The sequence below is a fragment of the Streptomyces sp. NPDC002853 genome (assembly GCF_053591915.1).
Genome location: NZ_JBSFUS010000011.1, coordinates 111,720 through 167,413, shown reverse-complemented (window position 1 = coordinate 167,413; position 55,694 = coordinate 111,720). Strand labels below are relative to the sequence as shown.

General features: G+C 70.1%; 57 protein-coding genes (2 of these 57 cut by a window edge). 34 read left to right on the top strand and 23 right to left on the bottom strand.

Translation table 11 applies throughout. The features are described from left to right. From gap to pgi, 6 genes are all read left to right on the top strand, one after another. On the top strand, window positions 1-381 hold the end of the coding sequence (gap, locus tag ACWD02_RS29655) for a type I glyceraldehyde-3-phosphate dehydrogenase (protein WP_365827291.1). It extends 630 nt beyond the left edge of the window; only the last 381 of its 1,011 coding nucleotides appear in the window; its start codon lies off the left edge, out of view; the stop codon is at window positions 379-381. A gap of 107 nt (window positions 382-488) precedes the next feature. Continuing rightward, window positions 489-1,700: a phosphoglycerate kinase gene (locus tag ACWD02_RS29650; RefSeq protein ID WP_451215640.1), complete on the top strand. Its 1,212-nt coding sequence runs from the start codon at window positions 489-491 to the stop codon at window positions 1,698-1,700. A 6-nt stretch (window positions 1,701-1,706) separates the two neighbouring features. Then, complete coding sequence (tpiA, locus tag ACWD02_RS29645) at window positions 1,707-2,483, top strand: triose-phosphate isomerase (RefSeq protein WP_451215638.1); 777 nt, start codon at window positions 1,707-1,709, stop codon at window positions 2,481-2,483. A 125-nt stretch (window positions 2,484-2,608) separates the two neighbouring features. Then, a complete protein-coding gene (gene secG, locus ACWD02_RS29640; protein ID WP_135329442.1) occupies window positions 2,609-2,839 on the top strand; it encodes a preprotein translocase subunit SecG in 231 nt (76 codons plus the stop codon). 192 nt (window positions 2,840-3,031) lie between these two features. Next, window positions 3,032-3,367 carry an RNA polymerase-binding protein RbpA gene (locus tag ACWD02_RS29635; RefSeq protein ID WP_363208051.1) on the top strand — a complete coding sequence of 112 codons (336 nt, stop codon included), beginning with the start codon at window positions 3,032-3,034 and terminating at the stop codon, window positions 3,365-3,367. 179 nt (window positions 3,368-3,546) lie between these two features. After that, a complete protein-coding gene (pgi, locus tag ACWD02_RS29630) occupies window positions 3,547-5,199 on the top strand; it encodes a glucose-6-phosphate isomerase (RefSeq protein ID WP_451215635.1) in 1,653 nt (550 codons plus the stop codon). 65 nt (window positions 5,200-5,264) lie between these two features. Here the strand turns inward: pgi and pgl are convergent, their stop codons facing one another. The 5 genes from pgl to tkt are packed head-to-tail and all read right to left on the bottom strand — an operon-like array spanning window position 5,265 to window position 11,872. Continuing rightward, window positions 5,265-6,068, bottom strand: a complete 804-nt coding sequence (gene pgl / locus ACWD02_RS29625; RefSeq protein ID WP_451215633.1) for a 6-phosphogluconolactonase — start codon at window positions 6,066-6,068, stop codon at window positions 5,265-5,267. After that, the gene (gene opcA, locus ACWD02_RS29620; protein WP_451215631.1) at window positions 6,065-7,099 is read right to left on the bottom strand and encodes a glucose-6-phosphate dehydrogenase assembly protein OpcA; all 1,035 of its coding nucleotides are present in this window, start codon (window positions 7,097-7,099) and stop codon (window positions 6,065-6,067) included. The genes pgl and opcA overlap by 4 nt, the downstream gene beginning before the upstream one ends. Beyond that, window positions 7,096-8,619, bottom strand: coding sequence for a glucose-6-phosphate dehydrogenase (gene zwf / locus ACWD02_RS29615; RefSeq protein WP_451215629.1), 1,524 nt, complete (start codon window positions 8,617-8,619; stop codon window positions 7,096-7,098). Before zwf ends, opcA begins: the two co-directional genes overlap by 4 nt. Before the next feature lie 5 nt (window positions 8,620-8,624). Then, window positions 8,625-9,743 (bottom strand): transaldolase, encoded by a 1,119-nt coding sequence (gene tal / locus ACWD02_RS29610; RefSeq protein WP_451215627.1) that lies wholly within the window; start codon window positions 9,741-9,743, stop codon window positions 8,625-8,627. Window positions 9,744-9,778: 35 nt separating this feature from the next. Continuing rightward, entirely contained in the window at window positions 9,779-11,872 is a 2,094-nt protein-coding gene (gene tkt, locus ACWD02_RS29605; protein WP_451215626.1) for a transketolase, read from the bottom strand. 387 nt (window positions 11,873-12,259) lie between these two features. On the opposite strand from tkt, the gene ACWD02_RS29600 reads away from it, so the two are divergent. The 3 genes from ACWD02_RS29600 (at window position 12,260) to ACWD02_RS29590 (ending at window position 14,844) form a co-directional block, all read left to right on the top strand. Beyond that, complete coding sequence (locus tag ACWD02_RS29600) at window positions 12,260-13,213, top strand: heme o synthase (RefSeq protein ID WP_451215624.1); 954 nt, start codon at window positions 12,260-12,262, stop codon at window positions 13,211-13,213. 94 nt (window positions 13,214-13,307) lie between these two features. After that, window positions 13,308-13,655: a hypothetical protein gene (locus ACWD02_RS29595; protein ID WP_363208045.1), complete on the top strand. Its 348-nt coding sequence runs from the start codon at window positions 13,308-13,310 to the stop codon at window positions 13,653-13,655. Between the two features lie 100 nt (window positions 13,656-13,755). Then, complete coding sequence (locus tag ACWD02_RS29590) at window positions 13,756-14,844, top strand: amidohydrolase (RefSeq protein WP_451215623.1); 1,089 nt, start codon at window positions 13,756-13,758, stop codon at window positions 14,842-14,844. Window positions 14,845-14,846: 2 nt separating this feature from the next. On the opposite strand, the gene ACWD02_RS29585 is transcribed toward ACWD02_RS29590, so the two are convergent. From ACWD02_RS29585 to ACWD02_RS29570, 4 genes are all read right to left on the bottom strand, one after another. Next, window positions 14,847-15,854 (bottom strand): COX15/CtaA family protein, encoded by a 1,008-nt coding sequence (locus ACWD02_RS29585; protein WP_451215621.1) that lies wholly within the window; start codon window positions 15,852-15,854, stop codon window positions 14,847-14,849. Window positions 15,855-15,941: 87 nt separating this feature from the next. Further along, complete coding sequence (locus tag ACWD02_RS29580) at window positions 15,942-16,730, bottom strand: ABC transporter permease (protein ID WP_451215619.1); 789 nt, start codon at window positions 16,728-16,730, stop codon at window positions 15,942-15,944. Then, complete coding sequence (locus ACWD02_RS29575; protein WP_451215617.1) at window positions 16,727-17,653, bottom strand: ABC transporter ATP-binding protein; 927 nt, start codon at window positions 17,651-17,653, stop codon at window positions 16,727-16,729. Before ACWD02_RS29575 ends, ACWD02_RS29580 begins: the two co-directional genes overlap by 4 nt. Before the next feature lie 46 nt (window positions 17,654-17,699). Continuing rightward, complete coding sequence (locus ACWD02_RS29570; RefSeq protein ID WP_451215615.1) at window positions 17,700-18,512, bottom strand: aminoglycoside N(3)-acetyltransferase; 813 nt, start codon at window positions 18,510-18,512, stop codon at window positions 17,700-17,702. A gap of 161 nt (window positions 18,513-18,673) precedes the next feature. On the opposite strand from ACWD02_RS29570, the gene ACWD02_RS29565 reads away from it, so the two are divergent. The 8 genes from ACWD02_RS29565 to ACWD02_RS29530 all read left to right on the top strand — a co-directional run bounded on the left by ACWD02_RS29565 (window position 18,674) and on the right by ACWD02_RS29530 (window position 25,235). Then, window positions 18,674-19,405, top strand: coding sequence for a helix-turn-helix transcriptional regulator (locus tag ACWD02_RS29565; RefSeq protein WP_451215613.1), 732 nt, complete (start codon window positions 18,674-18,676; stop codon window positions 19,403-19,405). Next, window positions 19,402-20,823, top strand: coding sequence for a Fe-S cluster assembly protein SufB (gene sufB, locus ACWD02_RS29560; RefSeq protein WP_399385939.1), 1,422 nt, complete (start codon window positions 19,402-19,404; stop codon window positions 20,821-20,823). Before ACWD02_RS29565 ends, sufB begins: the two co-directional genes overlap by 4 nt. Before the next feature lie 62 nt (window positions 20,824-20,885). Beyond that, window positions 20,886-22,067: a Fe-S cluster assembly protein SufD gene (gene sufD, locus ACWD02_RS29555; protein ID WP_451215610.1), complete on the top strand. Its 1,182-nt coding sequence runs from the start codon at window positions 20,886-20,888 to the stop codon at window positions 22,065-22,067. Beyond that, on the top strand, window positions 22,064-22,381 hold the full coding sequence (locus ACWD02_RS29550) for a bifunctional 3-phenylpropionate/cinnamic acid dioxygenase ferredoxin subunit (RefSeq protein ID WP_190083272.1): 318 nt from the start codon (window positions 22,064-22,066) through the stop codon (window positions 22,379-22,381). Before sufD ends, ACWD02_RS29550 begins: the two co-directional genes overlap by 4 nt. Before the next feature lie 5 nt (window positions 22,382-22,386). Next, entirely contained in the window at window positions 22,387-23,151 is a 765-nt protein-coding gene (gene sufC, locus ACWD02_RS29545) for a Fe-S cluster assembly ATPase SufC (protein ID WP_365827241.1), read from the top strand. After that, window positions 23,148-24,416 carry a cysteine desulfurase gene (locus ACWD02_RS29540; RefSeq protein ID WP_451215608.1) on the top strand — a complete coding sequence of 423 codons (1,269 nt, stop codon included), beginning with the start codon at window positions 23,148-23,150 and terminating at the stop codon, window positions 24,414-24,416. Before sufC ends, ACWD02_RS29540 begins: the two co-directional genes overlap by 4 nt. Window positions 24,417-24,432: 16 nt before the next feature. Continuing rightward, window positions 24,433-24,903, top strand: a complete 471-nt coding sequence (gene sufU, locus ACWD02_RS29535) for a Fe-S cluster assembly sulfur transfer protein SufU (protein ID WP_451215606.1) — start codon at window positions 24,433-24,435, stop codon at window positions 24,901-24,903. Beyond that, window positions 24,900-25,235 carry a metal-sulfur cluster assembly factor gene (locus ACWD02_RS29530; RefSeq protein WP_160504340.1) on the top strand — a complete coding sequence of 112 codons (336 nt, stop codon included), beginning with the start codon at window positions 24,900-24,902 and terminating at the stop codon, window positions 25,233-25,235. Before sufU ends, ACWD02_RS29530 begins: the two co-directional genes overlap by 4 nt. Window positions 25,236-25,326: 91 nt before the next feature. Here ACWD02_RS29530 and ACWD02_RS29525 read toward each other — a convergent pair whose 3' ends face one another. Then, the gene (locus ACWD02_RS29525; protein WP_451215604.1) at window positions 25,327-26,463 is read right to left on the bottom strand and encodes a DUF7847 domain-containing protein; all 1,137 of its coding nucleotides are present in this window, start codon (window positions 26,461-26,463) and stop codon (window positions 25,327-25,329) included. 122 nt (window positions 26,464-26,585) lie between these two features. On the opposite strand from ACWD02_RS29525, the gene ACWD02_RS29520 reads away from it, so the two are divergent. The 4 genes from ACWD02_RS29520 to ACWD02_RS29505 all read left to right on the top strand — a co-directional run bounded on the left by ACWD02_RS29520 (window position 26,586) and on the right by ACWD02_RS29505 (window position 29,390). Continuing rightward, a complete protein-coding gene (locus ACWD02_RS29520) occupies window positions 26,586-26,906 on the top strand; it encodes a DMT family transporter (RefSeq protein WP_365827236.1) in 321 nt (106 codons plus the stop codon). After that, on the top strand, window positions 26,906-27,451 hold the full coding sequence (locus ACWD02_RS29515) for a TetR/AcrR family transcriptional regulator (protein ID WP_451215602.1): 546 nt from the start codon (window positions 26,906-26,908) through the stop codon (window positions 27,449-27,451). The genes ACWD02_RS29520 and ACWD02_RS29515 overlap by 1 nt, the downstream gene beginning before the upstream one ends. 235 nt (window positions 27,452-27,686) lie before the next feature. Then, entirely contained in the window at window positions 27,687-28,676 is a 990-nt protein-coding gene (gene dapD / locus ACWD02_RS29510) for a 2,3,4,5-tetrahydropyridine-2,6-dicarboxylate N-succinyltransferase (RefSeq protein ID WP_451215600.1), read from the top strand. A 105-nt stretch (window positions 28,677-28,781) separates the two neighbouring features. Beyond that, a complete protein-coding gene (locus ACWD02_RS29505; protein ID WP_451215599.1) occupies window positions 28,782-29,390 on the top strand; it encodes a hypothetical protein in 609 nt (202 codons plus the stop codon). A gap of 16 nt (window positions 29,391-29,406) precedes the next feature. On the opposite strand, the gene dapA is transcribed toward ACWD02_RS29505, so the two are convergent. Continuing rightward, a complete protein-coding gene (gene dapA, locus ACWD02_RS29500; RefSeq protein ID WP_451215597.1) occupies window positions 29,407-30,300 on the bottom strand; it encodes a 4-hydroxy-tetrahydrodipicolinate synthase in 894 nt (297 codons plus the stop codon). A gap of 207 nt (window positions 30,301-30,507) precedes the next feature. Here dapA and ACWD02_RS29495 point away from each other — a divergent pair, with 207 nt between their 5' ends. From ACWD02_RS29495 to ACWD02_RS29470, 6 genes are all read left to right on the top strand, one after another. Next, window positions 30,508-30,660, top strand: a complete 153-nt coding sequence (locus ACWD02_RS29495) for a hypothetical protein (protein WP_451215595.1) — start codon at window positions 30,508-30,510, stop codon at window positions 30,658-30,660. Beyond that, window positions 30,657-31,325, top strand: a complete 669-nt coding sequence (locus tag ACWD02_RS29490) for a hypothetical protein (RefSeq protein ID WP_451215593.1) — start codon at window positions 30,657-30,659, stop codon at window positions 31,323-31,325. The genes ACWD02_RS29495 and ACWD02_RS29490 overlap by 4 nt, the downstream gene beginning before the upstream one ends. 89 nt (window positions 31,326-31,414) lie before the next feature. Further along, a complete protein-coding gene (locus ACWD02_RS29485; RefSeq protein ID WP_451215591.1) occupies window positions 31,415-32,182 on the top strand; it encodes an SDR family NAD(P)-dependent oxidoreductase in 768 nt (255 codons plus the stop codon). Window positions 32,183-32,236: 54 nt separating this feature from the next. Continuing rightward, window positions 32,237-33,028 (top strand): SGNH/GDSL hydrolase family protein, encoded by a 792-nt coding sequence (locus ACWD02_RS29480; RefSeq protein ID WP_451215589.1) that lies wholly within the window; start codon window positions 32,237-32,239, stop codon window positions 33,026-33,028. Window positions 33,029-33,104: 76 nt separating this feature from the next. After that, window positions 33,105-33,665, top strand: coding sequence for an antibiotic biosynthesis monooxygenase (locus tag ACWD02_RS29475; RefSeq protein ID WP_451215587.1), 561 nt, complete (start codon window positions 33,105-33,107; stop codon window positions 33,663-33,665). A gap of 156 nt (window positions 33,666-33,821) precedes the next feature. Further along, on the top strand, window positions 33,822-34,562 hold the full coding sequence (locus tag ACWD02_RS29470) for an SRPBCC family protein (protein WP_451215585.1): 741 nt from the start codon (window positions 33,822-33,824) through the stop codon (window positions 34,560-34,562). Window positions 34,563-34,569: 7 nt separating this feature from the next. Here the strand turns inward: ACWD02_RS29470 and ACWD02_RS29465 are convergent, their stop codons facing one another. Further along, on the bottom strand, window positions 34,570-36,435 hold the full coding sequence (locus ACWD02_RS29465; protein WP_451215583.1) for an endonuclease/exonuclease/phosphatase family protein: 1,866 nt from the start codon (window positions 36,433-36,435) through the stop codon (window positions 34,570-34,572). A 277-nt stretch (window positions 36,436-36,712) separates the two neighbouring features. Here ACWD02_RS29465 and ACWD02_RS29460 point away from each other — a divergent pair, with 277 nt between their 5' ends. Next, entirely contained in the window at window positions 36,713-38,173 is a 1,461-nt protein-coding gene (locus ACWD02_RS29460; protein ID WP_451215581.1) for a hypothetical protein, read from the top strand. Between the two features lie 82 nt (window positions 38,174-38,255). On the opposite strand, the gene ACWD02_RS29455 is transcribed toward ACWD02_RS29460, so the two are convergent. The 4 genes from ACWD02_RS29455 to ACWD02_RS29440 form a co-directional block, all read right to left on the bottom strand. Then, window positions 38,256-38,702 carry a hypothetical protein gene (locus ACWD02_RS29455; RefSeq protein WP_451215579.1) on the bottom strand — a complete coding sequence of 149 codons (447 nt, stop codon included), beginning with the start codon at window positions 38,700-38,702 and terminating at the stop codon, window positions 38,256-38,258. Window positions 38,703-38,730: 28 nt separating this feature from the next. After that, window positions 38,731-39,885 (bottom strand): hypothetical protein, encoded by a 1,155-nt coding sequence (locus tag ACWD02_RS29450; protein WP_451215577.1) that lies wholly within the window; start codon window positions 39,883-39,885, stop codon window positions 38,731-38,733. A 64-nt stretch (window positions 39,886-39,949) separates the two neighbouring features. Then, on the bottom strand, window positions 39,950-40,177 hold the full coding sequence (locus ACWD02_RS29445) for a hypothetical protein (protein WP_451215575.1): 228 nt from the start codon (window positions 40,175-40,177) through the stop codon (window positions 39,950-39,952). 168 nt (window positions 40,178-40,345) lie between these two features. Beyond that, a complete protein-coding gene (locus ACWD02_RS29440) occupies window positions 40,346-41,113 on the bottom strand; it encodes an SDR family NAD(P)-dependent oxidoreductase (RefSeq protein WP_451215574.1) in 768 nt (255 codons plus the stop codon). 103 nt (window positions 41,114-41,216) lie between these two features. Here ACWD02_RS29440 and ACWD02_RS29435 point away from each other — a divergent pair, with 103 nt between their 5' ends. The 4 genes from ACWD02_RS29435 (at window position 41,217) to ACWD02_RS29420 (ending at window position 46,099) form a co-directional block, all read left to right on the top strand. Further along, window positions 41,217-42,656, top strand: a complete 1,440-nt coding sequence (locus ACWD02_RS29435) for an alkaline phosphatase PhoX (protein ID WP_451215572.1) — start codon at window positions 41,217-41,219, stop codon at window positions 42,654-42,656. Window positions 42,657-42,909: 253 nt separating this feature from the next. Next, entirely contained in the window at window positions 42,910-44,520 is a 1,611-nt protein-coding gene (locus tag ACWD02_RS29430; protein ID WP_451215570.1) for a TROVE domain-containing protein, read from the top strand. Between the two features lie 120 nt (window positions 44,521-44,640). Next, window positions 44,641-45,663, top strand: coding sequence for a 1-aminocyclopropane-1-carboxylate deaminase (locus ACWD02_RS29425; protein ID WP_451215568.1), 1,023 nt, complete (start codon window positions 44,641-44,643; stop codon window positions 45,661-45,663). Window positions 45,664-45,871: 208 nt separating this feature from the next. Next, window positions 45,872-46,099, top strand: coding sequence for a CarD family transcriptional regulator (locus tag ACWD02_RS29420; protein ID WP_135329399.1), 228 nt, complete (start codon window positions 45,872-45,874; stop codon window positions 46,097-46,099). Between the two features lie 143 nt (window positions 46,100-46,242). Here the strand turns inward: ACWD02_RS29420 and ACWD02_RS29415 are convergent, their stop codons facing one another. From ACWD02_RS29415 to ACWD02_RS29385, 7 genes are all read right to left on the bottom strand, one after another. Then, window positions 46,243-47,469, bottom strand: a complete 1,227-nt coding sequence (locus tag ACWD02_RS29415; protein WP_451216001.1) for a TerD family protein — start codon at window positions 47,467-47,469, stop codon at window positions 46,243-46,245. Window positions 47,470-47,554: 85 nt separating this feature from the next. Continuing rightward, on the bottom strand, window positions 47,555-48,544 hold the full coding sequence (locus tag ACWD02_RS29410) for a zinc-dependent alcohol dehydrogenase family protein (protein WP_451215566.1): 990 nt from the start codon (window positions 48,542-48,544) through the stop codon (window positions 47,555-47,557). After that, window positions 48,541-49,410 carry a carbohydrate ABC transporter permease gene (locus ACWD02_RS29405; protein WP_451215564.1) on the bottom strand — a complete coding sequence of 290 codons (870 nt, stop codon included), beginning with the start codon at window positions 49,408-49,410 and terminating at the stop codon, window positions 48,541-48,543. The genes ACWD02_RS29410 and ACWD02_RS29405 overlap by 4 nt, the downstream gene beginning before the upstream one ends. Next, window positions 49,407-50,363, bottom strand: coding sequence for a carbohydrate ABC transporter permease (locus ACWD02_RS29400; RefSeq protein WP_451215562.1), 957 nt, complete (start codon window positions 50,361-50,363; stop codon window positions 49,407-49,409). The genes ACWD02_RS29405 and ACWD02_RS29400 overlap by 4 nt, the downstream gene beginning before the upstream one ends. Beyond that, entirely contained in the window at window positions 50,360-51,724 is a 1,365-nt protein-coding gene (locus tag ACWD02_RS29395) for an ABC transporter substrate-binding protein (protein WP_451215560.1), read from the bottom strand. The genes ACWD02_RS29400 and ACWD02_RS29395 overlap by 4 nt, the downstream gene beginning before the upstream one ends. Before the next feature lie 129 nt (window positions 51,725-51,853). Continuing rightward, a complete protein-coding gene (locus ACWD02_RS29390) occupies window positions 51,854-52,624 on the bottom strand; it encodes a DeoR/GlpR family DNA-binding transcription regulator (protein ID WP_451215558.1) in 771 nt (256 codons plus the stop codon). Window positions 52,625-52,934: 310 nt separating this feature from the next. Further along, window positions 52,935-53,744, bottom strand: a complete 810-nt coding sequence (locus ACWD02_RS29385) for an NAD-dependent epimerase/dehydratase family protein (RefSeq protein WP_451215556.1) — start codon at window positions 53,742-53,744, stop codon at window positions 52,935-52,937. Between the two features lie 250 nt (window positions 53,745-53,994). On the opposite strand from ACWD02_RS29385, the gene ACWD02_RS29380 reads away from it, so the two are divergent. Both ACWD02_RS29380 and ACWD02_RS29375 read left to right on the top strand, forming a co-directional pair. Beyond that, on the top strand, window positions 53,995-54,948 hold the full coding sequence (locus ACWD02_RS29380) for a 5-dehydro-4-deoxyglucarate dehydratase (protein WP_451215554.1): 954 nt from the start codon (window positions 53,995-53,997) through the stop codon (window positions 54,946-54,948). Next, window positions 54,945-55,694 carry the 5' portion of a hypothetical protein gene (locus ACWD02_RS29375; protein WP_451215552.1) on the top strand. Its footprint extends 417 nt past the window's final position, so the window shows 750 of its 1,167 coding nt (coding positions 1-750); the start codon lies at window positions 54,945-54,947; its stop codon lies off the right edge, out of view. Before ACWD02_RS29380 ends, ACWD02_RS29375 begins: the two co-directional genes overlap by 4 nt.

The window sequence follows — 55,694 nt, the reverse complement described above, 5'->3', positions numbered from 1 at the left end:
ACCGGTGCCGCCAAGGCCACCGCTCTGGTCCTTCCGCAGCTCAAGGGCAAGCTCGACGGCATCGCGATGCGCGTCCCGGTCCCGACCGGCTCCGCCACCGACCTCGTCGTGGACCTGCAGCGCGAGGTCACCAAGGACGAGGTCAACGCCGCGTTCAAGAAGGCCGCCGACGACGGCGACCTCAAGGGCATCCTCTTCTACACCGAGGACCCGATCGTGTCGTCCGACATCGTCAGCGACCCGGCCTCCTGCACCTTCGACTCCTCCCTGACCATGGTCCAGGAGGGCAAGACGGTGAAAATCCTCGGCTGGTACGACAACGAGTGGGGCTACTCCAACCGCCTCGTCGACCTCACGGTCTTCGTCGGCGGTCAGCTCTGATCAGCAGAGCAGACACCTCGATGTGAACACAGGGTCCGGGCCGCGCAATACTGCGTGGTCCGGGCCTTGTTGCACGTCAGCCCTCTAAAGGAGTCCTGAGTCCAGCCATGAAGACGATCGACGAACTTCTCGCCGAAGGGGTCGAAGGCAAGCGGGTCTTCGTCCGCGCCGACCTCAATGTGCCGCTCGCCGACGGCACCATCACCGACGACGGCCGCATCCGCGCCGTCCTGCCGACCGTCACCAAGCTCGCCGAGGCGGGCGCCAAGGTGATCGTCGCCTCGCACCTCGGCCGCCCCAAGGGCGCCCCGGACCCGGTGTTCTCGCTGCTTCCCGCCGCCGAGCGGCTCGGTGAACTCCTCGGCAAGCCCGTCGCGTTCGCCCAGGACACCGTCGGCCCCGCCGCGCACGACGCGGTCGACGGTCTCGAGCCCGGCCAGGTCGCCGTCATCGAGAACCTCCGCTTCAACGCGGGCGAGACGTCCAAGGACGACACCGAGCGCGGCGAGTTCGCCGACAAGCTCGCGGCCCTCGCGGATGTCTACGTGGGCGACGGTTTCGGCGCCGTGCACCGCAAGCACGCCTCCGTGTTCGACCTCCCGGCGCGCCTGCCGCACTACGCAGGATTCCTCATCGCCACCGAGGTCGGCGTCCTGAAGAAGCTCACCGAGGACGTGCAGCGCCCGTACGTCGTCGCGCTCGGCGGCGCCAAGGTCTCCGACAAGCTGGCCGTCATCGACCAGCTGCTCGGCAAGGCCGACCGTCTGCTCATCGGCGGCGGCATGGCGTACACCTTCCTCAAGGCCCAGGGCCACGAGGTCGGCATCTCCCTCCTGCAGGAGGACCAGGTCCCGACCGTCAAGGAGTACATCAAGCGTGCGCAGGAGAGCGGCGTCGAGCTGGTCCTCCCCGTCGACGTGCTGGTCTCCACCGAGTTCCCGGACCTGAAGACCAAGGCCCCGGCCAACCCCACCACGGTCGCCGCGGACGCCATCCCGGCCGACCAGGAGGGTCTCGACATCGGTCCCGAGACCCGTAAGCTCTACGCCTCGAAGCTCGCCGACGCGGCCACCGTCTTCTGGAACGGTCCGATGGGCGTCTTCGAGCACCCCGACTACGCCGAGGGCACCAAGGCGGTCGCCCAGGCGCTCCTCGACTCCCCGGCCTTCACGGTCGTCGGCGGCGGCGACTCCGCCGCGGCCGTCCGCACGCTGGGCTTCGACGAGAACGCATTCGGCCACATTTCCACCGGCGGCGGCGCCTCCCTCGAATACCTCGAGGGCAAGACGCTCCCCGGCCTCGCCGCACTGGAGAACTGACACCTGATGACTACGCGTACCCCGCTGATGGCGGGCAACTGGAAGATGAACCTCAACCACCTCGAGGCCATCGCCCACGTCCAGAAGCTCGCCTTCGCCCTGGCCGACAAGGACTACGAGGCCGTCGAGGTCGCCGTCCTGCCCCCCTTCACCGACCTGCGTTCGGTGCAGACCCTGGTCGACGGCGACAAGCTCAAGATCAAGTACGGCGCCCAGGACATCTCGGCGCACGACACCGGTGCCTACACCGGCGAGATCTCGGGCCCGATGCTCTCCAAGCTGAAGTGCACGTTCGTGGCCGTGGGCCACTCCGAGCGCCGTCAGTACCACGACGAGACCGACGAGATCTGCAACGCGAAGGTGAAGGCCGCCTACAAGCACGGCCTGACCCCGATCCTCTGCATCGGCGAGGGCCTCGACATCCGTGAGGCCGGCCAGCAGATCGAGTACACCCTTGCGCAGCTCGACGGCGGTCTGAAGGACCTCCCGGCCGAGCAGGCCGAGTCCATCGTCATCGCGTACGAGCCGGTGTGGGCCATCGGCACCGGCAAGGTCGCGACCCCCGAGGACGCCCAGGAGGTGTGCGGCGCGATCCGCGGCCGCCTCGCCGAGCTGTACTCGCAGGAGCTCGCCGACAAGGTCCGCATCCAGTACGGCGGCTCCGTGAAGTCCGGCAACGTCGCCGCGATCATGGCGCAGCCCGACGTCGACGGCGCCCTGGTGGGCGGCGCGGCGCTCGACTCGGAGGAGTTCGTCAAGATCGTCCGGTTCCGCGACCAGTGAGTATGCGGTAGCGCCGATACGTCGTACCCTTGCGGGGGCCGGGCGGCTTCGCTGAGCGAGGCATCCGGCCCCCGTCGTCGATACAGAGTCGATTCAGATCCGAGGAAGTTGGTCCAGCCGTGGTTATGGGGTTCTCGATCGCCCTGATCGTCTTCAGCCTGCTGATGATGCTCCTTGTCCTGATGCACAAGGGCAAGGGCGGCGGTCTTTCCGACATGTTCGGTGGCGGCATGCAGTCCTCCGTCGGCGGCTCGTCGGTCGCCGAGCGCAACCTCGACCGCATCACTGTCGTGGTCGGTCTTCTCTGGTTCGCGTGCATTGTCGTGCTCGGCCTGTTGATGAAGGTGAACAACTGACCGCGAAAGCGGCTTGATTGCCACCTTGCGAAAGCTTCGCTTAAAGCCCCATGTACGGTGCGCGCCGCACGGCGCGGATTATCATGGGGCTTGCGTCTCTGGGCGGGGTGTAACTCCAAACACTGGACGCGCGTTGGGCCTTACGTAGACTGAGGCGCCCGCAGCAGCACCATCACGCAGGGAGTTACGACCGTGGCAAGTGGCAACGCGATCCGAGGAAGTCGGGTCGGGGCGGGGCCGATGGGCGAGGCCGAGCGCGGTGAGTCCGCGCCGCGACTGCGCATCTCCTTCTGGTGCTCCAACGGACACGAGACGGTGCCCAGCTTCGCCAGCGACGCGCAGGTCCCCGATACCTGGGACTGCCCCCGCTGCGGCTTCCCGGCAGGTCAGGACCGGGACAACCCACCGGATCCGCCTCGTACGGAGCCGTACAAAACGCACCTGGCGTACGTACGCGAGCGGCGCACCGACGCGGACGGCGAGGCGATCCTCGCGGAGGCGCTGGCGAAACTGCGGGGCGAGATCTAGAGCGTGAGAAGGGCCGGACATCGGTGGATGTCCGGCCGCTGTGTTTTTCATGTGGCGTTTACTGGCACGTGTGCGGACAGACAGCTTCAGAGATCTCATATCGGGCCCTGATCAATTAGGTTGGAACGTGCAGCGGGGCAAGGTACGTACACAGGTACGAGAGAAGGCTGAAGTCCGAGATGAACGCAGAAAGCCGCGCCAGGCTCAACCAGACGCCCGAATGGGCGGCGATCGGCAAGCACCGGGAGCAGCTGGGGGAGGTGCAGCTGCGTGATCTTTTCGCCAAGGACCCGGCGCGCGGCACGCAGTACACGCTCCAGGTCGGCGACCTGCACGTCGACTACTCCAAGCACCTCGTCACGGACGAGACGCTGACGCTCCTGCGCGAGCTCGCCGCGACCACCGACGTCTTCGGCCTGCGGGACGCCATGTTCCGCGGCGAGAAGATCAACACCACCGAGGACCGCGCCGTCCTGCACACGGCGCTGCGCGCCCCGCGGGACGCGGTGATCGAGGTCGACGGCGAGAACGTGGTGCCGGCCGTGCACGCCGTGCTCGACAAGATGAGCGCCTTCGCGGACAAGGTCCGCTCCGGCGAGTGGACCGGGCACACCGGCAAGCGCATCAAGAACATCGTGAACGTCGGCATCGGCGGCTCGGACCTCGGCCCCGCCATGGCGTACGAGGCGCTGCGCTCGTTCACCGACCGCGACCTCACCGTGCGCTTCGTGTCGAACGTCGACGGTGCCGACCTGCACGAGGCCGTGCGGGACCTGGACCCGGCCGAGACGCTGTTCATCATCGCCTCGAAGACGTTCACCACGATCGAGACGATCACGAACGCGACCTCCGCGCGTGACTGGCTCCTGACCGGCCTGCGCGCCGACCAGAGCGCCGTCGCCAAGCACTTCGTGGCCCTGTCGACGAACGCCGAGAAGGTCTCCGACTTCGGCATCGACACGGCCAACATGTTCGAGTTCTGGGACTGGGTCGGCGGGCGCTACTCGTTCGACTCGGCGATCGGTCTCTCGCTGATGCTCGCGATCGGACCCGACGGCTTCCGTGAGATGCTCGGCGGCTTCCACCTCGTCGACGAGCACTTCCGCAACGAGCCCGCCGAGTCGAACGTGCCGCTGCTTCTCGGCCTGTTGGGCATCTGGTACGGCAACTTCCACGACGCCCAGTCGCACGCGGTCCTGCCGTACTCGCACTACCTCTCCAAGTTCACCGCCTACCTCCAGCAGCTGGACATGGAGTCCAACGGCAAGTCGGTGGGCCGTGACGGAGAGCCGGTCGACTGGCAGACGGGGCCGGTCGTCTGGGGCACCCCGGGCACCAACGGCCAGCACGCGTACTACCAACTCATCCACCAGGGCACGAAGTTGATCCCGGCGGACTTCATCGGCTTCGCCGAGCCGGTCGCCGATCTGCTGCCGGGGCTTGTCGCCCAGCACGACCTCCTGATGGCCAACTTCTTCGCGCAGACGCAGGCGTTGGCCTTCGGCAAGACGCCCGACGAGGTGCGGGCCGAGGGTGTGCCGGAGGAGCTCGTCCCGCACAAGACGTTCAAGGGCAACCACCCGACGACGACGATCCTCGCCAAGGAGCTGACACCGTCGGTTCTCGGTCAACTCATCGCGCTCTACGAACACAAGGTGTTCGTGCAGGGCGCCGTGTGGAACATCGACTCCTTCGACCAGTGGGGCGTCGAGCTCGGCAAGGTCCTCGCCAAGCGCATCGAGCCCGCCCTGACGGAAGGCGCCGACGTGGCGGACCTCGACGGGTCGACCACGGCGCTGGTCGAGAAGTACCGGACGCTGCGCGGGCGTTGAGCCGCTGAAACGCGAAGGCCCGGCCCGCCGAGAGGCGGTCCGGGCCTTCGCGCCGTGCGAAACGCTCAGGGCGAAGCCGGCGGATACAGGTCGCGCGGCAACTGCGAGGCCGCCGCCCTGTCCAGCAGCCACAGCGTCCGCGACCTGCCGTACGCGCCCGCGGCGGGCGCCTGTACCTCACCCGCGCCGGACAGGGCGATCGCTGCGGCGTTGGCCTTGTCCTCACCGGCCGCGAGCAGCCACACCTCGCGCGCCGCCCGGATCGCCGGGAGCGTGAGCGTGATGCGCACGGGCGGCGGCTTGGGCGCGCCGTGCACGCCGACCACCGTCCGCTCCGTCTCACGGACCGCCGGCAGCTCCGGGAAGAGCGAGGCGACATGGGTGTCCGGGCCGACGCCCAGCATCAGTACGTCGAACGTCGGTACCGGGACGCCCGTGGCGGCAGCCACTGATTGATAATGCTCGGGCCCCGCGGCCGCGGTGAGCTCGGCCGCGTACATCCCGGCCGCCGCGTCCACCTCGTACGCGCCGTCCGACGCGGGCATCGGATGCACCCGGGCCGGGTTCAGGGGCACCGAGTCGAGCAGCGCCTCCTTGGCCTGGGTGTAGTTGCGCTCCGGGTCGCCGTCCGGCAGGAAGCGCTCGTCGCCCCACCACAGGTCCAGGCGCGACCAGTCGATCGCGTCCTTCGCCGGGGACGAACTCAGTGCCGCCAGCAGGCCGTTGCCGTTGCGCCCGCCGGTGAGGACCACCGAGGCGAAGCCGCGGGCGGCCTGCGCGTCGACGATCTTCGTGATGAGGCGGGCCGCGGCGGCCTGCGCCATCAGCTCCTTGTCGCGGTGCACCACCAGCTGCGGGGCCGTGCTCACTTCGTCGCCGCCTTCTTGGCCGCGGCCTTCTTCGCCGGAGCCTTCTTGGGCTCCTCGGAGGCCGCGGCGTCCGACTCGGATGCGGGCGCCGTCTTCTCCTGGGGGTTCTCGCCCAGGCGGTCCACGCCGAACCTCAGCGCGGACGCGTAGGTGTCGTCCGGGTCGAGACGGCGCAGCTCCTCGGCGATCAGCTCGGCCGTCTCGCGGCGCTTGAGCGCCACCGCGCGGTCGGGCTGCCCCTGGATGGAGAGCGTGGCCAGCGAGCCGTCGGCCCGGCCGAGCACGATGGGACCGCAGTCGGTGTCCATGCGTACGCCGGTGAGGCCGGGCCCCGCGGAGAGCGAGCGCTTCACGGGGACGTCGAGCCGGTCCGCGAGCCACATGGCGAGCAGCTCGCAGCTCGGGTTGAACTCCTCGCCCTCCACCTCGACCGACGTCACCTTGCAGGCGACCTGGTCGAGAGCGGCGGCGAGCATCGAGCGCCACGGGGTGATCCGGGTCCAGGAGAGGTCGGTGTCGCCGGGGTGGTAGGCCTCGGCGCGCGCGGTCAGCTCGTGGATCGGCTGCTCGGCGGCGTACGTGTCCGTAACGCGGCGCTGGGCGAGCGCGCCAAGGGGGTCCTTGGCCGGGTCGAGCGGCGCGTTGACCGGCCACCACACGACCACGGGGGCGTCCGGGAGCAGCAGCGGCAGGACGACCGACTGGGCGTGGTTGATGACCTCGCCGTAAAGACGCAGGACCACCGTCTCGCCGGTGCCCGCGTCCGCGCCCACCCGCACCTCGGCGTCGAGGCGCGACGTCGTGCGGTCACGGGGTGAGCGCGCGGCGCGCTTGATGACGACCAGCTTGCGCGAGGGGTGCTCGCGGGACGCTTCGTTGGCGGCCTTCAGCGCGTCGTAGGCGTTCTCCTCGTCGGTGACGATGACGAGGGTGAGCACCATGCCGACGGCCGGGGTGCCGATCGCCCTGCGCCCCTGCACGAGCGCCTTGTTGATCTTGCTGGACGTGGTGTCCGTAAGGTCGATCTTCATGGGCGACGCCAGCTCCGTCCGTCTCGTGCGAGCATTTCGTCCGCCTCGGACGGGCCCCAGGTCCCGGACGAATACTGCGCGGGCTTGCCGTGCTTGTCCCAGTACTCCTCGATCGGGTCGAGGATGTTCCAGGAGAGCTCGACCTCCTCCGTGCGCGGGAAGAGGTTGGCGTCGCCGAGCAGGACGTCCAGGATCAGGCGCTCGTACGCCTCCGGGCTGGACTCGGTGAAGGACTCGCCGTAGGCGAAGTCCATCGACACGTCGCGGATCTCCATCGAGGTGCCGGGCACCTTCGAGCCGAACCGGACCGTGATGCCCTCGTCGGGCTGGACGCGGATGACGATCGCGTTCTGGCCCAGCTCCTCCGTCGCCGTGTGGTCGAAGGGGGAGTGGGGCGCGCGCTGGAAGACGACCGCGATCTCGGTGACGCGGCGGCCCAGACGCTTGCCCGTGCGGAGGTAGAAGGGGACGCCCGCCCAGCGGCGATTGTCCACCTCCAGCTTGATGGCCGCGTAGGTGTCGGTCTTCGACTTGGGGTCGATGCCCTCTTCCTGGAGGTAGCCGACGGCCTTCTCGCCGCCCTGCCACCCCGCGGCGTACTGGCCGCGGACCGTGCTCTCGCCGAGGTTCTTGGGCAGCCGTACGGCGCCCAGGACCTTCGCCTTCTCGGCGACCAGCGCGTTCGCGTCGAAGGAGGCGGGCTCCTCCATCGCGGTCAGCGCCATCAGCTGGAGCAGGTGGTTCTGGATGACGTCACGGGCCGCGCCGATGCCGTCGTAGTAACCGGCGCGGCCGCCGATGCCGATGTCCTCGGCCATCGTGATCTGGACGTGGTCGACGTACGACCGGTTCCAGATCGGCTCGAACATCTGGTTGGCGAAGCGGAGCGCCAGGATGTTCTGGACGGTCTCCTTGCCGAGGTAGTGGTCGATCCGGAACACCTGGTCCGGGTCGAACACCTCGTGCACGATCGAGTTGAGCTCCTTGGCCGACGCCAGGTCGTGCCCGAAGGGCTTCTCGATGACCGCGCGGCGCCAGGAGCCCTGCGGGGCGTCCGCGAGCTCGTGCTTCTTGAGCTGCTGGACGACCTGCGGGAAGAACTTCGGGGGCACCGACAGGTAGAAGGCGAAGTTGCCGCCCGTGCCCTGTGCCTTGTCGAGGTCCTGGATGGTGGCCTTGAGCTGCTCGAAGGCGGCGTCGTCGTCGAAGTTGCCCTGGACGAAGCGCATCCCCTGGATGAGCTGCTGCCAGACCTCTTCACGGAACGGCGTACGCGAGTGCTGCTTGACGGCGTCGTGGACGACCTGGGCGAAGTCCTCGTCCTCCCAGTCGCGGCGCGCGAAGCCGATGAGCGAGAAGCCCGGCGGCAGCAGGCCACGGTTGGCGAGGTCATAGACAGCGGGCATCAGCTTTTTACGGGACAAATCGCCCGTGACGCCAAAGATGACCAGGCCCGACGGCCCCGCGATACGCGGGAGCCGTCGGTCTGCGGCGTCACGCAGCGGATTGCTGCTTGACAAGATGGTCAGCCCTCCGAAGGGGTGAGGCGCTTGAGCTCCGCCTCGGTGGACTTGAGCAGGTCGTTCCAGGACGCCTCGAACTTCTCGACGCCCTCGTCCTCGAGCAGCTGCACCACGTCGTCGTAGCTGATGCCGAGCTTCTCGACGGCCTCGATCTCGCCGCGCGCCGCGTCGTACGTCCCGGCCACGGTGTTGCCCGTGATCTGGCCGTGGTCGGCGGTCGCCTCGAGGGTGGCCTCCGGCATCGTGTTCACCGTGTTCGGCGCGACCAGGTCGTCGACGTACAGGGTGTCCTTGTACGCCGGGTCCTTGACGCCGGTCGAGGCCCACAGCGGACGCTGCTTGTTGGCCTGCGCCTTGTCCAGCGCGGCCCAGCGGTCGGACGAGAAGACCTCCTCGTACGCCTCGTACGCCAGGCGGGCGTTGGCGAGCGCGGCCTTGCCCTTGGCGGACTTGGCCTCGTCGGTGCCCAGGGCGTCCAGGCGCTTGTCGATCTCGGTGTCCACGCGGGACACGAAGAAGGACGCCACCGAGTGGATCTTGGAGAGGTCCAGGCCGCGCTCCTTGGCCTTCTCCAGGCCGGCGAGGTACGCGTCCATGACCAGGCGGTAGCGCTCCAGCGAGAAGATCAGCGTGACGTTGACGCTGATGCCCAGGCCGATGACCTCGGTGATCGCGGGCAGGCCCGCCTTCGTCGCCGGGATCTTGATGAGCGTGTTCGGGCGGTCCACCAGCCAGGCGAGCTGCTTGGCCTCGGCGACCGTTGACTTCGTGTTGTGCGCCAGGCGCGGGTCGACCTCGATCGACACGCGGCCGTCCTGGCCGCCCGTCGCGTCGAAGACCGGGCGCAGGATGTCGGCGGCGTCACGGACGTCCGCCGTCGTGATCATGCGGATGGCTTCTTCGACGGTGACACCGCGGGAGGCGAGGTCGGAGAGCTGCTGGTCGTAACCGTCGCCCTGCGAGATCGCCTTCTGGAAGATCGACGGGTTCGTCGTGACACCCACGACGTGGCTCTGGTCGATCAGCTCGGCGAGGTTGCCGGACGTGATCCGCTTGCGCGACAGGTCGTCCAGCCAGATCGCGACGCCTTCGTCGGAAAGGCGCTTGAGTGCGTCTGTCATGAGGATTACATCTCCTACTTGGTCGTATGTCGGCGTCAGCGCTGAGCGGCGTCGATCGATTCCCGGGCGGCTGCGGCCACGGCGTCGCCGGTGAACCCGAACTCGCGGAACAGCACCTTGCCGTCGGCCGAGGCACCGAAGTGCTCCAGCGAGACGATGCGCCCGGCGTCACCCACGAAGCGGTGCCAGGTCAGGCCGATGCCCGCCTCGACCGCCACGCGCGCCTTGACGGACGGCGGAAGGACGCTGTCGCGGTACCCCTGGTCCTGCGCCTCGAACCACTCGACGCACGGCATCGAGACGACGCGCGTGGGAACGCCCGCGGCCTGGAGCTGCTCGCGCGCCTCGACGGCGAGCTGTACCTCGGAGCCGGTGCCGATGAGGACGACCTCGGGGGCGCCGCCGTCGGCCTCGAAGAGGACGTAGCCACCCTTGACGGCGCCTTCGGTGACCTCGCGGTCGTACGTCGGCACGCCCTGACGGGTCAGCGCGAGGCCGTGCGGGGCGCCCTTGCCGAACTCCTTGGTGTAGCGCTTGAGGATCTCGCGCCACACGACCGCGGTCTCGTTCGCGTCCGCGGGACGGACGACGTTCAGGCCGGGGATGGCACGCAGCGAGGCCAGGTGCTCGACCGGCTGGTGCGTCGGGCCGTCCTCGCCGAGACCGATGGAGTCGTGCGTCCACACGTACGTCACCGGGAGGTGCATCAGCGCGGAGAGACGGACGGCGTTGCGCATGTAGTCGGAGAACACCAGGAAGGTGCCGCCGAAGATGCGGGTGTTGCCGTGCAGCGCGATGCCGTTCATCTCCGCGGCCATGGAGTGCTCGCGGATGCCGAAGTGGATCGTGCGGCCGTACGGGTCGGCCTCCGGCAGCGGGTTGCCCGCCGGGAGGAACGACGACGTCTTGTCGATCGTGGTGTTGTTCGAGCCCGCGAGGTCGGCGGAGCCGCCCCACAGCTCGGGGATCACCGCGCCGAGCGCCTGCAGGACCTTGCCGGACGCGGCACGCGTCGCGACGCCCTTGCCCGCCTCGAAGACCGGGAGCTTCTCCTCCCAGCCCTGGGGGAGCTCGCCCGCGGCGACGCGGTCGAACTCGGCGGCGCGCGCGGAGTCGGCCGTCCGCCAGGCGGCGAAGCCCTTCTCCCACTCGGCCTTGGCGTCACGGCCGCGGTCGAGGGCGGCGCGGGTGTGCGCGAGGACCTCGTCCGAGACCTCGAAGGTCTGCTCCGGGTCGAAGCCGAGGACACGCTTGGTGGCCGCGACCTCTTCGTCGCCGAGCGCCGAGCCGTGCGCGGCCTCGGTGTTCTGCGCGTTCGGCGCGGGCCAGGCGATGATCGAGCGCATCGCGATGAAGGAGGGGCGCTCCGTCTCCGCCTTCGCGGCCAGGATCGCCTTGTAGAGGGCGGCCGGGTCGAGGTCGCCGTCCTCCTTGGGCTCCACGCGCTGGACGTGCCAGCCGTAGGCCTCGTACCGCTTCATGGTGTCCTCGGACACCGCGGTCTCCGTGTCGCCCTCGATGGAGATGTGGTTGTCGTCCCACAGCAGCACGAGGTTGCCGAGCTTCTGGTGCCCGGCGAGCGACGACGCCTCGCCGGAGATGCCCTCCTGGAGACAGCCGTCACCGGCGATCGCGAAGATGTGGTGGTCGAACGGCGACTCGCCGGCAGCGGTCTGCGGGTCGAACAGGCCACGTTCGTAACGGGCGGCCATCGCCATGCCCACGGCGTTCGCGACGCCCTGGCCGAGCGGCCCGGTCGTCGTCTCGACGCCCGTGGTGTGCCCGTACTCCGGGTGGCCCGGGGTCTTGGAACCCCAGGTGCGGAACGCCTTCAGGTCATCGAGCTCCAGGCCGAAGCCGGCCAGGTAGAGCTGGATGTAGAGGGTCAGGGACGAGTGGCCCGCGGAGAGAACGAACCGGTCGCGGCCGGTCCACTCGGCGTCCGCGGGGTCGTGCCGCATCACCTTCTGGAAGAGGGTGTACGCGGCGGGCGCGAGGCTCATGGCCGTACCAGGATGGCCGTTGCCGACCTTCTGTACGGAGTCCATGGCCAGGACGCGGGCAGTATCAACAGCCCGCTGGTCCAGTTCGGTCCACTCGAGGTCTGTGGTGGTCGGCTTGGTGCTCACCCTGAGTCAGGGCTCCTCTCCACATGTCGAATGCCGGCGATGTAGATCCCACCGGCCGATGTCGAGCCTACCGCTGTAAAGACGTGCATTTTTTCGAGTCATTCCAGAGTGCCGGGGTGCGTCGCCATCCGCCTCCCGAAAGGGATCCACGGTGTTCACCATGTGATCCCGGAGCCGCTCATCTGGACTCTCACAACGAGTACGGCACCGCTCATCTGAACGGGTGTCGGGCCGTGTTTCGGGCGTCCCAACACGCTGCTCAACACGACCCCACCCCCGCGAAGGGCGAGGTATGGGCAACGTCTACAGTGGCGTGGTACGCGCGAGCCTTTACCGGATCTTCATGTCTGAACTCCGACGCGGCTTGCTGGGAAGTCTCTGTCAGGGGTGTGCGTGACGGCCGTTGAATCCCGTCCAGCGGGAGCGATTGGGACGAGCTCTAGCCCAAGCCACCGGCCGCTCGGGGCCCGTGTCATGGCGTTCGTGGCGCTGACCAAGCCGCGAATCATCGAGCTCCTCCTGATCACCACCGTTCCGGTGATGTTCCTCGCCGAGCAGGGGGTGCCCGACCTGTGGCTGGTCTTCGTGACCTGCCTCGGCGGATACCTCTCGGCGGGCGGCGCGAACGCGCTCAACATGTACATCGACCGCGACATCGACGCCCTGATGGACCGTACGTCCCAGCGGCCCCTGGTCACGGGCATGGTCAGCCCCCGTGAGTGCCTCGCCTTCGGCATCGCGCTCGCGGTCGCCTCCACGCTGCTCTTCGGGCTCGTCGTCAACTGGCTGTCCGCGTGGCTCGCCCTCGGCGCCCTGCTCTTCTACGTGGTCGTCTACACGATGATCCTGAAGCGCCGCACCTCGCAGAACATCGTCTGGGGCGGTATCGCGGGCTGCATGCCGGTCCTCATCGGCTGGTCCTCGGTCACCAACTCCCTGTCGTGGGCGCCGGTCATCCTCTTCCTCGTCATGTTCTTCTGGACGCCGCCGCACTACTGGCCGCTGTCGATGAAGGTCAAGGACGACTACGCCCGCGTGGGCGTGCCCATGCTGCCGGTCGTCGCGTCGAACAAGGTGGTCGCGCGGCAGATCGTCCTCTACAGCTGGGTGATGGTCGCCGTCTCGCTGCTGCTGCAGCCCCTCGGCTACACCGGCTGGTTCTACACCGGGGTCGCCTTCGTGACCGGCGGCTGGTGGCTGTGGGAGGCGCACGGCCTGCAGAACCGCGCCAAGGCCGAGGTCACGGGCGGCAAGCTCAAGGAGATGCGGCTCTTCCACTGGTCGATCACCTACGTCTCGCTGCTGTTCGTGGCGGTCGCGGTGGACCCCTTCCTTCGCTGAGCCGACAACTTTCCCGACGGGCGGGGCACGTGGTGTTGAACGCCACGTGCCCCGCCCGTCGCCAGTTGATCTACCCGTCGGTAGCATCCTGCTCATGGCAGAGACGCAGCAGGTCGAGGACAGCAAGCAGGCAGCCCGCGCGGACAAGAAGGCGGCCAAGCTGGCCAAGCAGATCGGTGCCTTCGCCCAGGCGCACGGCGGTGCCGAGGGACAGGTCGCGTACATCGGGCACGAGGGCACCCGCATCGTCCTGGTCGGCGACGACGGTGGCTGGGGTGACCTGGTGGCCCCCACCTACGAGATCGCGCAGAGCGCCGTCGAGAAGGCCGGGATCACCGTCCACGAGGACTTCGACGGTGACTTCGCCGCCAAGGTGGAGACCGGCCCGTACGAGTGGTCGCGGATGGCGGGCATTCAGCTCGGCGGCAAGAGCAACGGCTGACGGCGTTGATGCCGTGGCGGACAGAACGGCCGTAAGCAACACCTGACACCCGGGTCACCCGTTAGGACGGTAGGAGCACGTCCGTCTACCGGGAGCCCGGATGATCGAAACGCCGTCCCTGGTGGACCAGTACTGCCACGGTGTGCTGCGTACGGAGCTGGGTCTCGGCACCTTCGAGGCCCACCTCGGGCGCGGCGAGGGCCCGCCCGCGCCCGGCACCACCTTCTTCGACACCCAGACGGGCTTCGCCGTACGCCGCTGGTGCCCGCCGCTGCTCGGCCTCGAACCGCACTGCCCGCCCGCCCGCTACCTCGCCCGCCGCCGCGATCTGGGCGTCCTCGAAGCGGGGCGGCGGCTGCTGCGGGGGAGCGGCATCACGACGTATCTCGTCGACACGGGGCTGCCCGGCGACCTGACGGGGCCCGGCGAGATGGCGTCGGCCGGTGACGCCGACGCGCATGAGATCGTCCGCCTGGAATTACTGGCCGAACAGGTGGCCGACACCTCCGGCACCGTCGACTCGTTCCTCGCCAACCTCGCCGAATCGGTGCACGCGGCCGCCGCGAACGCCGTCGCCTTCACCTCCGTGGCGGGCGTGAGGCGCTCTCTCGCCCTGGCACCCGAGCCACCGGGGCCCGGGGAGGTGCGGGGTGCCGCGGGACGTTGGCTGGCCCGGCGGCAGGTGGGCGGGGCGCTCCAGGACCCCGTGCTGCTCAGGCATCTGCTGTGGATCGCCGTCGCGTCGGGGCGTCCGCTGCAACTGCACGCGGGGGTCGGCGACCCGCAGGGGTACTTCGGGGGTTTCGCGCGGGCGACCGCGGGGCTCGGCACCGATCTGGTCCTGCTGCACGGCTATCCGTACCACCGCAACGCCGCGGACCTGGCCGGTCTCTTCCCGCACGTGTACGCCGATCTGGGCCCCGCCCTGGTGCGCACGGGCGCTCGCGCGGCCGCCGTGCTCGCGGAGATCCTGGAGCTCGCGCCCTTCGGCAAGCTGCTGTTCTCCAGCGGCGCGCACGGGCTTCCCGAGCTGCACGTGGTGGGCGCGCGGCTCTTCGGGGAGGCGCTCGGGCGCGTGTTCGGCGGATGGGTCACCGAGGGCGCGTGGTCGCTGCCGGACGCACAGCGGGTGGCGGGGCTCATCGCGGCGGGGAACGCCCGACGGGTGTACGGCCTGAACGACGGCTGAGGTCAGACCGCCGAGAGCTGCGAGTCGTCGGCCTGGGACGGCAGACCGGCGGTGGTGTACGGCCGTTCGCGCAGCGACAGCAGGACGCGCATCACGGCGATCCAGACCACGCACGAGCCGAACATGTGCAGGCCGACCAGGACCTCGGGCAGGTCCGTGAAGTACTGGACGTAGCCGATCGCGCCCTGGGCGAGCAGGATCAGGAAGAGGTCGCGGGTGCGGTGCAGCGGGCCCTTGGGGGCGTCGACCGCCTTCAGCACGAACCACAGGGCGAACGTCAGCGTCACCACAATCCAGGCGAGCACGGCGTGCAGCTTGCTGACGGTCTCCCAGTCGAAGCCCATCCGCGGCACCTCGCTGGAGTCACCCGCGTGAGGCCCGGAGCCCGTCACGACGGTGCCGATCGCGATGAGCAGCACGGACGCCGCGACCAGGAACCACACCAGCTGCACCACGGCCTTGCCGACCAGCGGACGCGCGTCGCCGTCGCCCTCGCGGGTGCGCTGCCACATCGTGACGGCGACCGCGATCAGGGCGGTGGAGAGCAGGAAGTGCGCCGCGACCGTCCACGGGTTGAGGCCGACGAGCACCACGATGCCACCGAGTACGGCGTTGCCCATGACCAGCCAGAACTGGACCCAGCCGAGCCGGGTGAGGCTGCGCCGCATCGGCTTCTGCGAGCGCGCCGCGATGATCGCCCAGCCGACGGCCGCGCACAGCACGTACGTCAGCATGCGGTTGCCGAACTCGATGGCGCCGTGGAAGCCCATCTCGTGGGTCGCCGTCAGGGAGTCGTCCGTGCACTTGGGCCAGGTCGGGCAGCCGAGCCCCGAGCCGGTCAGCCGGACGGCGCCGCCGGTGACCACGATGCACACCGTCATCGCGAGCGAGATGAGAGCGGCGCGCCGGACGGTCCGCTGCTGCGGGGTCCAGCGTTCGGCGATGAAGGCGAGCGGATTGCGCACGGCGGAGACGGCGTCGGCTCGGGTCACGTTTGGCACGGGGACCATCGTAGGGGGCCGCTTGTGCACGGCTTCACGAGGGGGACGTATCCGGTGCTTCTGTGACGCGGCTTACCCCGGTGGCTCCCCCGGCCCCTACTCCCAGCGGAAGAACTTGCCCGCGGCCCCGAGCCCGAGCACCGCCCAGACCGCCAGGATCGCGAGGTTCCCCCACGGCATCCCCGCACCGTCCTGGAGCACGTCCCGCAGGCCGTCGGAGAGGGCGGAGATCGGCAGCAGGCCGAGCACCGACTGGGCCGCGTCCGGGAACTTGTCGAGCGGCACGATGACGCCGCCGCCCACCAGCAGGAGCAGGAAGACCAGGTTCGCGGCGGCGAGCGTCGCCTCCGCCTTCAGGGTGCCCGCCATCAGCAGCCCGAGGCCCGAGAAGGCCGCCGTGCCGAGGACCAGGAGGAGGAGTACGGCGAACGGGTTGCCGTGCGGCGACCAGCCGAGGCCGAAGGCGATCACCGTCAGGAGCACGATCTGCAGGACCTCGGTGACGAGGACCGAGAGGGTCTTCGCCGCCATCAGCGCCCAGCGGGGCAGGGGTGAGGCGCCGAGCCGCTTGAGCACGCCGTAGCGGCGCTCGAAGCCCGTGGCGATGGCCTGCCCGGTGAACGCCGTCGACATCACGGCGAGGGCGAGGATGCCGGGCGCGAGGAAGTCGACTGCCTTGCCGTCGCCCCCCGCAGTTTCAGTAGGCACAGTGACGATGTCGACCGTGCTGAACAGCACGAGCAGGAGGGTCGGGATCACCACCGTGAGAAGGAGCTGCTCGCCGTTGCGCAGCAGCATCTTCGTCTCGAGTGCCGCCTGCGCGGCGATCATGCGGGGGAGCGGGGCTGCGCCCGGCTTCGGCGTGTATGTACCGGCGGCGCTCATCCGCGCAGCTCCTTGCCTGTGAGCTCGAGGAAGACGTCTTCCAGGGTGTGGCGTTCGACGGCGATCTTCTCCGGCATCACGCCGTGCTGGGCGCACCAGGAGGTGACCGTGGCGAGCAGCTGCGGGTCGACGGTGCCGCTCACGCGGTAGGCGCCCGGGGTGAGTTCGGCCGCCGCGGAGTCCGGCGGGAGTGCCTTGAGGAGGGAGCCGACGTCGAGACCGGGACGGCCGGAGAAGCGCAGGGTGTTCTCGGCGCCGCCACGGCACAGCTCTTCCGGGGTGCCCTCGGCGATGACCTTGCCCGCGTCGATGATCGCGACCTCGTCGGCGAGCTGCTCGGCCTCGTCCATGTGGTGCGTGGTGAGGATGACGCTGACCCCGTCGGTGCGCAGATCGCGTACGAGATCCCAGGTGGCCCGGCGTGCCTGCGGGTCCAGGCCCGCGGTCGGCTCGTCCAGGAAGACCAGTTCGGGCCGTCCGACCACGGCCATGGCGAGCGCGAGGCGCTGCTGCTGGCCGCCGGACAGGCGCCGGTAGGTGGTGCGGCCGCAGCTCTCCAGGCCCAGGCGCTCGATCAGCGCGCCCACGTCGAGCGGGTGGGCGTGCAGCTTCGCCATGTGCGACAGCATCTCGTCGGCGCGGGCGCCGGAGTAGACGCCGCCGGACTGGAGCATCACGCCGATGCGGGGGCGCAGCGCGCCGGCCTCGCGGACCGGGTCCAGGCCAAGGACGCGGACCGTGCCCGCGTCCGGCCTGCGATAGCCCTCGCAGGTCTCGATCGTGGTGGTCTTGCCTGCGCCGTTCGGCCCGAGGACCGCGGTGACCGCGCCCGCGCGGACCCGGAGGTCGAGGCCGTCCACCGCGGTCTTCTTGCCGTACCGCTTGACCAGGCCGGTGACCTGGACGACGGACTCATTTCCCATGGCGGGAAGTCTAGAGAGGGGGAGCAGGCACGCGGGCAGGGGGCTGTCAGCCCGCCCACTCGGCCCGTGAGCGGTGTGTGTCCAGCCACTTCTCCGCGTACGCCACCGCGTCGGCCACCGGGAAGAGGCGGGCCGTCGCGGCGCCCACCGTGCCCCGCACCACGGGCCGGTCCCGCTCGAAGTCCGCGCCGAGTTCGTCGAAGCGCTCCTCGGAGATGGAGGTCTCGCGCACCGTCGTCCAGCGGCGCCCCTCCGGCGTCATGACCGCGAAGGAGTTCTCCACCTGGGGAGCGGGGAGCCGGTACTCGGCCAGGTGGAAGCAGGTGCAGGAGTCGAAGCCCGCGCCGAGCAGCAGCACCCGGGCGCCCGATTCCTCCAGGCGGGCCAGCGGGCTGCGCTCACCCAGGCGGCAGTCCAGCGCGTGCCCTTCCAGGAGCTCGGCCGCGCGGGGCCCGACCGCGGCGAAGGAGGTCTGCGGGTGGGCGCTGCGCAGGGCTCCGGGCCAGGTCCGTACGGTCTCGGGGATCACGCCGACGCCTCGGGTGGGGGTGGTGCGCGGGTCGTAGGCGGGGATGGACGCCCGGATCTCGGGCCACCAGGACTCGGGCACGGGCGGGTTTCCCCACTCCGCAGGGTCGGAGTTGTCGCTGGACTGCGTGGGGACCACCAGAGTGCCCGTCTGGCCCAGCACGTCGAGGAGTGCCTGGACGACGGAAATCTGGCCGCCGCTGACCCAGCCGACGGCACTCAGCGAGGAGTGCACGAGGAGGGTCTCGCCGGGGTCCACGCCGAGCTCGCGGAGGTCGGCCGCGAGGGACGCGCGCGTACACAAAGGGCCGGTGGGAGGGGGTGTCGACATGGTCAGGGAGTCTCGTCGCCCCGACCTGTCCGCGCCACCGCTTTGATCGATCAGTGATCATTTCCGCAGGTCAGCTTAGGTATGCCTAAGTGATGCAGCGCACCGGACCGTGATCCCGACGCGGGTTGTCAGGCTCTGAGGAATTACGCAACAATGGCGTTGTGAAAAACGTCGGCGAGGCTCCGCAGGAGGAACTCGCGACCGGGGAGCGGTCTACACGCAACCGGGTCGCGCGCTCCATCCTGGACCACGGCCCCTCCACGGTGGCCGACCTCGCGGGCCGCCTCAAGCTGACCCAGGCCGCCGTCCGCCGTCACCTCGACACCCTCGCCCACGAGAACGTGGTCGAGCCCCGTGAGCAGCGGATCTACGGCGCACGTACGCGCGGTCGGCCCGCCAAGGTCTTCGCGCTCACCGACTGCGGCCGGGACGCCTTCGACCAGTCGTACGACAAGCTGGCCGCCGACGCCCTGCGCTGGATCAGCGAGCGGCACGGCGAGGAAGCGGTCGTCGAATTCGCCCGCGAGCGGATAGCCGCGCAGGCGGTGGCCTACCGCGAGGCGGTCGAGGCGGCGCCCCCCGAGCAGCGCACCGAGGCTCTCGCGAAGGCGTTGACCGCCGACGGGTACGCTGCTACGGCCCGCACGGCCCCCGTGGGTGAGCAGCTGTGCCAGCACCACTGCCCGGTCGCCCACGTCGCCGAGCAGTACCCACAACTTTGCGAGGCGGAGACGGAGATCTTCTCCGCCCTCCTCGGGACGCACGTCCAGCGGCTCGCCACCATCGCCCACGGCGACGGCGTCTGCACGACGTTCATCCCGCGCAACACCCCACAGTCTTCACAGACCACTGATAACGCATCCGCAAGCACGGCCGGGAGGAACCCCGCATGACGCTCCCCACGGAGACTGCCCACCCCGAACTCGAGGGTCTGGGCACGTACGAATACGGCTGGGCCGACTCCGACGTCGCCGGTGCCTCTGCCAAGCGCGGCATCAATGAAGACGTCGTCAAGGACATCTCCGCCAAGAAGTCCGAGCCGGAGTGGATGACGAAGCTGCGCCTCAAGGGCCTGCGGCTCTTCGGCAAGAAGCCCATGCCCAACTGGGGCTCGGACCTGTCGGGCATCGACTTCGACAACATCAAGTACTTCGTGCGGTCCACGGAGAAGCAGGCCCAGTCCTGGGAGGACCTGCCCGAGGACATCAAGAGCACGTACGACAAGCTCGGCATCCCCGAGGCGGAGAAGCAGCGCCTCGTCGCCGGTGTCGCGGCCCAGTACGAGTCCGAGGTCGTCTACCACCAGATCCGTGAGGACCTGGAGGAGCAGGGCGTCATCTTCATGGACACCGACACGGCGCTGAAGGAGCACCCGGAGCTCTTCAAGGAGTACTTCGGGACCGTCATCCCCGTCGGCGACAACAAGTTCGCGTCGCTGAACACCGCCGTGTGGTCCGGTGGCTCGTTCATCTACGTCCCCAAGGGCGTGCACGTCGAGATCCCGCTCCAGGCCTACTTCCGCATCAACACGGAGAACATGGGCCAGTTCGAGCGGACGCTGATCATCGTGGACGAGGACGCCTACGTTCACTACGTCGAGGGCTGCACGGCGCCGATCTACAAGTCGGACTCCCTGCACTCCGCCGTTGTCGAGATCATCGTGAAGAAGGGCGGCCGCTGCCGCTACACGACGATCCAGAACTGGTCGAACAACGTCTACAACCTGGTCACCAAGCGCGCCGTGGCGTACGAGGGCGCGACCATGGAGTGGATCGACGGCAACATCGGCTCCAAGGTGACGATGAAGTACCCCGCCGTCTACCTGATGGGCGAGCACGCCAAGGGCGAGACGCTGTCCATCGCCTTCGCGGGCGAGGGCCAGCACCAGGACGCCGGTTCCAAGATGGTCCACATGGCGCCCAACACGTCCTCCAACATCGTGTCGAAGTCCGTGGCGCGTGGCGGTGGCCGCACCTCCTACCGCGGTCTCGTCGAGATCGGCGAGGGCGCCGCCGGATCGAAGTCGAACGTCCTGTGTGACGCGCTGCTCGTCGACACGATCTCCCGCTCGGACACGTACCCCTACGTGGACGTGCGCGAGGACGACGTGTCCATGGGCCACGAGGCGACCGTCTCCAAGGTCTCCGACGACCAGCTCTTCTACCTGATGAGCCGCGGTCTGACGGAGTTCGAGGCCATGGCGATGATCGTGCGCGGCTTCGTCGAGCCGATCGCCAAGGAGCTGCCCATGGAGTACGCCCTGGAGCTGAACCGGCTGATCGAGCTGCAGATGGAGGGTTCGGTCGGTTAAGACCGGACACCGTCCCCGCAGCGACCGACTTCTTTACCCAGAGAGAGAGCACGACGACAGCCATGGCTGAGGCTCAGAACATTCCCGTGGGGTCGACGACCGCCGGGTCCATCGCGGTGGCCGCCGAGTCGACCGTCGCCACCCGCATGAGCGCTCCCCCGTCCTTCGACGTGGCGGACTTCCCCGTCCCCCACGGCCGCGAGGAGGAGTGGCGGTTCACGCCGCTGGAGCGTCTGCGCGGGCTGCACGACGGCACGGCGGTCGCCACCGGCGGCATCCGCGTCGAGGTGACGGCCCCGGCGGGCGTGACCCAGGAGACCGTCGGCCGTGACGACGCGCGCGTGGGCAAGGCGGGCAAGCCCGTCGACCGCGTGGCCGCGCAGGCCTACTCGTCCTTCGAGAAGGCCTCGGTCGTGACCGTCCCCAAGGAGACGGTGCTCACCGAGCCGATCCGGATCGCCGTGCACGGCGAGGGCGGCACCGCCTTCGCGCACCAGGTCATCGAGGTGGGCGCGTTCGCCGAGGCCCTCGTCGTCATCGACCACACCGGTGACGCCGTCCTCGCGGCCAACGTCGACTACCTCCTGGGCGACGGCGCCAAGCTCACCGTCGTCTCCGTCCAGGACTGGGACGACAAGGCCGTGCACATCGCGCAGCACAACGCGCTGATCGGCCGTGACGCCTCCTTCAAGTCGGTCGTCGTGACCTTCGGCGGCGACGTCGTACGCCTGAATCCCCGCGTCACGTACGCGGGCACGGGCGGCGAGGCCGAGCTCCTCGGCCTGTACGTCACCGACGCCGGCCAGCACCAGGAGCACCGCCTCCTGGTCGACCACAACCAGCCGCACTGCAAGTCGAACGTCATCTACAAGGGCGCGCTGCAGGGCGACGACGCCCACGCGGTGTGGATCGGCGACGTCCTCATCGAGGCCGCCGCCGAGGGCACCGACACGTACGAGATGAACCGCAACCTGGTTCTGACCGACGGCGCCCGCGTCGACTCCGTGCCGAACCTCGAGATCGAGACCGGCGAGATCGTCGGAGCGGGCCACGCCTCGGCGACCGGCCGCTTCGACGACGAGCAGCTCTTCTACCTCCAGTCGCGCGGTATCCCGGAGGACGAGGCCCGCCGCCTCGTGGTCCGCGGCTTCTTCGCCGAGCTGGTCCAGCAGATCGGTCTGCCGGACGTCGAGGAGCGCCTCATCGCGAAGATCGAAGAGGAGCTGGAGGCGACGGTCGCATGACCTTCGTACGCGCCTGTGGCCTGAGCGAGCTGTCGGAGGACACCCCGAAGCGGGTGGAACTCGACGGCACGCCGGTCTCGGTCGTCCACACCGAGGGCGAGGTGTTCGCGATCAACGACATCTGCTCGCACGCGAACGTCTCCCTCTCCGAGGGCGAGGTGGAGGACTGCCAGATCGAGTGCTGGCTGCACGGCTCCGCCTTCGACCTCCGCACCGGCAAGCCGTCCGGTCTTCCCGCGACGCGCCCCGTCCCCGTATACCCCGTAAAGATCGAAGGGGACGATGTGCTCGTCTCCCTCACCCAGGAGTCCTGAGGCACATGGCAACGCTTGAAATCCGAGACCTGCACGTCACCGTCGAGGCCGACAACGCCACGAAGGAGATCCTCAAGGGCGTCGACCTCACCGTGAAGCAGGGCGAGACGCACGCCATCATGGGCCCGAACGGCTCCGGCAAGTCGACGCTCGCCTACTCCATCGCGGGTCACCCCAAGTACACGATCACGCAGGGCACCGTCACCCTCGACGGCGAGGACGTCCTGGAGATGTCCGTCGACGAGCGTGCCCGCGCCGGCATGTTCCTGGCCATGCAGTACCCGGTCGAGGTCCCCGGCGTCTCGGTCTCCAACTTCCTGCGCACGTCGGCGACGGCGATCCGCGGCGAGGCCCCCAAGCTGCGCACCTGGGTGAAGGAGGTCAAGGGAGCGATGGAGCAGCTCCAGATGGACCCGGCCTTCGCCGAGCGCAACGTGAACGAGGGCTTCTCCGGCGGTGAGAAGAAGCGCCACGAGATCCTCCAGATGGAGCTCCTCAAGCCGAAGATCGCGATCCTCGACGAGACCGACTCCGGCCTGGACGTCGACGCCCTGCGCCAGGTCTCGGACGGCGTCAACCGCGTCCGTGAGACCGGCGAGGTCGGCACCCTGCTGATCACCCACTACACGCGCATCCTGCGCTACATCAAGCCCGACTTCGTGCACGTCTTCGCGAACGGCCGCATCGCCGAGTCCGGCGGCGCCGAGCTCGCCGACAAGCTCGAGGCCGAGGGCTACGAGGCTTACACGAAGGGTGGCGTATCAGCGTGACGTCGGCCCACCAGGGGCTCTCCGGCCTCCTCGACACCGAGGCGATCCGCAAGGACTTCCCGATCCTGGATCGCACGATCCACGACGGCAAGAAGCTCGTCTACCTGGACAACGCGGCGACCTCGCAGACGCCGCGCCAGGTGCTCGACGTACTCAACGAGTACTACGAGAAGCACAACGCCAACGTCCACCGCGGCGTGCACGTCCTCGCGGAGGAGGCCACGGCGCTCTACGAGGGCGCCCGTGACAAGGTCGCGGCGTTCATCAACGCGCCGAGCCGCGACGAGGTGATCTTCACCAAGAACGCCTCGGAGTCGCTCAACCTCGTGGCCAACATGCTGGGCTGGGCCGACGAGCCCTACCGCGTGGACCACGAGACCGAGATCGTCATCACGGAGATGGAGCACCACTCCAACATCGTGCCGTGGCAGCTGCTCTCGCAGCGCACGGGCGCGAAGCTGAAGTGGTTCGGTCTCACGGACGACGGCCGGCTGGACCTGTCCAACATGAACGAGATCATCACGGAGAAGACGAAGATCGTCTCCTTCGTCCTGGTCTCGAACATCCTGGGCACGCAGAACCCCGTCGAGGCGATCGTCCGCCGTGCGCAGGAGGTCGGCGCGCTCGTCCTCATCGACGCCTCGCAGGCGGCACCGCACATGGTGCTCGACGTGCAGGCGCTGCAGGCCGACTTCGTGGCCTTCACCGGCCACAAGATGCTGGGCCCGACGGGCATCGGCGTGCTGTGGGGACGCCAGGAGCTCCTGGAGGACCTGCCGCCGTTCCTCGGCGGCGGCGAGATGATCGAGACCGTGTCGATGAACTCGTCGACCTACGCTCCCGCGCCGCACAAGTTCGAGGCGGGCACGCCCCCGGTCTCCCAGGCCGTCGGCCTGGGTGCGGCCGTGGACTACCTCTCGGCCATCGGCATGGACAAGATCGCCGCTCATGAGCACGCGATCACGGAGTACGCGGTCAAGCGCCTCCTGGAGGTCCCCGACCTCCGGATCATCGGCCCGGCATCGGCCGAGGACCGCGGCGCCGCGATCTCCTTCACGCTCGGTGACATCCACCCGCACGACGTGGGCCAGGTCCTGGACGAGGAAGGCATCGCGGTCCGCGTGGGTCACCACTGCGCCCGCCCCGTCTGCCTCCGCTACGGAATTCCTGCGACCACGCGAGCGTCGTTCTATCTGTACTCCACGCCCGGCGAGATCGACGCTCTCGTCGACGGCCTGGAGCACGTACGGAACTTCTTCGGCTGAGGGGCTGGCTGGGAACGTGAAGCTGGATTCGATGTACCAGGAAGTCATCCTGGACCACTACAAGCACCCGCACGGGCGCGGTCTTCGTGATGGCGACGCCGAGGTGCACCACGTCAACCCGACGTGCGGCGACGAGATCACGCTGCGCGTCAAGTACGACGGGTCGACGATCGCCGACGTGTCGTACGAGGGGCAGGGCTGTTCCATCAGTCAGGCCAGCGCGTCCGTCCTGAACGACCTGCTGGTCGGCAAGGAGCTCGCCGAGGCGCAGAAGGTCCAGGAGGTCTTCCTGGAGCTGATGCAGTCCAAGGGCAAGCTGGAGCCGGACGACGCGATGGAGGAGGTCCTGGAGGACGCCGTCGCGTTCGCCGGGGTCTCGAAATACCCGGCGCGGGTGAAGTGTGCTCTGCTGAGCTGGATGGCGTGGAAGGACGCGACGGCGCAGGCACTGGGTACCGAAGACGTCGCTGAGAGGAAGACCGCATGAGCGAGAACGAAACGCTGACCAAGCCGGCCTCGGAAGAAGAGGTCCGCGAGGCGCTGTATGACGTGGTCGACCCCGAGCTGGGCATCGACGTCGTCAACCTGGGCCTGATCTACGGCATCCACGTCGACGACGCGAACATCGCGACGATCGACATGACGCTCACCTCGGCGGCCTGCCCGCTGACGGACGTCATCGAGGACCAGGCGAAGTCCGCCACCGACGGCATCGTCAACGAACTCAGGATCAACTGGGTCTGGATGCCGCCGTGGGGCCCGGACAAGATCACGGACGACGGTCGCGAGCAGCTGCGCGCGCTCGGGTTCAACGTCTGAGGTTCAACGTCTGAGGTTCACCGTCTGAGGTGTGACGGGTAGTTTTTACGGTTCGGCCCCCTGCGCTGGTGCGCAGGGGGCCGAACCGCGTTCAGCTCCCTTGCGGGGAGTCGGCCTGTGCCAGTGTGTGCGCGAGGCCCTCCTTGCGGATGCGCCGGTCGATGTAGAGCAAGGCGGTCACCAGCGGCAGGAACACGCTGGCCGCCAGTTGCGTGACGAACGTGGCGACCAGGGAGAACAGGGCGAACAGGCCGAACTGGGAGCGCAGTTGGTCCAGAAAATAGGCCGACGCCGAGTCGTCCGGGTCGACCGGGGGCGGGGCCGGCGCGGCGAACTGCAGGGGGAGCCGCAAGGCGAGGGAGACGCCCACCACGATGAGACCCGCGAGCAGCGAGATGCCGAAGGTGCGCCACCAGGCGCCCCGCACCAGGCGCACGGAGCGCCGCAACGCCGTGAACGGCCCCGCTGTCTCGAGCGCCGCGGCGGCCGGGGCGAAGGCGAACAGGACGTACAGCCAGGCCGCGAGCGGCAGCGACACCAGGAACAGCGGGAAGACCAGGCCGATGGGGATGAGTGACTGGGTCATCATCAGGAAGAGGAGCGAAAGGAAGAGCAGGGCGAACGCGGCCACGGGCAGCATCAGGACGATCGAGAGCAGCACGGTCACGACAAGCACGGACGGCGTCCGCGACCAGGCCCTGCGCCAGACCGCACCGAACGTCGCCGGGCGGCCGAGGACCGCCTCGTGCAGCGTGCCGGCGCATGCTGCCTGAATGAACGAGTTGACGACGAGCGTGGCGAGCATGAACACCAGCCACACCAGGCCGAACGCGACCAGGATCGGCCTGCCGTCGTCCCAGGAGAAGTCCGCGCCGGGTTCGCGCATCGCGCGGATGTGCTCCCGGGTCGCGACGTAGGCGAGCACCCCGCCGACCACGGCGACGACGGCGAGCAGACCGTAGGCCGCGGCCGCCGTGCCGAACAGCGGCTTGGCGTAGCGCCGCATCGTCGCGAACGCGCCGCCGATGATGTGGTTGGCGCCCAGCGGCGCGAGGGGTATGACGCCGGGCTTGGGCGGCGGCGGTGGCGGAGTCCAGCCATAGCCGTTCCAGCCCCAGCCGGGCGGCGCTCCGTACGGTCCCGGCGCTCCGTACGGCTGCGGAGGTCCGTGCGGCCCCGGCGGTCCGCCGTACGGCGCCTGTGGTCCCCACCCCGATGTGTCTGACATCGCTCTTGTGCTCCGTCGTCTCGTACGCCTCTGTGGCCCCCCACAGTGATCGCGTCACCTTAACCGGTGGGAACACGCGCGTTTGCGTACGCCCGTACACATCGATATGTACACTCGTACGCATGGGATACGGACTGCTCGCCGGGGCGATCGTGGCGGAGGTGGCCGGGACGACGGCCATGAAGTACAGCGAGGGGTTCAGCAAGCTCTGGCCCTCGCTGATCACCGTCGCGGGCTATCTGATCGCCTTCACGCTGCTCGCGCAGACCCTGAAGACGCTCTCCGTCGGCACGGCGTACGCGATCTGGGCCGGGATCGGCACCGCCGCGGTCGCCGCCATCGGCATGATCTTCATGGGCGAGTCCGCGGGCCTGGCCAAGATCGCGGGGATCGCCCTCGTGATCGCGGGCGTCGTGCTGCTCAATCTCGGGGGTGCGCATTGATGGCCCGCCGTTACGACCCCGAGCGACGTACCCGGATCATCGACGCCGCGATCCGGGTGGTGGGGGAGAAGGGGATAGGCGGGCTCAGCCACCGCTCGGTCGCCGCCGAGGCCGATGTGCCGCTCGGTTCCACCACCTACCACTTCAAGACACTCGACGACCTGCTCCTCGCCGCGCTGGAGAAGGCCAACGAGGGCTTCGCGAAGGTCGTCGCGAGCCGGGGCGGCTTCCAGGACCCCCGGATCGACCTCGCCGGTGAGATCGCCGAGGTGCTCGGGATGTGGCTCGGCCAGGAACGCACGGGGATCGAGCTCGAGTACGAGCTGTATCTGGCCGCGCTGCGCAGGCCCGCACTGCGGCCGGTCGCCGCCTGCTGGTGCGACGGACTCGCGGAGGTGTTCGCCGAGCGCACCGACCCGGCCACCGCGCGGGCGCTGGTCGCGCTGATGGACGGCATCTGTCTGCAGGTGCTGCTCACGGACGGCGTGTACGACGAGGCGTACGCGCGGGAGATGCTGGGGCGGCTGATACCGCGCGGCGGCTGACGGTCATGGGGAGCCGAATCCCCCGCCCAACGGCTGACGGTCACGGGGAGCCGAATCCCGCTCAACGGCTGACCGCCACGGGGAGCCGAATGCCCGCCCTTCGGCGCGGCGGCGGCAATCGGCCCCGCCCGGCGAAAGCGTCCGCGGCGGTTCGTCGATCATCGCCCGGGTTCCGCGTGGCCCGGAGGCTGAGACCGGTTCGCCCGGGTGGTGCGCCGCCGGTTAGGTTTTCCCCATGACCGACACGAACGCTTCCCGCACCACCGGCGCCGTCGCCACAGGCCTCGCCACCCTCACCGCCGACGGCACCGTCCTCGACACCTGGTTCCCCGCGCCCGAGCTCGTCGCCGAAGCGGGCCCCGCAGGCACCGAGCGGCTCACCGCCGAGCGGGCCGTGCAGCTGCTCGGCGAGGGCGCGGCCAAGGCCATCGGCCTGGACGCCCGCCGTGGCGTGGAGACCATCGCCGTACGTACGGTCATCGCGTCCCTTGACGAGAAGCCGGTGGACGCCCACGACGTCTACCTGCGTCTGCACCTGCTCTCGCACCGCCTGGTCAAGCCGCACGGCGTGAACCTCGACGGCCAGTTCGCCTTCCTGGCCAACGTCGCCTGGACCTCGCTCGGCCCGGTCGCCGTCGACGACGTCGAGAAGGTCCGGCTGAACGCCCGCGCCGAGGGCCTGCACCTCGCGGTGACGTCCGTCGACAAGTTCCCCCGCATGACGGACTACGTCACGCCGAAGGGCGTCCGCATCGCCGACGCCGACCGGGTGCGGCTCGGCGCGCACCTCGCCGAGGGCACGACGGTCATGCACGAGGGCTTCGTGAACTTCAACGCGGGCACGCTCGGCACCTCCATGGTCGAGGGCCGCATCTCCGCCGGTGTCGTCGTCGGCGACGGCTCCGACATCGGTGGCGGCGCCTCCACGATGGGCACCCTCTCCGGCGGCGGCAACGTCCGCATCGTCATCGGCGAGCGCTGCCTGATCGGCGCCGAGGCGGGCGTGGGCATCGCGCTCGGCGACGAGTGCGTCGTCGAGGCCGGGCTCTACGTCACCGCCGGGTCCCGCGTGACCATGCCCGACGGGCAGATCGTGAAGGCCCGCGAGCTCTCCGGCGCCTCGAACATCCTCTTCCGCCGCAACTCGGTCACCGGCGCCGTCGAGGCCCGCCCGAACAACGCGGTGTGGGGCGGCCTGAACGACGTGCTGCACAGCCACAACTGATCACCGCGGCCCCGCAAGAGCGCCCTCCGGTCCGCCGGAGGGCGCTCTTGCGTAAGCTGCCCTCCCATCACGGACGCTCGCCGTGCGGGACGACAGGAGACAGACATGCACCGAACGGGGATCCGGGCCCTGGCCCTGAGTTCAGTGGCGGCGCTCGGGCTCGTGGCCGGATGCGGACAGGGCGAGGGGCGGGCCGAGGACGTCGGCCGGGGTGCGCCGCAGCACGTCAGCCCGGTGTCGACGGGCAGCCACTCCTATCCGCTGGAGAAGAGCGACATCCACTGGAGCGGCAGCCCGAGCCCGTTCGACGCGCAGGTCAAGCTCGCCGACGGGCGACGCGTGGCGATGCACTACATGAAGGGCAAGGGGCTCTTCGTGCAGGACTACAGCCCCAAGGCCAAGGGCTGGTCCAAGTCGGCCGTCGTCCACAAGACGAAGACCGACGCCTGTCAGGGCATCACGCTCAAGGCCAAGGACGGCACCGTCGCGGCCTTCGGGGACTTCGGCGTGTACTGCGCCGACGGCGAGCCGCCGACCGAGTCGGTCGCCGCGGTCGCCACGGGTCCGCTGACGAAGTGGGCCACGCACCTCACGAAGGACTTCGACGGCTGGGAGAAGATCGCCGTCGCCGCCGGGGGCAAGAAGGTCACGTTCAGCAGGGGCGGCGAAACGCTCCTGTGGACCAAGGGCGGCGGCTTCCCCGCCGCGGGCTGAGCCGCCGCCGGCCGCGTCACAGTGCTGCGTACGCGGCCAGCAGCCCGTCGGTCGCCTCGCGGTCGGCGGGCCGCAGCGGTGCGCGGACAGGGCCGCCGGGCAGGCCGAGCGCGTTCAGGAGCGCCTTGGCGGTGACCGTGCCCGGCAGGCCGGAGCCCATCATCGACTCGATCAGAGCCATGGCCTGTTGCTGGAGGCGACGCGCCCGCGTCGTGTCACCCGCGTCGAAGGCGTCGATGACGGCCCGCATGTGCCGCGGCACGACGTTGGAGACCGTGCTGATGTAGCCGGTGCCACCCACCGCGTACAGCGCCAGGATGAACTCGTCGCAGCCGGTGTAGTACGCCAAGTCGGTCCGGGACAACACCTTCTGAGTGCCCATCAGGTCGTATGCGCAGTCCTTCACGGCGACGATCCGCGGATGCTCCGCCAGCCGCAGCATCGTCTCCGGCTCGATGCGCGTTCCGGTGCGCCCCGGGATGTCGTAGAGCGCGAGCGGGAGTCCTGTCGCGTCGGCGACCTGAAGGAAGTGTGCCTCGACGGCGTCCTGTGGCGGCTTGCTGTAGTAGGGCGTGACCACCAACAGGGCGTCGGCGCCCGCCCTTTCGGCCCGCAGCGCCATCTCGACCGTGTGCCGGGTGGCGTGGCTGCCGACGCCCGCGACGATCGAGGCCCGGTCACCGACCGCCTCGGCGACGGCTCGGACGAGTGCGGCCTTCTCGTCGTCGGACGTGGTGGGGGACTCGCCGGTGGTGCCGGACAGGACGAGCCCGTCGCAGCCTTCGGCCACCAGGCGCGCGGCGAGCGCCTGGGCGCCGTCGAGGTCGAGCAGGCCGTCGTCCGTGAAGGGCGTGACCATCGCGCAGAGAGCGCGGCCGAGGGGAGGAGCCGTGGAGGAGGGTGAGGTCATAGAGGCAGTGTCGGTACGCCGACGCTGAAGCTCCACTTAATTCTGCTACGAGGTGGGCGACAGGAACGCTAAGAGGTGGCCGCCCGAGATGGCCGCGAACCGCCGGTGTGCGGGCCCGGACCTAGTGCCAACTCGCCCCCGTATGCGCCACCATGGGCCGACGGTAGTCGACGGGCGGCCGCGCGGCGGCCGGCCACAGGAGGCGTCATGAGGCTGGGCAAAGCACTCGCCACCGGGATCGCCGAGGAAGCCCCGCAGGAGCGGACGCGGCAGAAGGATCTTGAGCAGCACATGGAACCCGAGACCGAACCGGCGCCGGCGATCGCGGAGCCGACGCCCGAGGTCCCGGCCGCCCGGTGAGGCTGCGGCTCCCCGCGGAACGCCCGAAGGAGCCGCCGACCGGATACAAGATCGCCCGCCTCGCGCTGTCCCAGGACGGCGCGAGGGCCGGGTTCACCGGTGTCTCCCTGGGGGCGGCCCTGCCCTACGGCGCGCTCGACGAGGCCCGCTGCGTCTACGGGCGGCGGCACGCGGCCCCGCACCGCCGCTGCGACTGCGGGTTCCACTGCGTCCACGAACGCGCCACGGCGCAGGCCCTCCTGTGCACCGCCGAGCACCGTGGCGCCGCGCTGCTGCAGGTCACGGTGCTGGGTGCGTACATCCGCTTCGAGCGGGGGTTCCGGTACGCGCGCCAGCGGGTGCGCGCCGTGACGGTGCAGCCCTGTCGCTGCGGGGCGCGGGCCTCGGTCCTCGCGGACGCCGGGTGGGGCAGGCCGGGGTGGCGGGTGGTCGAGGGGGTGTGCGTGGTGTGCGCGGGCGGGCGTGCGTCGGTGCGGCTCGCGGAGTACGCCCGACTCGCCGGAGAGGGCGTCACGGTCACCGGGGCGGGCCCCCAGTCCGTGCCGGGGTCGCCGTCCGAGGTCATGGGGGTGCCCGAACTGGTCGCGGAGGCGGCGCTGCTGCAGGCCCGACTTGACGTGTTTCAGGGCGAGTTGGAACGGCTGGCAGGGGACGGGCGGGAGTAGGGCCGCGGAAAGCCGTCCAGGCCGTCCGTGCCGTCTGGCATGATCGGCGCGGGGTGCGACAGGCCGACATGACGAAGGCATGAGGCTTGATGAACAAGAACGACAACCAAGCGGGGACAGCACAGGAGACGCGCGTGGCCCTGGTGACGGGCTCGTCGTCGGGCATCGGCGCCGAGGTGGCCAGACGCCTCGCCGCCGCGGGGATCCGCGTGGTGCTCAACTCCGCCCGCTCGGTGGAGGCGGGCGAGAAGCTGGCCGCCGAACTGCCCGGCGCCCGCTACGTCCGGGCGAACGTCGCCGACGAGGACGACGCCAAGCGCCTGGTCCGATCCGCGGTCGACGCCTACGGACGTCTGGACATCCTGGTCAACTGCGCGGGAGCCACCCGCTTCATCCCCCACGACGACTTCGAGTCCGCGAGCCCCCAGGTCTGGCGCGAGCTGTACGACATCAACGTCATCGGCGTCTGGCAGACGATCACGGCCGCCGTCCCCCACCTCAGGGCGAGCGGCACGGGCAGCGTCGTCACCATCTCCTCGCAGGCGGGCGTGCGCCCCGGCGGCAGCTCGATCCCGTACTCGGTCAGCAAGGCCGCCGTGAACCACATGACGAAACTGCTCGCCAAGACCCTCGGCCCGGACGTACGGGTCAACGCGGTGGCGCCCGGCATGATCGACACCCCGTGGTTCGACGGGGTGGAGGGCATCGAGACCGCGATGGAGGAGACGGCGGCGCGGCTCCCGCTGCGCCGCGTGGGCCGGCCGCAGGACATCGCGGACGCCGTCTTCGACCTGGTGAACGCCTCGTACATCACCGGCGAGATCCTTCTGGTGGACGGCGGCGGCCACCTCCTGTGACCGGCGCGTCATCGCCGCGTTGACGTTCCCGGGCCCCGCGGGGAAGCTCTGGCCATGACGACGCATGCGTACGCCCGCTATGTCGCGATCGGCGACAGCCAGACGGAAGGGGTCGGTGACGGTGACGAGGCGCGCGGATACCGCGGCTGGGCCGACCGGCTCGCCGAGATCCTGGCCGAGGGGAAGCCGGGGTTCGGATACGCGAACCTCGCCGTACGGGGCAGGCTGACGGCCCGCATCAAGGCCGAGCAGCTGGCCCCGGCCCTGGCGCTGCGCCCCGACCTGGTCACCGTCATGGCGGGCATGAACGACCTGGTGCGTCCCGGCTTCGACGCGGCGCGGGTGGCCGGTGACATCGAGGACATGTTCACCGAGCTGACCGCGGCGGGCGTGCGCGTGGCCACCGTGACGTTCCCCGACCTCGGGCGGATCTCGCCGCTCGCGCGCAGGGCGCTGCCCCGCGTCCTGGATCTGAACGCCCGCATCCGCGCGGCCGCGGACCGCCACGGAGTCGTCGTCCTGGACACGTTCCCGCACCGGGTCACCACGGACCCCCGCCTGTGGAGCACCGACCGGCTGCACGCGAGCCCGCTGGGGCACGCGCGGATCGCCGCGGGCATGGCGGACGCGCTGGGCGTCCCCGGTCACGAGGACTGGACACGGCCGCTGCTGCCCCCGCCGCCCCCGGTCTCCGCGCTGCGGGCCGTGGCGGCGGAGACGGCGTGGTTCGCGGGGTTCATGGGCCCGTGGTTGTGGCGACGCGTCCGGGGGCGCTCGTCGGGCGACGGGCGCGCGGCGAAGCGTCCCGAGCTCGGTCCGGTCGCCGCTTCCCCGGAACGGGCTTGACCTCAAGTTTGCTTGAGGTTACAGGCTGTGGGCAACGGGTCGAACAGGGCCCGTCCACACGCCGAAGGAGCAGGCCATGAAGGCACACGTCGACGCCACCACCCTCCCCGACCCGGCCCGCGCGGACGGCGGCCTCGTCTTCCTCAGCACATGGAGCACGGGAACGCCGGACCGGCAGCGGGCCACGGCCGACGCGATCGCCGAGGCCTGGGGGAGCCGTCCGTGGCCGCACGAGGGCCTGCTCTCGTACACCGTGTACGCCGGGGTGGACGGCTCCACGGTGGCGCACCGCTCGCACTGGCGGGATGACGAGGCGTACCAGGACTTCTTCGCCCACGGCAGGGACGAGCGGAACACCGAGATCGACCAGGCCGTGCCGGGCATCGAACGGCTGGGGCTGCACAAGACTCGGCTGCGGGACGGGACGGCGCGGGCGGCCGGTGACGGCCGGGCGGCCCGGGCGATCGTCATCGCCGAGGGGGAAGCCGGGGTCCGGGCGGCGACGGGCCTGATCTCCGTCCATTTCCACGTGACGACGGACGGCGGACGGGTGATCCGGTACGAGGAGTGGGAGAGCGGGGAAGGGCTGCCCGATGAAGGCAAGTACCGCCTGGCGTACGGGATCGAGCCCCGCTGACCTCGTGCGGCCGTACGCCCCGAGGTTGGCTCTTTCTCACCCATCACGCACTCCCTGCCCGGTTGTCGCGCACCCCTTCCCCGGCACCACCGGTGCCCTGGACGGGAAGGGGTGCCGGTGGGATGTTGAAGCGATGTGGGACGTCAGGGAGTCGCCATGACCGCAGGCAAGGAGTTTGAGATCGAGCGGGAGTTCGAGGTCGATGCCTCTCCCGCCGAAGTCTGGGACGCGTTCACCACCGGCACCGGCGGCTGGTTGTGGCCCATGGTGGAGTACGAACCCCGCGAGGGCGGAGCCGCCCCCCACGGCGGCACGGTCACCCACTGGGAGCCGCCGCACCGCCTCACCGACCGCGTCGACGACCCCGAGGGCCTCCCGCCCGGCCAGACCGTCAACCGGCTCGACCGCGTCATCGAGCCCCGCGACGGCGGCCGCCGCTCCTGGGTCCACTACGTGCACAGCGGCATCCTCACCGACGACTGGGCCAGCCGGTACGAGGAAGCCAGCAAGCACACCGACTTCTACCTGCACACCCTGCGCCAGTACCTGACGTACTTCATGGGCCTGCCCGTCACCTTCACCACCCTCGACGGACCCGCGCCCTCCACCGCCCCGCACGCCTTCACCAAGCTGGGCCGCCGCCTCGGCCTGCCCGACGACGCGTCCGAGGGCGCCCGCGTACGCGTGCACGCCCCCGGCGAAGCCCTCGACGCCATGGTCGACTTCCGCAGCAGACACTTCATCGGCCTGCGCACGGACACCGCCCTCTACCGCTTCTTCGGCCGCAACCACTTCGGTGCCCCGGTGGGCATCAGCATCCACGACTTCGCGCCGCAGGCGGACGCCAAGGGCACCGAAATGGCATGGCGGGACTGGCTGCTCAGGCTGTACGCGTGAGCCCTGGCTACGGCTTGAACCTCAGCACCTGCGGGTCATGGTCACTGTTCTGCTCGGCGAACTCCGCGTTGATGTGCACGCTGTCGTACGAGAAGCCCTTCGAGCCCGCGCGCCCCACACCCGGGCTGGTCAGGATCTGGTCCAGGACCTGCGAGTTGCCCTGGTAGACGTACGAGTAACGCTCCGACCGGGGAAGGGACTTGGCCGCGGACCGCAACGCGCCGCCCGCCTCCAGCGCGGCCGTCGTCGCCGAGAACTCGAAGTCGTTCACGTCCCCGACGACCACCACGTCCGCGTTCTTCTCGATCTTCCGCACGTCCCGCACGAAGGAGTTCACGGCCTGCGCCTGCCGCAGCCGCTTCGCCTCCGAGGACCGCACAGGCGGCTGGTGCCGCGAGGTGAGACCCTCGTCGCCGCCCTTCGACCCGAAGTGGTTCGCGACCACGATCACGCTGCGCCCCCGGAAGCGGAACTCTCCGGCCAGCGGCTTGCGGCTGTCCGCCCACGCGGTGTTCGCGGGGTCGACGCGCCCGGGTGAGAGCGTCAGCGCGGCGCGCCCGGAGGACCGTACGACCCCCGTGCCCGTCGTCGCGTCGCCTTCGCCACGGTCCGTGAAGGAGACCCGCTCGGGGTTGAAGAGGAACACCTGACGGATGTTGCCGCCCGGCTCGCCGCCGTCCTTGTTGTTCTCCGGGTCGACGGACCGCCACTCGTAGCGCGGCCCGCCCGCGGCGACGATCGCGTCCGTGAACTTCTTCAGCGTCGCCTCCGCCGAGACGGTCCCGTCGTTCTTCGGGCCGTTGTCGTCCTGGATCTCCTCCAGGGCGAGGATGTCGGGCGAGGCGAGGTTCGAGACGACGGCCCCGGCCAGCGCGTCGAACTTCGTCTGCGGGTCGCCCGGGTCGAGATTCTCGACGTTGTACGTCGCGACGGCGAGCTCACCCTTGGCCTGGCGCCGCGTCCTCTCCCGTACGAGACCCTTGTCCTCGACCTCGCCGAGCGTCCGCGCGACCAGGGTGTAGCCGCCGAACTGGTTGAAGTCCAGGGGCCCTTCGGCGCCGCCGGACAGTGAGTCGCCGACGTTCGCCTTCGGGAAGGGCCGCTCGGAGACCGGAGCCAGCTGCTGGATCTGCAGGCGCCCGGTGTTCTGGTCGTCGTAGGACCCGTACACCGTGCCGCCGCGCCGGTTGGCGTTCTCGTGCGGCTTCACGGTGACCCACAGCTCCGAGTACGGATCCGTGGCGCCGACCACGCGCGAGGTGCCGACGCGGACGTTCATGCCCTCCAGGGACTCGTACAGGTCCAGGGCGTACGAGCGGGGCTTCAGGGGCAGCGCGTTGATGCTGCCGCCGGCCGCGGGGTCGCCCTCGGGCGCGTACGCGGAGGGCACCGCCTTGGCGCTCACCGTGACGGGCGCGGGCAGCTTGTTGCCGGACGACTCGACCGTGACCGTCGGCTTGGTGAGCTGGGTCAGGGACTGGTTGCCGGACGACTCGCCGCCGGGGACGTACTCGCCGACGGTCCCGGAGACGCGGACCGCGTCACCGGCCTGCACGGTGAGGGCGGCCGAGCCGGTGTAGACGAAGACGCCCTCGCTGGTCGCGGGGTCGGCGTCGGCCTTCGGGTCCTGGATCCAGAAGCCCTTCGAGCCGTACGTACGGACGCCGGTCACGATGCCCGTCACGTCCGTGACCTGCTGTCCGGCGAGGGGTGAGAGGCGGGTGGTGCCCTGGATGTCGTGGACGCGCACCTCGGCGGCGGACGCGGACGAGGTGCTCACGGCGAGCAGACCGGCGGCCAGGGCGGTGGCCAGGACGGCGGAGACGGCGGCGGATCTCGCGGCGGGCCGGGTGGCACGGGATATGTGCGGCATCGAGGAACTCCGGATGAGGGTGAGGTCGTATGACGAGGGTGAGAGCGAGCGGGGTGGGCCGGTGGGCGCACAGCGCTCTACGCGCGTCAATCTCTTGTGTGCCCAGGGGAGTTGTCAAGGTTCGGCGGGTGTTCTCACCATGTATGTCTCCTGACAGGGACATGAACCGGGCGGCATGGGTCGAAATCCGTCTAGGCTTCGGTCCAGCAGACCTTTCCCCGGGTGCTCGGCTCCGCCCGAGCAGGGGACGCCCCATCCTTCGGAGGAGAACCAGCCGATGTCCGTAAGTCCCGCCACCCTGCCGCCGGTGCTGCTGCACTCCGAAGCGGAACTCGCGCGGGCCGCGCTCGCCACGCCGCTGCTCTCCCGCGCCGCGCGCCTCGCCCGCTGGGCGGGCCCCGAGACGCGCGTCGGGGCGGGCGGTGAGCTCGTCGAGGAGCAGCTGCCGGCCGCCGCGGCCGAGCTGGGCCTCGCCGCGGACGACCCGGACGCCGCCGCGTACGCGAGCGAGGCCTGGCGCGTCGCCGTCGACACGGGCCTGGTGGACGTCACGGACGCGGACGAGTCGGAGGGTGCGGACGCGCCGGGCACGGTGACCGCGGGCGAGGACCTCGCAGCGCTCACCTCCGGCAGCCCGCAGGACATCCTGGCCGTCTGGCTCGGCGCCCTGGACACCGTCTACTCGGACGCGACCGTGCCCGACATGGACAACCTCCTCGACGTCCTGGAGGAGAAGGGCGAGGTCGACTTCGAGGAGCTCGGCTGGGACCCGCAGGCCGAGGCGGACTTCCTGGACGGCGTCCTCGGCAACCTCTACCTGCTCACCGCGGGTGACGCCGGGGCGGGCGAGGGCCCGGTGCCGCTGCCCGCGCTCGCCGCCTCCATGATCGTGCCCGACGACATGGGGGAGCCGACGGACGACATCCTGGAGCAGGTGTCGGACGCGATGATGAAGCTCGACGACCAGTTCCGGCTCTTCGAGCCGCTCGGGCTCGTCGAGTACCAGCCGGTCGACGAGGCCCTCATGGTGGACATCGACGAGGCCGAGGCGCCGCTGCCGGACGACGACGAGGACGTCACGCGGTACGGCATGGTCCGCCTGACCCCGCTCGGTGTGTACGGCATCAGGGCGCGCATGCTGGAGGCGGGCGTGGACGCCCCCGCGGTCGGCGATCTCACGGACAAGGGCGCCGACGCGCTGCTCGAAGGGACGGCCGGCTTCCCGCAGGCCGCCGCGCAGGCCGAGATCGAGCAGTGGCTCGCGCGGCACGAACCGCTGGGCGCGGCACGGGAGTTGCTGGCCGCCGCGCGGGGCGGCGACGAGGGTGCGCCGCTGCGGCGGCTCCGGTGCCAGCAGGCGCTCTCGCTGGTCGGCAATGAGGCGGAGCCCGCCCTGCGGGAGGTGCTCGACGACGCCGAGCTCGGCGGGCTGGCCCGGGTGTGGCTGGCCGAGCACGGGGCGGCCGACGTGCCCGCGCCCTCCGAGGCGCTGGTCTTCTGGCTGACCATCGACACGATCGCCGCGCAGCTCGCGGCCGAGGGCAACTCGGACGAGCTGCAGGGCTTGGTGGAGGGTCTCTCCGAGCAGCACAGCGGCTTCTTCGCCGCGGCCTGGCGGGTCGAACACCCCGCCACCGCGGACGTCCTGGAGGCGATGGGTCGGCTGCACCCCGACAAGAAGGTGGCCAAGGAAGCCCGCAAGGCGGCCTTCAAGGCCCGTTCGCAGCAAGGGATGTGACGTCGGGAACCGGCCGGGGCGGACCTTTCGCCCCGGCCGGTTCGCCGATTCAGCTCAGCACTGATGCCTCAGCACTGATACCTCAGCACTGGTACAGCGTCGTGTGCTTGAACGACGACGTGGCGCCGTCGAAGCCGTACGTACCCCGGTACGCCGGAGGGTTCTGGTACTCGCCGACGATCGTGATCGTGTTGGCGCAGGAGCCCTGGCCCGTGCGTTTGGCGTCCAGCCGGATGCTGTCGCCGATGAAGCCGCCCGTGATGTCCCACGGAGCGCCGCAGATGCCCGAGGTGATCTGACCGCCCACCACCACGTGCGGGTAGGTGTTCGGGTTGAACTTCACCTCGACGGCGAAGGTGATCGCCCCGTTGTGCAGCTCCAGCTTGCAGGTGGTGGCGACCGCCTCCGCGGACACCTCCTGGGGCGCGGCGAACGCCTCGTCACGCGTCTTGACCTCGGCGCCCTGCGGATTGTGGAAGCGGTGCTCCGCGCGGGCCCGGCCCTTCTGCTTGCGTGCCTGAGTGGTCATGGAAGCCCTCCTCTCGTGGTGCGACCGGTCAGGCCAGCTGCTCGGATACCTCGATGCGCAGCAGCGCGCGGACGTTCTCGTAGTGGTTGAGCACGGTGACGGTCGAGGAACCGGCGAACAGCAGGCCCAGCGCGACGTTGTCGAGTGAGGTCACCAGGGACCCCGAGTCGCCGCCCGCCGAGATGTTCGTCGTCAGGATCTGGTCCTTGAAGCGGGCCGTGCCCGCCGTGCCGTAGTTGACGTCGATGGTGGCGTCGACGGCGATGATCCGGCCGAAGGAGATGTTGGTCGTACGGCCGGTCTTCTTCACCAGGTCGCCGACCGCGACGTTCGCCTTGCGGCGCCAGGCGCGCGGCGCACCGCTGAAGTACGTCTCGCGGGTCGCGTCCTGGAAGTCGACGGTGCCGAGCGCCGCGTCGACGACGTTGTTGTGCCGCTCCAGCGGGGTCTGCGGGGCGAACTGGATCGTGATGAAGCGCTCCAGGGTCGCGATGCGGTCGGCCGGGTCCTGACCGCCGTCGAAGACACCCGGCTGCACGATCGCGCTGCCCAGCTGGGCGCGGTTGGAGTCGGCGAGCACGTGGTTGTTGGAGAGGATGTAGAACTTCGCCGGCACACCGAGGCCGGGTCCGGGCGGGTCGACCGAGGCGCCGGGCAGGAAGTCGTAGACCACGCTGCCGAGCGTGCCCGCCGTCACGCGTACGTTGCCGACCGAGGCGCCGGAGGGACACGGGCGCATCCGGCGCTTGAGGAGCTGCGGCTCGTACGCGCCGAGCCCGGAGAGCTCTTCGAGCATGGGCTGCGAAAGGCCCGCGAGCTGCTCGCTCACGCCGCCGTCGGGCCCGTACGTCACCGAGCGGTCCTCGGTGCGCCCTGCCTTGCGCTGCTGCCGCTGCGCGGCGACATGGCCGACGGCGACCACGTCGGTGGGGGTGCCGTCGTCCATCTGGGCGGGGATGACGTCCCGCTCCGGGAGCATGGACTCCGGAACCTTCTGGGTCACGAACACGATGACCGCGGGTTCGCCGGTGGGCTCACCCTCGATCCACTTCACGCCGTGACCGAAGCCGACGACGTTGGCCAGTGACGTCCGGGGGCCCAGGAAGTCCCCTGCCGCCTGCTGGCGCGAGCTGTCGCTGAGCTGACCGCCGGTGGGTCCTCGCATCAATTCGGGCTGGCTCACCACGCCAGACCACCTCTTCCCCTTGGTTGAAGGGTGGAGTTCCGGTCCGCCTCCGCAGGCCGTCCTACTGCGCCGCGGGCTCACCGATGGCGAGCACGCGTACGGGGACGCCTTCCAGCACTGCCGGAACCACGTCTTCGTCCCGGAGCCGGTCACGGGGCACCTTGCGGGTCACGAACACGACGATCACGTCCGCCCCCGAGGAGTCGTCCTTGCCGATGCCGACGCCGGTGACATTGGCCAGCTTCATCAGCCGGTCCTCATGGAGGCTGCGTGCCTGCGATGCGTCCACGCGGCTCGCCTCCCCCAACGGGTGATGCAGGTAGGGGATGTCTATTGCCGTGCGGAGGGCGGGTCAAGGCGTTCCGCACGAAATCTTGGCTTTCCGGGCGATCCGCTCCTGTTGACCTTGTTTACGAAGATTCTTCCGACCACTGGCTCAGGACCGCGAACCTCCGGGTCACGTACGCAGATGTGAGGCGCCGTTGAGGTCGAGGACCGTACCCGATGCCCACTCCGCGACCGGTGAAGCCAGCCACAGCACCGCCGCGGCGATCTCGTCCGCCGTGCCCGCACGCCCGAAGGGGCTCTGCGCGCGGATCGCCGCGCCCTCGTCACCGCTCAGCCGGTGGGCCACCCGTTCGGTCTCGAAGAACCCGGGGGCCACCGACGCCACCGCGATCCCGTACGGCGCCAGCGACACCGCGAGGGACTGGCCGAGCGCGTGCACGGCCGCCTTGGTCGCCCCGTACGCCGGGTGGTCGGGCTCCCCGCGGAAAGCGCCGCGCGAGCCGATGTTCACGATCCGGCCGCCCGTACCCTGGTCGATCATCCGGCGTGCCGCCAGGTGACTGAGGTTGGCCGTCGCGAGAAGGTTCACCGATACGTGCCGGTGCCAGAGCGCCGCCCAGTCCTCGTACGACGTGTCGGCGAGGGGATGCGGCAGATTCACGGCGGCGTTGTTGACCAGCACGTCCACGCCGCCGAGCGCATCGGCGGCCCGCCCCGCGACGTCCGCCGCGCCCGCCGGATCCGACAGGTCGCCGCCCACCAGGACGTGCCCCTCGCCCTTGAGCGAGGCGAGCGTCGCGCGCGCGTCGTCCTCGCGTGAGCCGTAGTGCACCGCGACGCGGTCGCCGTTCTCCGCGAAGGCGCGGGCGAGGGCTCTGCCCAGGCCTCGGGAGGCGCCGCTGATCAGGACGCGGCGGTCGGTGCCTGGCAGGTTCATGGAAGGAAGCCCCTTGACGTCGGACGGCGTTCAACCGCCGTTTATACGTGAGCGGGAACGTGACGCCGAAACAGCCCGGCCGGAACCCGCCCCAGGAGACATCATGTCGCTCACCCGCAGGGACTTCGCCAGACGCTCCGCGATCACCGGAGCGGGGGTCGCGCTGACCGGCAGTGTCGGCGCGCTCGCCACCGCCCCCAATGCGCTCGCCGCCGAGGAGACGACGGCGGGCGGGGCCGATGGGCTGGGCCGCGACCCCGGCTACGGCCCCCTCGTCCCCGACCCGGATGGCCTGCTCGCGCTGCCCGCCGGATTCTCGTACCGCGTCCTCACCCACAGCGGGAAGACGAAGCTGGAGACCGGCGAGTTCACGCCGTCCAACCACGACGGCACGGCCACCTTCGAGGGCCCGCGCGGCGTCACACTGCTCGTCAACAACCATGAGCTCGGCGGCCCCCGCTCCCGCTGGGCGCACCCCGTCCCGCTCACCGAAGGCCTCGTCTACGACCCGGCCGCGGCCGGCGGCTGCACCGTCGTCGAGGTCCGCCGCGGCGGACAGGTCGCCGAGTGGGTCGGTATCGCGGGTACCGCCACCAACTGCGCGGGCGGCAGCACTCCCTGGGGCACCTGGCTGACCTGCGAGGAGACCGAGGACCGGGCCGGGCAGAACGGCATGACCAAGGACCACGGCTACGTCTTCGAGGTCGACCCCTACGACCGGCGTGCCAACCGTGCCCCCAAGCCGATCAAGGCTCTTGGCCGCTACGCCCACGAGGCCGTCGTCGTCGACCCCAAGCGCGGCCACCTCTACCTCACCGAGGACGCGTCGGGCCCCAACGGCCTGCTCTACCGCTGGACCCCGCCGCAGGGCTTCGAGCACGGCCGCGGCAAGCTGCGCAGGCTCGCCGACGACGCGGGCGTCCTGAAGGCGCCCAAGTGCTTCGACTCCGGCGGCCGCTTCGTGGACGACCTGTCCCGCGCCACCAGGATCGGCACTGTGTACGGCGTGGACTGGGTCGAGGTCCCGGACCGCGACGCCCGCACGGTCCCGGTGCGCGAGCAGTTCGACGACGGCGACATCACGCGCGCCCGCAAGCTCGAAGGCATGTGGTGGGGTGACGGCGGTGTCTACATCGTGGCCTCGTTCGCCCGTGACGAGAGCCCCGTCGCGCACGACGGGCAGGTGTGGTTCTACCACCCGTCGCGCCGCACCCTCACCCTGAAGGTGCTCCTGGGCGTCAATCCGGACCCCGCCAAGGACGGCGCCTTCGACGGCCCGGACAACATCACCGTCTCCCCGTACGGCGGCCTCGTCATCGCCGAGGACGGCGACGGCGTCCAGCACCTCTTCGGGGCGACCGAGCGCGGCCGCACTTACCCCATCGCGCGCAACGAACTCAACGCGGGAACCCCCGAGAAGCCCTCCTACAGCGAGTTCACCGGCGTCACGTTCTCCCCCGACGGCAAGACGCTCTACGCCAGCATCCAGACCCCCGGCATCCTGCTGGCGATCACGGGGCCGTGGCGGCGTCGGCGCCACTGAATGCGGGCCCGCACCGAAAAAGAATTGGTGCCCCCTGAGTTCACCCTCCTAAAGTGAGTCCCGTCCAGGTGCGAAGGCAGGACTTACTTCCACTCATAATGGGGAGCGGACGGGTTCGAGTCCCGTCTCCGGCACCAACAGGCCGGAGTAGCTCAGGGGTTAGAGCACCATCGTCAGTTCAGCCGAATGGAACTCTGGACACCCGAACTTGCCGTGCCGTCTTCCCCAGAAATTCGAATTCGGGGGAATTCACATGGCACGCTTCAACACCAAGGCCGCGAAGGCGCTCGTCACTTCCGCCGTGAAGTCGACCGGGCGCCTCGCGCCGACCCACCAGGGCGGCCGAGGTCACCTGCGCGACCCGCGCTCCGAGCTCTTCCTGCTCTCGGTGGCGAACTTCGTGTCCCAGCGGACCTTCTACGAGGGCGGGGGCGCCCGCGACGACCGCTTCTCCGCGCTCGTGCGGCGCCTCGCCGTCGAGGACCCGGAGTGGACCGCGGGTCTGCTCGGCTGGCTGCGGGGCGACGGCAACATGCGCACGGCCTCGCTGGTCGGCGCCGCCGAGTACGTCAAGGCGCGCCTCGACGCGGGCGTCACCGACGGCCCCGCCAACCGCCGGGTCGTCGACTCGGTGCTGCGCCGCCCTGACGAGCCCGGCGAGCTGCTCGGGTACTGGACGGCGACGTACGGCCGCAACGTCCCCAAGCCCGTCAAGCGCGGCATCGCCGACGCCGTGCGCCGCCTGTACGGCGAGAAGGCGCTGCTGAAGTACGACATGGCGTCCAAGGGGTACCGCTTCGGCGACATCCTCAACCTCGTGCACGCCACGCCCGACGCGGACAAGCCGTGGCAGGGCGCCCTCTTCCAGTACGCGCTCGACCGCCGCCACCACCCCGAGACCGCTGTCCCGCCCGCCTCCGCCCGCATCCTGGCCGCGCACCGCGCGCTGATGGCGGTGCCGGTCGCCGAGCGGCGCGCGGTGGTCACCGGGACGGGCGGGGCCGCGCGGCTCGCCGAGGCGGGCATGACCTGGGAGGCGCTCGCGGGCTGGCTGCAGGGGCCGATGGACAAGGCGGCCTGGGAAGCCGTCATCCCGTCCATGGGCGTGATGGCGCTCGTCCGGAACCTGCGCAACTTCGACGAGGCTGGGGTGTCGGACGAGGTGGCCGGTGTCGTCGCGGCGAAGCTCGCGGACCCGGCACAGGTCGCGAAGTCGCGACAGTTCCCCTTCCGCTACCTCGCCGCGTACCAGCACGCGCCGTCGCTGCGCTGGGCGTACCCGCTGGAGCAGGCGCTCGGCCACTCGCTGGCCAACGTGCCTGCCCTGCCCGGCCGTTCGCTGATCCTGGTCGACCGCTCGGGCTCGATGTGGTCGCCGCTCTCGGACCGCTCGCAGCTCAACCGCGCCGACGCGGCCGCGGTCTTCGGCACGGCGCTCGCCCTGCGGGCGGCGCACGCGGACCTGGTCGAGTTCGGCACGACCAGCGCCCGGGTGACGTACGGCAAGGGCGAGTCCGTCCTGAAGGTGCTCGAGCGCTTCGGCAGCCTCGGCGGCACGAACACCACCGAGGCGGTGCGCCGCTTCTACAAGAAGCACGACCGGGTCCTGATCGTCACCGACGAGCAGGCGACGTACAACTACCACGGTGACCCGACCGAGCAGGTCCCGGCGCACATCCCCGTCTACACCTGGAACCTCGCGGGCCACCGGGTGGGCCACGGCGAGTCCGGCACGGGCAATCGTCATGTCTTCGGCGGGCTCTCGGACGCGGCGTTCCGAATGGTGCAGTTGCTGGAGACGGGCACTTCGAGCGACTGGCCGTGGGCGCGCACGCCCAAGGCCATTGCCCACGGGGCGAGTTGACATCTAGCATTTCAGGCGAACACGCCGCCCGCATCGCGGCACTGCGGGCGGCCAAGCCGCCGGTTCGTGGCGGCCGTGGTGTCCGGCGCCCCTGCAGCCCTGAACCGGCCGGAGGCCCACGTGTCCACACCCCTCGATTCGTATGCCCGCTACCCCCTCCTCTTCGGCCCCTCGCCCGTCCATCCCCTGGACCGCCTCACCCACCACCTCGGCGGCGCCGCGCTCTGGGCCAAGCGCGAGGACTGCAACTCCGGCATCGCGTACGGCGGCAACAAGACGCGCAAACTGGAGTTCCTGGTGGCCGACGCGTTGGCGCAGGGCTGCGACACCCTCGTGTCGATCGGCGGCGTCCAGTCCAACCACACCCGCCAGGTCGCGGCCGTCGCGGCCCGCGCCGGACTCAAGTGCGTGCTGATCCAGGAGAGCTGGGTCGACTGGCCCGATTCCGTGTACGACAAGGTCGGCAACATCCTCGTGAGCCGGCTCGCGGGCGCCGACGTACGCCTCGTGCGCGCCGGGTTCGGCATCGGCATCAAGGAGAGCTGGGAGCAGGCGGTGCGGGAGGTCGAGGAGTCCGGCGGCAAGCCGTACGCGATCCCGGCGGGCTGCTCCGAGCACCGCCTCGGCGGCCTGGGCTTCGCGCGCTGGGCCTACGAAGTGACCGAGCAGGAGGAGGAGTTGGGGGTGTTCTTCGACACCGTCGTGGTCTGCTCGGTGACCGGGTCCACGCAGGCCGGGATGGTCGCGGGCTTCGCCGCGCTCGCGGAGGAGGGGGCCCGCCCCCGCCGCGTCCTCGGCATCGACGCCTCCGCCGATCCCGGCCGTACCCGCGAGCAGATCGCCAGGATCACCCGCGGGACCGCCGAACTCATCGGCGTACAGGCAGAGGTGAAGGACGCCGACATCGAGCTGGACGCGCGCTATCACGCGGGGACCTACGGACTCCCCGACGAGGCCACCCTCGACGCGATGCGGCTCGCGGCCCGCACGGAGGGCATGGTGACCGATCCGGTGTACGAGGGGAAGTCGATGGCCGGGATGATCGACCTGGTGGACAGGGGGGAGATCGCGCGCGACGCGACCGTCCTGTACGCACACCTCGGCGGACAGCCCGCCCTGAATGCCTACAGTGCCCTGTTCTGATCCCTTCGGCCCCTCCTGTCCTTCCGCTGAATCGCGAAGGCGGCCGAGGCCCCTGGTGCACGTATGTGCGCGTCGTGCGCGTGGTGCCACGGAACAACTACGTACCGCTACGGGGAACCTGCAATTGTGTGTCGGTTTGATGCCGATGTGAGGACCGTGTGAGCTCGGAGCATGGTGCGGCGGGGTCCGGAGGGCGCATACTCAGAACATGACGAGGCCCCCCGGTACCCGACGCCACCTGCCGAACAGCCCTTTCAACGTTCCGCCGCCCCCCGCGCCGCCCATCGAGCAGTTCGCCGTGGGCGACCGGGTCTCCCACGATCAGTACGGACTCGGACGGATCGTCGGAGTGGAAGGCGAGGAAGCAGTGGTCATCGACTTCGCAGGCCGCCAGGGAAGGTTCCTGAGCCCCTATCCCAAGCTGGCCAAGCTCTGATCTGACGTACGCCTGCGCGCGCGTCCCCACGTACGACAAGGGGCGGCCGACGGGAAGGTCATCCCTTCCCCGCCGGCCGCCCCTGCGCTTGCCTCCAGAGGCTTCCGGCGGCCTCTCACGGCCGCCGGAGGTGCGCGCCTCGGCTACAGCGCCTGCGCCGCGGGCTTCACCATTCCGCGCACGGTGCGTGACTTGACGAAGTCACCCATGGCGGTCATTTCCCACTCGCCGGTGAACTGCTTGATCAGCTTGGCCATCATCACGCCCGTCTGCGCCTCGGCGTTCGTGAGGTCGAAGCGGACCAGCTCCTCACCCGTCGCCGCGTCGAGCAGGCGGCAGTACGCCTTGGCGACCTGCGTGAACTTCTGGCCCGAGAACGAGTTCACCGTGAAGACGAGGCCCGTGACGTCCTGCGGCAGCCGGCCCAGGTCCACGACGATCACCTCGTCGTCACCGCCGCCCTCGCCCGTGAGGTTGTCGCCGGAGTGTTTGATCGCGCCGTTCACGATCGACAGCTTGCCGAAGTAGCAGCTGTCCACGTGGTTGCGCTGCGGGCCGTACGCGATGACGGAGGCGTCCAGGTCGATGTCCTTGCCGCGGAACGCGGGCTCCCAGCCGAGGCCCATCTTGACCTGCGAGAGGAGCGGCTTGCCGCCCTTGACCAGGGACACGGTCTGGTTCTTCTGGAGGCTGACCCGGCCCTTGTCCAGGTTGATCTTCCCGGCGCCGGGCGCGGGGGCCGCGGGCGCCGGGGGAGCGGCGGGGGCGGCGGGCGCGGCGACGCGGGGGTCCGCGGCCGGCGGGGGCGGGCCCTGGACGGGGGCGCCGGACGGGGGCGCCATCGGGGCGGCGGGCGCCGGAGCCGCCGGGGCGGCGGGCTCCTCGACCGAGACACCGAAGTCCGTCGCGATGCCGGCCAGGCCGTTGGAGTACCCCTGGCCGACGGCGCGCGCCTTCCACGCGCCGTTGCGCAGATAGACCTCGACGATCACCAGGGCGGTCTCGCCGCCGAGCTGCGGGGGCGTGAACGAGGCGAGGACGGTTCCGTCGTCCGCGTTGCGGATGGTGGCGGTGGGCTCGATGCCCTGGAAGGACTGGCCCGGCGCGTCCGGGCTCGCGGTGACGACGATCTTCTCGATGCCCGCGGGCACGGCACTGGTGTCCACCGTGATCTTGTCGGGCGTGGTGCCGCCACCCGACTGGTAGGTCACACCGGGGCCCGAGGGCTGGTTGAAGAAGATGAAGTCGTCGTCGGAGCGCACCTTGCCGTCGGCGGTGAGCAGCAGGCCCGACACGTCGAGCCGCACCGGAGCGGCGACGTCAACCGCCACGCGGGTGGCGGAGAGAGGGATGTTCGAGCCGGGTGTCATAGCGGTCATGTCCGGGGTAACGAACGTCCCGGCTTTGCCGTTCCCTTACCCGCGGAAGTTTCTCTCCCCGCCGCCGCGGCCATTCCTAGGGCACCACCACGATCTTCCGGCCCATGCCCGAGGCGAAACGTTCCAGCGCCTGGGGGTAGGTGTCCAGGGGGAGCCTGTCGCTGATGAAGACGTCCGGGTCGAGAACACCCCCGGCGAACAGCTCCGCCGCCCGCTCGTAGCTGTGCAGGACCGCCATCGACCCGGTGATGGTGATCTCCTGGTTGTAGATGCGGTACGGGTCGATGCTGACCCGCGTCGCGTAGTCGGCGACCCCGAACTGCAGGAACGTCCCCGCCTTGGCGACGCGCCCGATGCCGTCCTGGATCGCGTTCGCGTTCCCCGTGGCGTCGACCACGATGTCCCAGCCCTGCGGCCGGTCGAGCTCGTCCGCGCCCGCGGCCGACCCCGATACGCCCAACTGCCGCGCCGTGGCGAGGCGGTCCGGGTTGAGGTCCACGATGTCCACGCTCGCCGCTCCCGTCCGCTTGGCGAGCTCCAGCATCATCAGGCCCATCGTCCCCGAGCCGTAGATCAGGACGTGGGCGCCGAGCCGGGCGCGCAGCACGTCGTAGCCGCGCACCGCGCAGGACAGCGGCTCGATGAGGGCCGCGTCCTGGGTGCGTACGTGCTCGGGGAGCCGCACGCAGTTGGCGACGGGCGCGAGGGCGTACTGGGCCGCGCCGCCCGCCGTGGTGACGCCGATCGCGGCCCAGCGCTCGCAGAGGTTGTTGTGGCCGGTGCGGCAGTAGCGGCACTCGTGGCAGTACAGCGAGGGGTCGACCGCGACCCGGTCGCCGACCGCGAGCTCCGTGACCTCGCGCCCGAGCCCCACCACCTCCCCGGCGAACTCGTGCCCCGGAACCACCGGCAGCGTGGGCGCGAACTCGCCCTGCAGGATGTGCAGATCGGTCCCGCACAGACCGCACGCGGCGACCTCGACGACGACCTCGCGCGGCCCCGGCGTGGGGTCGGGCACCTCGCCGACGACGGCCTTGCCGACGGACTCGATGATGGCGGCCTTCACTTGACGGCTCCCAACGACAGGCCCTGGACCAGCTTGTCCTGGGCGGCGAACCCCGCGGCGAGCACCGGCAGGGAGATCACGAGCGACGCGGCGCACACCTTGGCCAGGAAGAGGCCCTGGCTGGTGATGAAGCCGGTCAGGAACACAGGGGCGGTCTGGGCGACGACGCCCGTCAGCACCCGTGCGAAGAGGAGTTCGTTCCAGCTGAAGATGAAGCAGATCAGGGACGTCGCCGCGATGCCCGGCAGCGCGATGGGGGCCACCACGCGCGCGAGGATGGTGGGCAGCCGTGCCCCGTCGATCTGCGCGGCCTCGATGATCGCGACCGGCACCTCGGCGAGGAAGGACTGCATCATCCACACCGCGATCGGCAGGTTCATCGACGTGTAGAGGATGACGAGCAGCCAGATGTTGTCGAGCATCTCGGTGTTCTTGGCGAAGAGATAGATCGGCAGGAGACCCGCCACGACCGGCAGCATCTTCGTCGAGAGGAAGAAGAACAGGACGTCCGTCCACTTCTTCACCGGCCTGATGGAGAGCGCGTACGCGGCGGGCAGCGCCAGGATCAGCACAAGCAGGGTCGATGCGACCGACGCCACGGTCGAGTTGATGAGCGCGGGCCAGGGGCTCGCGCCGCCGCCCGAGCCGAAGAACTCGCGGTAGCCGTCCAGGGTGAGCGAGGCGGCGAGCGAGGGCGGGTTGGTCGCCGCGTCCTCCTCCGAGTGGAAGGAGGTCAGCGTCATCCAGGCGATGGGCAGGAAGAACAGGATGCCGGCCAGCCAGGCTGCGAGGCCGAGGCCGGCGGAGCCCCGGATGCGAAAGCGGCTCCCGGGCTGTGTACGTACTCGCGTCGCTACGGTGCTCATGCGCGGGACGCCTCCTCACGGAACAGGGACGAGACGACCCGCAGCGCGAAGGTCGCGATGATGATGGAACCGATGACGACGAGGACACCGGCGGCGGACGCCAGACCGTTCTCGTGGGCCTGGTAGAAGCTCTGGTAGACGGTGTAGGGCAGGTTCGCCGTGCCCAGACCGCCCGAGGTGATCGTGAAGACGGCGTCGAAGTTCTGCACGATGTAGATCGAGCCGAGCAGCGCCCCCAGCTCCAGATAGCGCCGCAGATGCGGCAGCGTCAGATACCGGAACACCTGCCAGTTGCCCGCGCCGTCCATCCGGGCCGCCTCGATGAGCTCGCTGTCGCGGCTCTGCAGGCCGGCGAGCAGGATCAGCATCATGAAGGGCGTCCACTGCCAGATCAGGGAGGCCTCGATGGCGATCAGCGGGGTGTTGGACACCCAGTCGGGCTGCGCCGCGCCCTCACCGCCCACCCAGTTCAGGAGGCCGTTGAAGAGGCCGTACTCAGGGTTGTAGAGCACGTGCTTCCACAGCAGCGCGGCGGCCACCGGCACCAGCAGGAAGGGCGCGATCAGCAACGTACGCACCAGACCACGGCCCCGGAACTTCCGGTCGAGGAGCAGGGCGAGAGCGAGTCCGATGACGAGGCTCGCGAGCACCACCGTGGCCGTGAGCACGATGGTCGTCAGGACGGACTTGCGCAGGTCCGGGTCGGTGAGGACCTCGGAGTAGTTGTCGAGCCCGGCGAAGCTGCGGGCGTCGGGGTAGAGGGCGTTCCAGTCGAAGAAGGAGATCACCAGCGTGGCCACGAACGGCAGCTGGGTGACGACGACCATGAAGATCAGGGCGGGCAGGAGCGGGGCCCTGGTGGCCCAGGCGCGCAGCCTGCCGCCCGGCTTCCTGGGGGAGGACGCGCGCGCGGTCGGGGGCGCGACGGTGGGGGTACTCGCGGTGGCGGTCATCGTCCCTCGTACTCCTCGGCGATCTTCTCGGCGAGCTTCTGTGACTTCTTGAGGGCCGATTCGACGGACTGGCGTCCGGCGATGGCCGCGCTGATCTCCTGGGAGACCTTCGTGCCGAGGTCGGTGAACTCGGGTATGCCGACGAACTGGATGCCGGGCGCGGGCCGGGGCTGCACGCCCGGGTCACGCGGTTTCGCGCCCTCGATGGCGGCATGGGTGACGTCCTGGAAGGCGGCGGCTTCCTTGCGGTACTCGGGGTTGGCGTACGTGGAGGCGCGCTTGCCCGCGGGGACGTTGGACCAGCCGATCTTCTCGCCGACCAGTTCCTCGTACTCCTTGCTGGACGCCCAGGAGACAAACTTCCAGGCCTTGTCCGGGTTGCGCGACGCCTTCTGCAGACCCCAGGCCCAGGTGTAGAGCCACCCGGAGCTCTCGGTCTTCTCCACCGGCGCGGGTACGTAGCCGATCTTGCCCTTGACCGGGGACTTGGCGGACTCCAGCGACCCGGCGGCGGCCGTGGCGTCGTACCACATGGCGGTCTTGCCCTGGGTGAGGTTGTTCAGGCACTCGGCATAGCCGGACTGGGCGGCTCCGGACTCGCCGTGCTCGCGCACGAGGTCCACGTAGAACTGTGTCGCCTTCTTGAACTCGGGGGAGTCAAGCCGGGCCTTCCAGTCCTTGTCGAACCACGTCCCCCCGAAGGTGTTCACCACACTCGTCAGGGGCGCGATCAGCTCGCCCCAGCCCGGAAGGCCGCGCAGGCAGATGCCCTTCATCCCGGACTCGGCGCCGTCCACCTCCGCCGCGAGCTTCCCCACCTGCTGCCAGGTGGGCTTCTTCGGCATGGTGAGACCGGCCTTCTCGAAGACGTCCTTGCGGTACATCAGGAAGGACGACTCCCCGTAGAAGGGCTGTCCGTAGAGCTTGCCGTCGTCCCCGGTGAGGGACTGGCGCATCGACGGCAGTACGTCCTTCTCGTCGTACGCCGTGTCCTTGCGGGTGTACGAGCCGAGCTCGTGCAGCCAGTCGTTCTTGGCGTAGATCGGGATCTCGTAGTTGCTGAGCGTGGCGACGTCGTACTGGCCCGCCTGGTTGGCGAAGTCCTGGCTGATCTTGTCGCGGACGTCGTTCTCGGGCAGGACCGTGAAGTTCACCTTGATGCCCGTTTCCTTGGTGAAGTGGGCGGCGGTGAGCTTCTGCAGTTCGACCATCTGCGGGTTGTTCACCATCAGTACGTTGATGGAGTCGCCGGAACCGGTCCCGCCCGCCCCGGCCCAGCAGCCGGAGAGCAGCGGGGCAAGCAGCGTCCCTGCGGCTGCCGCGGCGAGTGCGCGCGGCCTCCGTCGGCTCTGGGTTCGCATGAATGCTCCTGGACGTATGGGGACTTATGGGTTGGGTGAGGGGTGCGTCGGGGTGGGTTCGGGCGTGCGGGATCACGAAAGGTGCGGACGGGGAGTGGGGAGGGGAGTGGGGGAGGGCGAGCGGGGGTTTCAGACGCGGATGACCTGGGGGCCCTGGAGCGAGTAGCGGTGTGCCTCGGAGGCGGGCAACTGCGTGCTCGTGACGATCGCCTCCAGCTCGCCGACGTGCCCGAACCGGCAGAAGCTCGTCGCCCCGAACTTGGTGTGCACACCCGCGAACACGGTGCGCCGTGACGCGCGGATGGCCTGCGTCTTGACCTCGCTGACGGCGGGGTCGGGCGTGGTCAGGCCGTGCTCACGGGAGATGCCGTTGGCCCCGATGTAGGCGAGGTCGATCACGAACCCGGCCAGCATGCGCGTCGTCCAGTGGTCGACGGTCGCGAGGGTGCCGGGGCGGACGCGGCCGCCGAGGAGCAGCACGGACATGTCGGCGGCCTCGGCGAGGGCGCCGGCGGTGGCCAGGGAGGCGGTGACCACGGTCAGCGGGCGGCCCTTGGCGGCCTCGGGGAGTGCCTCGGCGATGAGCTGCGGGGTGAAGCCCTCGTCGACGAAGACCGTTTCGGCGTCGCCGAGGAGGTCGGCGGCGGCGGTGGCGATCCTTCGCTTCTCCGGGACGTGCATGGTGGTGCGGAAGGCGAGGGTCGTCTCGAAGCCGGCGCTCTCCACGGGGTAGGCGCCGCCGTGGGTGCGGCGGACGAGTCCGTGGTCCTCCAGGGCGCGGAGGTCCCGGCGGACGGTTTCCTTGGCGACGCCCAGTTCGGTGGCGAGGGCGGTGACGTCCACGGAGCCGGAGGTCCGCGCGGCCCGGACGATTTTTCGCTGACGCTCTTCCGCGGTCATGGCCGCCTCCTTCCCTCGCCGTGCCCGTTCGGGCCCTGGGGGAAAGTTCTACAGCGGGGCGGGGTGTGTGAACAGGCTCGGAACGGGGGCGATGGCGCCCGTCTCTGCCCGTTTGGCGGGGCCGCGGCCTCTGGTTCGGGCGGGCGGGGTGCCCGTTCGGGGGGCCTCGGGTGCCCGTTTGGCGCCCGGGTGGGGGTTCGGGATTCGTCCTCAAACGCCGGACGGGCTGAATCTTTCAGCCGTCCGGCGTTTGAGGACGCCCCCGCGCAGCGGGTTTTCGGGAAGGGGTGGGGTTGGGGAAAGAGGCCCCTCAGTACGGCCACACCTGAGGGTTGGTGCAGAAGTGGCCCCCCAGGTTCGCGTGATCCGGGTTCCCGGGATCCAGTTCGCCCTGCTCCGCGACCAGCTTCTCCGCGTACTGCTCCGAGTCGTCCTGCGGCTCATAGCCCAGCGCACGCGCCGACGAAAGGTCCCACCACAGCCGCGTGTTGGCGGACGAGCCGTACACCACCGCATGCCCCACCGTGGAAGCGGTCAGCGCCGCGTGGAAGAGTCGCGCGCCGTCGCCCGGCGACATCCAGACCGACAGCATCCGCACGCTCGTCGGCTCCGGGAAGCACGACCCGATCCGCACCGAGACCGTCTCGACCCCGTGCTTGTCCCAGTAGAACTGGGCGAGATCCTCGCCGAAGGACTTCGACAGGCCGTAGAACGTGTCGGGGCGGCGCGGCGTGTCCACCGCGATCAGCGGATCGTCGCCGACGGGTCGCGGCGTGAACCCCACCGCGTGGTTCGACGAGGCGAAGACGACCCGGCGGACACCCTCCTCGCGCGCCGCCTCGTAGAGGTTGTACGTCCCCTCGATGTTCGCCCGCAGGATCTTGTCGAAGGAGGACTCCAGGGAGATGCCCGCGAGATGGATGACCGCGTCGACACCCCGCACGGCCTCCCGCAGCGCCTTCTTGTCGGCGAGGTCCGCCGTGATCGCGTCCGGCTCGCCCTCGATGGGCCGCACGTCGAGCAGCCGCAGGTCGTGGCCGTAGGCCGGAAGCAGCCCCCGCATCAGGGTGCCGAGGCCGCCTGCGGCGCCGGTGAGCAGGACGGTGCGGGAAGCGGGCATGAGGAAGGTCTCCTGTGTATGTGTACGTACAGCATTCACATTTGTGGACACGCTAGAGATCGACGGCTCGTCGCGTCAAGTGTCGTACGGAGGTGCGTGATCCGCTCGCGAATCGCTCTCAAATCGCGATTCTCTTGCCGACCTTGACGCTTGACCGGGGATCGGCGGGCACCTTAGCGTGGAGCTGTTCAGAAATATGGACGTGGATCAGAAACGTGGATCGGAAAACGTGCACGCTAAGGGAGAGCCCGTGACGTCAGCACCCCTCGCCGCTCGACTCGACATCCCCAGCGGGCCGCTGTTCTTCCCGGTCACCGCCTACGCGCCGGACGGCTCCATCGACCTCGACGTCTTCCGCGCGCACGTGCGCGCGGGGGTCGAGGCGGGTGCGGCGGCCGTGTTCGCCTGCTGCGGCACGGGTGAGTTCCACGCCCTGACGCCCGAGGAGTTCCGGGCGTGCGTCGCCGCCGCCGTCGAGGAGTCGGCGGGACGCGTGCCGGTGGTCGCGGGAGCGGGCTACGGCACCGCGCTCGCCGTCAGGTACGCGAAGCTCGCCGAGGACGCGGGCGCCGACGGGCTGCTCGCGATGCCTCCCTATCTCGTCGTGGCCGGGCAGGAGGGCCTGCTTCGGCACTACGCCGAACTGGCCGCGGCGACCTCCCTCGAAGTCATCGTCTACCAGCGCGACAACGCCGTGTTCACCCCGGAGACCGTGGTCGGGCTCGCCCGCACCGAGGGCATCATCGGGTTCAAGGACGGCCTCGGCGACATGGACCTGATGCAGCGCATCGTCAGCGCCGTACGCGCGGAAGTCCCGGAGGACTTCCTCTACTTCAACGGCCTGCCGACCGCCGAGCTGACCGGGCTCGCCTACCGCGGCATCGGCGTGACGCTCTACTCGTCCGCCGTCTTCTGCTTCGCGCCCGACATCGCGCTCGCCTTCCACCGGGCCTTCAACGCCCGGACCGCCGAGGGCGACGCCACCGTGAACCGCCTCATCGACGGCTTCTACCGCCCCTTCGTGGAGCTGCGCGCCGAGGGCAGGGGATACGCCGTCTCCCTCGTCAAGGCGGGCGTACGCCTGGCCGGGCTCGACGTCGGCGGGGTGCGGACGCCGCTGCACGAACCCGCCGATGAACACATCAAGCGCCTCGCCGAACTGACCGAGCGCGGGCGGGCCCTGCTGCGGGAGGAGAGCGCGTGAGGACCTCCGCCTTCCTGTACCCCTGGGACGTCGTCGGCGACCCCGCGGCGCCCGCGCGCGTCGCCGGCCTCGGCGTCCAGCAGGTCACCCTCGCCTCCGCCTACCACTCCACCCGCGCGCTCACCCCGCGCCACCCGCGCCACCGCATCGTCACCGCCGAGCACGCGGCGGTGCTCTACGAACCGGGCGATTGGTGGCAGGGACGCGAGCTGCGCCCGTACGCGGCCGGGAGCTGGGCCCCCGGCGACGCCTACGGAGAGGCCGCCGAAGCGCTGGCGGCCGCCGGGCTCGACGTGCACACCTGGGTCGTCCTCGCCCACAACTCCCGTATGGGCGCCGAGCATCCGGACACCGGCGTCGTCAACGCCTACGGAGACCGCTATCCCTGGGCGCCCTGCATCGCACGGCCCGCCACGCGCGCGTACCTCGTCGATCTCGCCGCCGAGGCCGCCGTCCGGCCCGGCGCGGGCGGCACCGAGCTGGAGTCCCTCGGCTGGTACGGCCTCGCGCATCTGCACGCTCACGACAAGATCGCGGGAGTGCCGCTCGGGGAGGCCGGGCAGTACCTGATGTCCCTCTGCTTCTGCGCGGACTGCCGTGCGGGGTACGCCGGGCAAGGCCTCGCCCCCGACGAGTTGGCGGCCGGTGTCCGCCGCGCCCTGGAGCCCGTGTGGCGCGGCGAGGAGCCTCCCGGGGGCTGGGAGGCGGTGGAGAAGCTCCTGGGGGCGCAGACGGCGGCCGCCACG

Excerpts from the sequence above, each read along its gene's own strand:
- ACWD02_RS29650 (WP_451215640.1), top strand. The coding sequence starts at position 489 with ATGAAGACGATCGACGAACTTCTCGCCGAAGGGGTCGAAGGCAAGCGG.
- tpiA (WP_451215638.1), top strand. The coding sequence starts at position 1,707 with ATGACTACGCGTACCCCGCTGATGGCGGGCAACTGGAAGATGAACCTC.
- secG (WP_135329442.1), top strand. The coding sequence starts at position 2,609 with ATGGGGTTCTCGATCGCCCTGATCGTCTTCAGCCTGCTGATGATGCTC.
- pgi (WP_451215635.1), top strand. The coding sequence starts at position 3,547 with ATGAACGCAGAAAGCCGCGCCAGGCTCAACCAGACGCCCGAATGGGCG.
- opcA (WP_451215631.1), bottom strand. The coding sequence starts at position 7,099 with ATGAAGATCGACCTTACGGACACCACGTCCAGCAAGATCAACAAGGCG.
- tal (WP_451215627.1), bottom strand. The coding sequence starts at position 9,743 with ATGACAGACGCACTCAAGCGCCTTTCCGACGAAGGCGTCGCGATCTGG.
- ACWD02_RS29595 (WP_363208045.1), top strand. The coding sequence starts at position 13,308 with ATGGCAGAGACGCAGCAGGTCGAGGACAGCAAGCAGGCAGCCCGCGCG.
- ACWD02_RS29590 (WP_451215623.1), top strand. The coding sequence starts at position 13,756 with ATGATCGAAACGCCGTCCCTGGTGGACCAGTACTGCCACGGTGTGCTG.
- ACWD02_RS29585 (WP_451215621.1), bottom strand. The coding sequence starts at position 15,854 with ATGGTCCCCGTGCCAAACGTGACCCGAGCCGACGCCGTCTCCGCCGTG.
- ACWD02_RS29580 (WP_451215619.1), bottom strand. The coding sequence starts at position 16,730 with ATGAGCGCCGCCGGTACATACACGCCGAAGCCGGGCGCAGCCCCGCTC.
- ACWD02_RS29575 (WP_451215617.1), bottom strand. The coding sequence starts at position 17,653 with ATGGGAAATGAGTCCGTCGTCCAGGTCACCGGCCTGGTCAAGCGGTAC.
- ACWD02_RS29570 (WP_451215615.1), bottom strand. The coding sequence starts at position 18,512 with ATGTCGACACCCCCTCCCACCGGCCCTTTGTGTACGCGCGCGTCCCTC.
- sufB (WP_399385939.1), top strand. The coding sequence starts at position 19,402 with ATGACGCTCCCCACGGAGACTGCCCACCCCGAACTCGAGGGTCTGGGC.
- sufD (WP_451215610.1), top strand. The coding sequence starts at position 20,886 with ATGGCTGAGGCTCAGAACATTCCCGTGGGGTCGACGACCGCCGGGTCC.
- ACWD02_RS29550 (WP_190083272.1), top strand. The coding sequence starts at position 22,064 with ATGACCTTCGTACGCGCCTGTGGCCTGAGCGAGCTGTCGGAGGACACC.
- sufC (WP_365827241.1), top strand. The coding sequence starts at position 22,387 with ATGGCAACGCTTGAAATCCGAGACCTGCACGTCACCGTCGAGGCCGAC.
- ACWD02_RS29530 (WP_160504340.1), top strand. The coding sequence starts at position 24,900 with ATGAGCGAGAACGAAACGCTGACCAAGCCGGCCTCGGAAGAAGAGGTC.
- ACWD02_RS29525 (WP_451215604.1), bottom strand. The coding sequence starts at position 26,463 with ATGTCAGACACATCGGGGTGGGGACCACAGGCGCCGTACGGCGGACCG.
- ACWD02_RS29520 (WP_365827236.1), top strand. The coding sequence starts at position 26,586 with ATGGGATACGGACTGCTCGCCGGGGCGATCGTGGCGGAGGTGGCCGGG.
- ACWD02_RS29515 (WP_451215602.1), top strand. The coding sequence starts at position 26,906 with ATGGCCCGCCGTTACGACCCCGAGCGACGTACCCGGATCATCGACGCC.
- dapD (WP_451215600.1), top strand. The coding sequence starts at position 27,687 with ATGACCGACACGAACGCTTCCCGCACCACCGGCGCCGTCGCCACAGGC.
- ACWD02_RS29505 (WP_451215599.1), top strand. The coding sequence starts at position 28,782 with ATGCACCGAACGGGGATCCGGGCCCTGGCCCTGAGTTCAGTGGCGGCG.
- dapA (WP_451215597.1), bottom strand. The coding sequence starts at position 30,300 with ATGACCTCACCCTCCTCCACGGCTCCTCCCCTCGGCCGCGCTCTCTGC.
- ACWD02_RS29495 (WP_451215595.1), top strand. The coding sequence starts at position 30,508 with ATGAGGCTGGGCAAAGCACTCGCCACCGGGATCGCCGAGGAAGCCCCG.
- ACWD02_RS29485 (WP_451215591.1), top strand. The coding sequence starts at position 31,415 with ATGAACAAGAACGACAACCAAGCGGGGACAGCACAGGAGACGCGCGTG.
- ACWD02_RS29480 (WP_451215589.1), top strand. The coding sequence starts at position 32,237 with ATGACGACGCATGCGTACGCCCGCTATGTCGCGATCGGCGACAGCCAG.
- ACWD02_RS29475 (WP_451215587.1), top strand. The coding sequence starts at position 33,105 with ATGAAGGCACACGTCGACGCCACCACCCTCCCCGACCCGGCCCGCGCG.
- ACWD02_RS29470 (WP_451215585.1), top strand. The coding sequence starts at position 33,822 with ATGACCGCAGGCAAGGAGTTTGAGATCGAGCGGGAGTTCGAGGTCGAT.
- ACWD02_RS29465 (WP_451215583.1), bottom strand. The coding sequence starts at position 36,435 with ATGCCGCACATATCCCGTGCCACCCGGCCCGCCGCGAGATCCGCCGCC.
- ACWD02_RS29460 (WP_451215581.1), top strand. The coding sequence starts at position 36,713 with ATGTCCGTAAGTCCCGCCACCCTGCCGCCGGTGCTGCTGCACTCCGAA.
- ACWD02_RS29455 (WP_451215579.1), bottom strand. The coding sequence starts at position 38,702 with ATGACCACTCAGGCACGCAAGCAGAAGGGCCGGGCCCGCGCGGAGCAC.
- ACWD02_RS29440 (WP_451215574.1), bottom strand. The coding sequence starts at position 41,113 with ATGAACCTGCCAGGCACCGACCGCCGCGTCCTGATCAGCGGCGCCTCC.
- ACWD02_RS29435 (WP_451215572.1), top strand. The coding sequence starts at position 41,217 with ATGTCGCTCACCCGCAGGGACTTCGCCAGACGCTCCGCGATCACCGGA.
- ACWD02_RS29430 (WP_451215570.1), top strand. The coding sequence starts at position 42,910 with ATGGCACGCTTCAACACCAAGGCCGCGAAGGCGCTCGTCACTTCCGCC.
- ACWD02_RS29420 (WP_135329399.1), top strand. The coding sequence starts at position 45,872 with ATGACGAGGCCCCCCGGTACCCGACGCCACCTGCCGAACAGCCCTTTC.
- ACWD02_RS29415 (WP_451216001.1), bottom strand. The coding sequence starts at position 47,469 with ATGACACCCGGCTCGAACATCCCTCTCTCCGCCACCCGCGTGGCGGTT.
- ACWD02_RS29405 (WP_451215564.1), bottom strand. The coding sequence starts at position 49,410 with ATGAGCACCGTAGCGACGCGAGTACGTACACAGCCCGGGAGCCGCTTT.
- ACWD02_RS29400 (WP_451215562.1), bottom strand. The coding sequence starts at position 50,363 with ATGACCGCCACCGCGAGTACCCCCACCGTCGCGCCCCCGACCGCGCGC.
- ACWD02_RS29395 (WP_451215560.1), bottom strand. The coding sequence starts at position 51,724 with ATGCGAACCCAGAGCCGACGGAGGCCGCGCGCACTCGCCGCGGCAGCC.
- ACWD02_RS29390 (WP_451215558.1), bottom strand. The coding sequence starts at position 52,624 with ATGACCGCGGAAGAGCGTCAGCGAAAAATCGTCCGGGCCGCGCGGACC.
- ACWD02_RS29385 (WP_451215556.1), bottom strand. The coding sequence starts at position 53,744 with ATGCCCGCTTCCCGCACCGTCCTGCTCACCGGCGCCGCAGGCGGCCTC.